This window comes from Streptomyces sp. NPDC052052 (assembly GCF_040680455.1).
In the GTDB taxonomy this organism is placed as follows: Bacteria; Actinomycetota; Actinomycetes; order Streptomycetales; family Streptomycetaceae; genus Streptomyces.
Genome location: NZ_JBFAWU010000005.1, coordinates 115,344 through 172,204, shown reverse-complemented (window position 1 = coordinate 172,204; position 56,861 = coordinate 115,344). Strand labels below are relative to the sequence as shown.

General features: G+C 70.1%; 51 protein-coding genes and 3 pseudogenes (2 of these 54 cut by a window edge). 21 read left to right on the top strand and 33 right to left on the bottom strand.

Annotated elements, in window-relative coordinates; genetic code table 11:
• Together AB0L71_RS08075 and AB0L71_RS08070 are read right to left on the bottom strand one after the other, a co-directional pair.
• On the bottom strand, positions 1-211 hold the 5' portion of the coding sequence (locus tag AB0L71_RS08075; protein WP_365239432.1) for a DJ-1/PfpI family protein. 398 nt of this gene lie to the left of the window's left edge; the window shows 211 of its 609 coding nt (coding positions 1-211); the start codon lies at positions 209-211; the stop codon falls past the left edge of the window.
• A 128-nt stretch (positions 212-339) separates the two neighbouring features.
• Positions 340-1,728 (bottom strand): CoA transferase, encoded by a 1,389-nt coding sequence (locus tag AB0L71_RS08070; RefSeq protein WP_365239430.1) that lies wholly within the window; start codon positions 1,726-1,728, stop codon positions 340-342.
• Positions 1,729-1,962: 234 nt separating this feature from the next.
• Here AB0L71_RS08070 and AB0L71_RS08065 point away from each other — a divergent pair, with 234 nt between their 5' ends.
• The 8 genes from AB0L71_RS08065 to AB0L71_RS08030 all read left to right on the top strand — a co-directional run bounded on the left by AB0L71_RS08065 (position 1,963) and on the right by AB0L71_RS08030 (position 11,856).
• On the top strand, positions 1,963-2,826 hold the full coding sequence (locus AB0L71_RS08065) for a helix-turn-helix transcriptional regulator (protein WP_365239427.1): 864 nt from the start codon (positions 1,963-1,965) through the stop codon (positions 2,824-2,826).
• Positions 2,826-3,029 (top strand): DUF397 domain-containing protein, encoded by a 204-nt coding sequence (locus AB0L71_RS08060; protein ID WP_365239424.1) that lies wholly within the window; start codon positions 2,826-2,828, stop codon positions 3,027-3,029. Before AB0L71_RS08065 ends, AB0L71_RS08060 begins: the two co-directional genes overlap by 1 nt.
• 288 nt (positions 3,030-3,317) lie before the next feature.
• Positions 3,318-4,307: an alpha/beta hydrolase-fold protein gene (locus AB0L71_RS08055; protein ID WP_365239421.1), complete on the top strand. Its 990-nt coding sequence runs from the start codon at positions 3,318-3,320 to the stop codon at positions 4,305-4,307.
• A gap of 17 nt (positions 4,308-4,324) precedes the next feature.
• Positions 4,325-5,836, top strand: a complete 1,512-nt coding sequence (locus AB0L71_RS08050) for a peptidoglycan DD-metalloendopeptidase family protein (RefSeq protein ID WP_365239794.1) — start codon at positions 4,325-4,327, stop codon at positions 5,834-5,836.
• Positions 5,837-5,847: 11 nt separating this feature from the next.
• Entirely contained in the window at positions 5,848-7,329 is a 1,482-nt protein-coding gene (locus AB0L71_RS08045) for a hypothetical protein (protein ID WP_365239418.1), read from the top strand.
• 43 nt (positions 7,330-7,372) lie between these two features.
• Entirely contained in the window at positions 7,373-9,424 is a 2,052-nt protein-coding gene (locus AB0L71_RS08040; RefSeq protein ID WP_365239416.1) for a family 43 glycosylhydrolase, read from the top strand.
• A gap of 148 nt (positions 9,425-9,572) precedes the next feature.
• Positions 9,573-10,352: a serine/threonine protein kinase gene (locus AB0L71_RS08035; protein WP_365239414.1), complete on the top strand. Its 780-nt coding sequence runs from the start codon at positions 9,573-9,575 to the stop codon at positions 10,350-10,352.
• A 13-nt stretch (positions 10,353-10,365) separates the two neighbouring features.
• Complete coding sequence (locus AB0L71_RS08030) at positions 10,366-11,856, top strand: serine/threonine-protein kinase (RefSeq protein ID WP_365239412.1); 1,491 nt, start codon at positions 10,366-10,368, stop codon at positions 11,854-11,856.
• Positions 11,857-11,917: 61 nt separating this feature from the next.
• On the opposite strand, the gene AB0L71_RS08025 is transcribed toward AB0L71_RS08030, so the two are convergent.
• A complete protein-coding gene (locus tag AB0L71_RS08025) occupies positions 11,918-12,532 on the bottom strand; it encodes a TetR family transcriptional regulator (protein ID WP_365239791.1) in 615 nt (204 codons plus the stop codon).
• A gap of 297 nt (positions 12,533-12,829) precedes the next feature.
• On the opposite strand from AB0L71_RS08025, the gene AB0L71_RS08020 reads away from it, so the two are divergent.
• Together AB0L71_RS08020 and AB0L71_RS08015 are read left to right on the top strand one after the other, a co-directional pair.
• Entirely contained in the window at positions 12,830-14,434 is a 1,605-nt protein-coding gene (locus tag AB0L71_RS08020; protein ID WP_365239409.1) for a GMC family oxidoreductase, read from the top strand.
• Between the two features lie 125 nt (positions 14,435-14,559).
• Positions 14,560-15,744: pseudogene (locus AB0L71_RS08015) on the top strand (SMI1/KNR4 family protein); the annotation flags it as partial.
• 176 nt (positions 15,745-15,920) lie between these two features.
• Here the strand turns inward: AB0L71_RS08015 and AB0L71_RS08010 are convergent.
• From AB0L71_RS08010 to AB0L71_RS08000, 3 genes are all read right to left on the bottom strand, one after another.
• Entirely contained in the window at positions 15,921-16,982 is a 1,062-nt protein-coding gene (locus tag AB0L71_RS08010) for a CU044_5270 family protein (RefSeq protein ID WP_365239406.1), read from the bottom strand.
• On the bottom strand, positions 16,979-17,584 hold the full coding sequence (locus tag AB0L71_RS08005; RefSeq protein ID WP_365239789.1) for an RNA polymerase sigma factor: 606 nt from the start codon (positions 17,582-17,584) through the stop codon (positions 16,979-16,981). The genes AB0L71_RS08010 and AB0L71_RS08005 overlap by 4 nt, the downstream gene beginning before the upstream one ends.
• A 344-nt stretch (positions 17,585-17,928) precedes the next feature.
• On the bottom strand, positions 17,929-19,248 hold the full coding sequence (locus tag AB0L71_RS08000; protein ID WP_365239404.1) for a hypothetical protein: 1,320 nt from the start codon (positions 19,246-19,248) through the stop codon (positions 17,929-17,931).
• Between the two features lie 356 nt (positions 19,249-19,604).
• Here AB0L71_RS08000 and AB0L71_RS07995 point away from each other — a divergent pair, with 356 nt between their 5' ends.
• Together AB0L71_RS07995 and AB0L71_RS07990 are read left to right on the top strand one after the other, a co-directional pair.
• Positions 19,605-21,014, top strand: a complete 1,410-nt coding sequence (locus tag AB0L71_RS07995; RefSeq protein WP_365239401.1) for a hypothetical protein — start codon at positions 19,605-19,607, stop codon at positions 21,012-21,014.
• 445 nt (positions 21,015-21,459) lie between these two features.
• Positions 21,460-22,227 carry an SDR family oxidoreductase gene (locus AB0L71_RS07990; protein ID WP_365239399.1) on the top strand — a complete coding sequence of 256 codons (768 nt, stop codon included), beginning with the start codon at positions 21,460-21,462 and terminating at the stop codon, positions 22,225-22,227.
• 80 nt (positions 22,228-22,307) lie between these two features.
• Here AB0L71_RS07990 and AB0L71_RS07985 read toward each other — a convergent pair.
• The 3 genes and pseudogenes from AB0L71_RS07985 to AB0L71_RS07975 form a co-directional block, all read right to left on the bottom strand.
• Positions 22,308-22,456 (bottom strand): annotated as a pseudogene (locus AB0L71_RS07985) (AraC family transcriptional regulator); the annotation flags it as partial.
• A 10-nt stretch (positions 22,457-22,466) separates the two neighbouring features.
• A complete protein-coding gene (locus AB0L71_RS07980; RefSeq protein WP_365239396.1) occupies positions 22,467-23,315 on the bottom strand; it encodes a hypothetical protein in 849 nt (282 codons plus the stop codon).
• Between the two features lie 448 nt (positions 23,316-23,763).
• On the bottom strand, positions 23,764-23,976 hold the full coding sequence (locus AB0L71_RS07975; RefSeq protein ID WP_365239394.1) for a hypothetical protein: 213 nt from the start codon (positions 23,974-23,976) through the stop codon (positions 23,764-23,766).
• 150 nt (positions 23,977-24,126) lie between these two features.
• Between AB0L71_RS07975 and AB0L71_RS07970 the strand changes: the two genes are divergently transcribed.
• A complete protein-coding gene (locus AB0L71_RS07970; protein ID WP_365239391.1) occupies positions 24,127-24,774 on the top strand; it encodes a RidA family protein in 648 nt (215 codons plus the stop codon).
• Between the two features lie 218 nt (positions 24,775-24,992).
• On the opposite strand, the gene AB0L71_RS07965 is transcribed toward AB0L71_RS07970, so the two are convergent.
• Together AB0L71_RS07965 and AB0L71_RS07960 are read right to left on the bottom strand one after the other, a co-directional pair.
• On the bottom strand, positions 24,993-25,250 hold the full coding sequence (locus AB0L71_RS07965; protein WP_365239389.1) for a DUF6221 family protein: 258 nt from the start codon (positions 25,248-25,250) through the stop codon (positions 24,993-24,995).
• Positions 25,251-25,283: 33 nt separating this feature from the next.
• Positions 25,284-25,464, bottom strand: a pseudogene (locus AB0L71_RS07960) (IS5/IS1182 family transposase); the annotation flags it as partial.
• An 89-nt stretch (positions 25,465-25,553) separates the two neighbouring features.
• Between AB0L71_RS07960 and AB0L71_RS07955 the strand changes: the two are divergent.
• Entirely contained in the window at positions 25,554-26,081 is a 528-nt protein-coding gene (locus AB0L71_RS07955) for an RDD family protein (protein ID WP_365239387.1), read from the top strand.
• Between the two features lie 115 nt (positions 26,082-26,196).
• Here AB0L71_RS07955 and AB0L71_RS07950 read toward each other — a convergent pair whose 3' ends face one another.
• A complete protein-coding gene (locus tag AB0L71_RS07950; RefSeq protein ID WP_365239385.1) occupies positions 26,197-27,525 on the bottom strand; it encodes a TRAM domain-containing protein in 1,329 nt (442 codons plus the stop codon).
• A gap of 99 nt (positions 27,526-27,624) precedes the next feature.
• A complete protein-coding gene (locus AB0L71_RS07945) occupies positions 27,625-29,673 on the bottom strand; it encodes an APC family permease (RefSeq protein WP_365239382.1) in 2,049 nt (682 codons plus the stop codon).
• Between the two features lie 491 nt (positions 29,674-30,164).
• Here AB0L71_RS07945 and AB0L71_RS07940 point away from each other — a divergent pair, with 491 nt between their 5' ends.
• Positions 30,165-30,833, top strand: a complete 669-nt coding sequence (locus AB0L71_RS07940) for a TrkA family potassium uptake protein (RefSeq protein WP_365239380.1) — start codon at positions 30,165-30,167, stop codon at positions 30,831-30,833.
• A complete protein-coding gene (locus tag AB0L71_RS07935) occupies positions 30,833-31,507 on the top strand; it encodes a TrkA family potassium uptake protein (RefSeq protein ID WP_365239377.1) in 675 nt (224 codons plus the stop codon). Before AB0L71_RS07940 ends, AB0L71_RS07935 begins: the two co-directional genes overlap by 1 nt.
• Positions 31,508-31,595: 88 nt before the next feature.
• Here AB0L71_RS07935 and AB0L71_RS07930 read toward each other — a convergent pair whose 3' ends face one another.
• The 12 genes from AB0L71_RS07930 to AB0L71_RS07875 all read right to left on the bottom strand — a co-directional run bounded on the left by AB0L71_RS07930 (position 31,596) and on the right by AB0L71_RS07875 (position 44,281).
• A complete protein-coding gene (locus AB0L71_RS07930; protein ID WP_365239376.1) occupies positions 31,596-32,390 on the bottom strand; it encodes a DUF3159 domain-containing protein in 795 nt (264 codons plus the stop codon).
• A 3-nt stretch (positions 32,391-32,393) separates the two neighbouring features.
• The gene (locus tag AB0L71_RS07925) at positions 32,394-32,810 is read right to left on the bottom strand and encodes an OB-fold nucleic acid binding domain-containing protein (RefSeq protein WP_365239373.1); all 417 of its coding nucleotides are present in this window, start codon (positions 32,808-32,810) and stop codon (positions 32,394-32,396) included.
• A gap of 160 nt (positions 32,811-32,970) precedes the next feature.
• Positions 32,971-33,663: a response regulator gene (locus tag AB0L71_RS07920; protein WP_365239370.1), complete on the bottom strand. Its 693-nt coding sequence runs from the start codon at positions 33,661-33,663 to the stop codon at positions 32,971-32,973.
• A 71-nt stretch (positions 33,664-33,734) separates the two neighbouring features.
• Entirely contained in the window at positions 33,735-36,278 is a 2,544-nt protein-coding gene (locus AB0L71_RS07915) for an ATP-binding protein (RefSeq protein WP_365239368.1), read from the bottom strand.
• Between the two features lie 216 nt (positions 36,279-36,494).
• Positions 36,495-37,244: an ABC transporter ATP-binding protein gene (locus AB0L71_RS07910; RefSeq protein ID WP_365239366.1), complete on the bottom strand. Its 750-nt coding sequence runs from the start codon at positions 37,242-37,244 to the stop codon at positions 36,495-36,497.
• 228 nt (positions 37,245-37,472) lie between these two features.
• Positions 37,473-38,141 carry a potassium-transporting ATPase subunit C gene (locus AB0L71_RS07905; protein ID WP_365239364.1) on the bottom strand — a complete coding sequence of 223 codons (669 nt, stop codon included), beginning with the start codon at positions 38,139-38,141 and terminating at the stop codon, positions 37,473-37,475.
• A 6-nt stretch (positions 38,142-38,147) separates the two neighbouring features.
• A complete protein-coding gene (gene kdpB / locus AB0L71_RS07900; protein WP_365239362.1) occupies positions 38,148-40,244 on the bottom strand; it encodes a potassium-transporting ATPase subunit KdpB in 2,097 nt (698 codons plus the stop codon).
• 26 nt (positions 40,245-40,270) lie between these two features.
• A complete protein-coding gene (gene kdpA / locus AB0L71_RS07895) occupies positions 40,271-41,935 on the bottom strand; it encodes a potassium-transporting ATPase subunit KdpA (protein ID WP_365239359.1) in 1,665 nt (554 codons plus the stop codon).
• Positions 41,936-41,942: 7 nt separating this feature from the next.
• On the bottom strand, positions 41,943-42,032 hold the full coding sequence (gene kdpF / locus AB0L71_RS07890) for a K(+)-transporting ATPase subunit F (protein ID WP_018516254.1): 90 nt from the start codon (positions 42,030-42,032) through the stop codon (positions 41,943-41,945).
• 356 nt (positions 42,033-42,388) lie between these two features.
• On the bottom strand, positions 42,389-43,162 hold the full coding sequence (locus AB0L71_RS07885) for a DUF3710 domain-containing protein (RefSeq protein ID WP_365239356.1): 774 nt from the start codon (positions 43,160-43,162) through the stop codon (positions 42,389-42,391).
• A 1-nt stretch (position 43,163) separates the two neighbouring features.
• On the bottom strand, positions 43,164-43,697 hold the full coding sequence (gene dut / locus AB0L71_RS07880; RefSeq protein ID WP_365239354.1) for a dUTP diphosphatase: 534 nt from the start codon (positions 43,695-43,697) through the stop codon (positions 43,164-43,166).
• Positions 43,697-44,281, bottom strand: a complete 585-nt coding sequence (locus AB0L71_RS07875) for a PaaI family thioesterase (RefSeq protein ID WP_365239351.1) — start codon at positions 44,279-44,281, stop codon at positions 43,697-43,699. Before AB0L71_RS07875 ends, dut begins: the two co-directional genes overlap by 1 nt.
• Before the next feature lie 58 nt (positions 44,282-44,339).
• Between AB0L71_RS07875 and AB0L71_RS07870 the strand changes: the two genes are divergently transcribed.
• Entirely contained in the window at positions 44,340-44,795 is a 456-nt protein-coding gene (locus tag AB0L71_RS07870; protein WP_365239348.1) for a DUF3093 domain-containing protein, read from the top strand.
• A gap of 171 nt (positions 44,796-44,966) precedes the next feature.
• On the opposite strand, the gene AB0L71_RS07865 is transcribed toward AB0L71_RS07870, so the two are convergent.
• The 4 genes from AB0L71_RS07865 to AB0L71_RS07850 form a co-directional block, all read right to left on the bottom strand.
• Complete coding sequence (locus AB0L71_RS07865; protein WP_365239345.1) at positions 44,967-45,941, bottom strand: hypothetical protein; 975 nt, start codon at positions 45,939-45,941, stop codon at positions 44,967-44,969.
• A gap of 12 nt (positions 45,942-45,953) precedes the next feature.
• Entirely contained in the window at positions 45,954-46,250 is a 297-nt protein-coding gene (locus AB0L71_RS07860; protein ID WP_003965732.1) for a DUF4193 domain-containing protein, read from the bottom strand.
• 405 nt (positions 46,251-46,655) lie between these two features.
• Positions 46,656-47,885, bottom strand: coding sequence for an ATP-binding protein (locus tag AB0L71_RS07855; protein WP_365239342.1), 1,230 nt, complete (start codon positions 47,883-47,885; stop codon positions 46,656-46,658).
• A gap of 6 nt (positions 47,886-47,891) precedes the next feature.
• A complete protein-coding gene (locus tag AB0L71_RS07850) occupies positions 47,892-48,545 on the bottom strand; it encodes a response regulator transcription factor (protein WP_365239339.1) in 654 nt (217 codons plus the stop codon).
• A 376-nt stretch (positions 48,546-48,921) separates the two neighbouring features.
• Here AB0L71_RS07850 and AB0L71_RS07845 point away from each other — a divergent pair, with 376 nt between their 5' ends.
• Positions 48,922-49,095 (top strand): hypothetical protein, encoded by a 174-nt coding sequence (locus AB0L71_RS07845; protein WP_365239337.1) that lies wholly within the window; start codon positions 48,922-48,924, stop codon positions 49,093-49,095.
• An 82-nt stretch (positions 49,096-49,177) separates the two neighbouring features.
• Here the strand turns inward: AB0L71_RS07845 and AB0L71_RS07840 are convergent, their stop codons facing one another.
• Together AB0L71_RS07840 and AB0L71_RS07835 are read right to left on the bottom strand one after the other, a co-directional pair.
• Complete coding sequence (locus tag AB0L71_RS07840; protein WP_365239334.1) at positions 49,178-49,996, bottom strand: inositol monophosphatase family protein; 819 nt, start codon at positions 49,994-49,996, stop codon at positions 49,178-49,180.
• Between the two features lie 36 nt (positions 49,997-50,032).
• Complete coding sequence (locus AB0L71_RS07835) at positions 50,033-51,160, bottom strand: ferrochelatase (protein ID WP_365239331.1); 1,128 nt, start codon at positions 51,158-51,160, stop codon at positions 50,033-50,035.
• A gap of 152 nt (positions 51,161-51,312) precedes the next feature.
• On the opposite strand from AB0L71_RS07835, the gene AB0L71_RS07830 reads away from it, so the two are divergent.
• Complete coding sequence (locus AB0L71_RS07830; RefSeq protein ID WP_365239328.1) at positions 51,313-52,560, top strand: MFS transporter; 1,248 nt, start codon at positions 51,313-51,315, stop codon at positions 52,558-52,560.
• Positions 52,517-53,839: a D-arabinono-1,4-lactone oxidase gene (locus tag AB0L71_RS07825; protein ID WP_365239326.1), complete on the top strand. Its 1,323-nt coding sequence runs from the start codon at positions 52,517-52,519 to the stop codon at positions 53,837-53,839. The genes AB0L71_RS07830 and AB0L71_RS07825 overlap by 44 nt, the downstream gene beginning before the upstream one ends.
• Positions 53,840-53,852: 13 nt before the next feature.
• On the opposite strand, the gene AB0L71_RS07820 is transcribed toward AB0L71_RS07825, so the two are convergent.
• Positions 53,853-54,818 carry a hypothetical protein gene (locus AB0L71_RS07820; RefSeq protein WP_365239325.1) on the bottom strand — a complete coding sequence of 322 codons (966 nt, stop codon included), beginning with the start codon at positions 54,816-54,818 and terminating at the stop codon, positions 53,853-53,855.
• A gap of 497 nt (positions 54,819-55,315) precedes the next feature.
• Between AB0L71_RS07820 and sepH the strand changes: the two genes are divergently transcribed.
• Complete coding sequence (gene sepH, locus AB0L71_RS07815) at positions 55,316-56,377, top strand: septation protein SepH (RefSeq protein WP_365239323.1); 1,062 nt, start codon at positions 55,316-55,318, stop codon at positions 56,375-56,377.
• Between the two features lie 73 nt (positions 56,378-56,450).
• Here sepH and AB0L71_RS07810 read toward each other — a convergent pair whose 3' ends face one another.
• A protein-coding gene (locus AB0L71_RS07810; protein ID WP_365239321.1) for a sulfurtransferase crosses the window boundary here: on the bottom strand, positions 56,451-56,861 show its final stretch. The gene runs 417 nt beyond the window's last position; only the last 411 of its 828 coding nucleotides appear in the window; its start codon lies beyond the right edge, outside the window; the stop codon is at positions 56,451-56,453.

Sequence of the window (56,861 nt, the reverse complement as noted above, 5' to 3'; positions counted from 1 at the left end):
CTCCGCTACCGATCAGCACGACGTCGGCGTCGGTCACAAACTCCATGGGGCGCTGCCCGGTCACCTCGACGCCGTTCATCGACGTGACCACCGGCGTCGGCGTCGTTATGAAGGCTTCCAGGCCGTCCTTGCGGCAGCGATTGATCAACGCGGAAGCAATGAAGCTGTCGAGCTCGTTGAACCCGTCGAAGGTGACCACGGCTACCTGCATCCCAACTCCTTCATGCGGCATCAGGTATCCAGTCTCCCTGGCGTGCCGCGCCCGGTCGAGAGCCGATCAGAGGCTGGGATCCAGTGGGCCGCATCGGTCTGCCGGGCGCATCGCCCCGAACGTTCTCGTCAGGCGCCGCCCCAGACCGGGGCGTCCGTGCCCCATAGACCCGGCGGGCGTGCCCAGTTCATCGGGCCTCCCTCGTATGACACCGGCGGCAGCGCGTGCCGCAGTCGACCCATGGGGCTGTCGGTCTCGGTCAGCCAACGCCCGGCGTCGAAGCCGTCGTCCTTGCCCCGAGCGGGGGTCAGGTCGTGGATGAGCCAGTGCGCGGTCTGCGTCAGGGCGAGCCGGACCAGCCGGGTGCCGCCCGTGCGGTGCTGCTCGGTGAGCGCGCGCAGCACCCCGGCCGCCAGCAGATAGCCGGTGCCGTGGTCGAGTGCCTGGGCGGGCAGCGCGCCGGGCGAGTCCGGCGAGCCCTCCAGCTCGGCAATGCCGGTGGCCACCTGGACCAGGCTGTCGAAGCCGCGCCGCTCGTGCCACGGCCCGTAACGGCCCCACGCGGACAGCTGAGCGATCACGAGACCCGGACGGCGCCCAGCGAGCGCCTCGGGCGTCAACCCGAACCGGTCAAGCGCACCCGGCCGATAACCGGTAACCACCACATCTGCCTCGTCGAGCAACTCCTCGAAGACGCGAAGCCCGGTGGCGTCACCCAGGTCCAGGGTGGTCGAGCGCTTCCCCATCCCCGTGTCGTTGTGGGCCTCCTGACTTTCCGGCAGCTGTGGCGCGTCGATCCGCAGCACGTCCGCGCCGAGCAGCGCCAGCGTCCGGGTGGCGACCGGCCCGGCGAGCACCCGGGTCAGGTCCAGGACCCGCAGCCCCGCGCACGGCAGCGCGGCGTCAGCGAAGACCCGGGCCGGTGCGTCGCCGACGCGCGCCATGGTCAGCAGCGGCTGCCCCGCAACCAGGATCCCCTGCTCGCTCTTGGCCCACTCCTCGGGGCTGCGTGCCGCGACGGCCAGTCCGCCTGCCGCGTACACGGTCTCCTCCACCTCCAGTGCGGTACGCCCCGCGATCGCCCCGGCCACCGCGTCCACCGCGTCCTCGCCGGCATCCCGCGGCACCCCGAGAGCGGCGAGCAACCGTGCTTGGTGGTGCGGGTAGTTGGCGTGCGTGCGGACCCATCCGTCGGCCGCCCGCCAGAACCGGGACAGCGGCGCGAAAGTCGGCCACGCCTTCCCATCGACCCGCACCAGCCGGTCGCTGAGGAACGCCGTTGCGACCGCCTCGTCGTCGACCCTCACCCGGGGCACGGGCCGCCCCGTCCGTACGGAAGCGAGCTCGGCTGCCGCGAGCGAGCACACCGCGACGGTGGCCCGCGCCAGCTCCAGGACGGGCAGATGCGCCGGCAGTCCTCCGGACGGACCGCCGTAGGCCACCCGGTCGAGCAGAGCAGGATCGGCACCCAGTGCCGCCCAGGCCTGCGCCGTAGCTGTGGAAATTGGAGATTTCATACCAGCAATGTGGCACTAAGTGCCACCTGGAGGGAAGAGGCCAGGAGCCTCGCACCCGGACCTCGACGTAGCTCGGTCCACCGCTGGAACCCTGCCACCGCCGCGTCACCAGTAACGGCGTCAGTACGCAGCATCGCTGTCCGGGTGCGGTCCGGATCTGTCCGGGCAGCGAGGCGTTACGCGGTGAGCCGCCGAGGAGTTGAGCACGGACACGGCGGACGTGGAGGTGCGCACATGGGCGTGACGGGGCAGGAAGTTCAGGGCGGCGACGCGATGGAACCGTACGACGGGGACGACGAGGAGTCGGCGGCCGTCCTGCGGACGATCGGCCGGGTCGTCAAGACGTGCCGAGAGCGAAAAGGGCTCACCCAGGCCGAGTTGGGAACAGGCATCGGCTACAGCGAGGAACAGGTGTCCTCGGTCGAGCGCGGGCGGCGGGCGCCGAGTGAAGCGTTTCTGGCCAGGACCGACACGGTGGTGGAGGCCGGCGGGCTGATCGCCGGACTGAAGAAGGACGCGGAGGAGGCCCGGTACCCGAAGAAGGTGCGGGATCTGGCGCAGCTGGAGTCGAAGGCGGTTGAGCTGTGCGCCTACGCCAACTCCGTCGTCCACGGCCTGCTTCAGACGCCGGAGTACGCCAGGGTGTTGTACGGGATGCGGCGTCCGCCCTTCAGTGAGGAGGAGGTCGAGCGGCTTGTCGCCGCACGGCTGGCACGCCAGGAGGTCTTCGACCGGCAGCCTCCCCCCGTCTTCAGTTTTGTCCAGGAAGAGGTCACACTGCGCCGCCCGCTCGGGGGCAGAATGGTGATGCGGAAGCAGCTCGAACACCTGTTGGTGGTCGGCCATCGGCGGAACGTGGAGATCCAGGTGATGCCCACGGATCGCGAGGACCACTCCGGTCTTGCGGGGCCGTTCCAGCTCCTACGGCTCGAGAAGGGGGACACCGTGGGGCACAACGAGGCCCACCTCATCAGTCGGCTGTTCTCGCATCCCAAGGAGATCCAGCTCTTTGAGATCCACTATGGCATCATCCGGGCCCAAGCCCTCACACCCAGTGAGTCGTTGGCCTTCATCGAGAAAGTGCTGGGAGAGACATGATGACCACCCCCTCGACAGGGAACAGCTCTGCACTGAAGTGGTTCAAGAGCAGCTACAGCACGAATGAAGGCCCGGAGTGCGTGGAGGTCGCCTTCGCCCCCGAGACCATTCACGTACGCGACTCGAAGCACGTGCAGGGCCCCCAGCTCGCCTTCGGGCCCCGCCAGTGGGCCTCCTTCGTCTCGTACGCCGCCGATCACTGAGCCACGACCTGCGCACGCCCCGCGTCCGGTTCCGTGCCGGGCGCGGGGCGTCGGCATGTCCAGGTCGGCCATAACCCTCCCGGCATGCGCGGAGCCCCGCGGAACCGCTGCGCTCCCCGACGCGTGACGCGAGGGGTCCCGCTCGCTTTGTACCGCGCCCGGGCCGCGCCTGTCAGTCCGTAAGGTTCCGGGTTCTCCTCCGGGGAGTCGCGTCGCTACCTTCCGAACCGCCTGTCACACGGCGTTCGGACACTCCGCCGCCGCGTTTCCCCCACCCAGGAGGCTACGTTGACCTCGCACCAGCCCACCCGCAGAAGCATCCTCAAGTCCGCCGGTGGCGTCACCGCCGCCCTGGCCCTGGGCGCCGGAGGTGTACTCGCGGGGGCATCCACCGCCGCGGCGGCCGGAGACGGTTTCGGCCTGCACATCGTGGACCACAACGAGAGTGACTCCCGGATGTGGTACTACCGCTTCCAGACCGACGCGATCGGCTGGAACCCCGGCGTCAATGTGCTGCTGCCGGACGACTACCACTACAGCGGTCGCACCTACCCCGTCCTCTACCTCTTCCACGGCGGCGGTACGGACCAGGACTTCATCACCTTCGACCGCGAGGGCATACGCGCCTGGACCGCCGGAAAGCCGATCATCGTGGTCATGCCCGACGGCGGTCACGCCGGCTGGTACTCCAACCCGGTCAGCTCCAACGTCGGCCCCCGCAACTGGGAGTACTTCCACATCAACCAGGTGCTGCCGTGGGTCGAGGCCAACTTCCGCACCTACGCCGAGTACGACGGCCGGGCCGTGGCCGGTTTCTCCATGGGCGGGTTCGGCGCGCTCAAGTACGCCGCCAAGTACTACGGCCACTTCGCCTCGGTCAGCGCCCACTCCGGCCCGGCCAGCCTCCGCCGTGACTACGGCCTGGTCGCCCACTGGGCCAACGCCTCCTCCGCAGCCCTCGACCTGGGCGGCGGCACGATCTACGGTGTGCCGCTGTGGGACGAGGCCAGGGTCTCCGCCGACAACCCGGTCCAGCGCATCGAGAGCTACCGCAACAAGCGGGTTTTCCTCGTCGCCGGCACCAGCCCCGACCCGATCAACTGGTTCGACACCATCAACGAGACCCAGGTGCTCGCCGGACAGCGCGAGTTCCGCGGGCTGTTGGACCAGGCCGGGATCCCGCACGAGTCGTACGAGGTGCCCGGCGGCCACTTCATCCGGCACGACCTGATGCAGCGCGACATCGACGGCATCATCGGCCGTCTCCGCAAGGCGTGACGGGGCATCACGTGTCACTGTCACTCTCACTCCGCCGACGCGCGCTGCGCGTCCTGCTCGCCGCGACCGCGGCCCTGGCACCCGGACTGGTACTCGTTTCGCCGACCACCGCCCAGGCGGCTGATTTCACCGCGGCGTGCCCGGCCTCCGGCTATGTGTCCCAGCACTACAGCAGCGCGCACAACGGCGTCGACATCGCCAACGACTACGGCACTCCGATCTATGCCGTGGGCGACGGCGAGGTGACCCATTCCGGCAGCGCCGACGGCTACGGCCAGTGGATCCGCATCCAGCACTCCGACGGGAGGATCTCCGAGTACGGGCACATGTACGAGCGGGACGTCTTCGTCGGCGACCACGTCGTGGCCGGTCAGCAGATCGCCCTGATGGGCTCCGAAGGCGAGTCGACCGGCCCCCACCTCCATCTGCGCATCTGGGGAGACCCGTCCACCTCGTACGCCATCGACCCGGAGCCGTACCTCGCCGACCACGGCGTGGTGTTGCCCTGCACCCCAGGCACGGGGCCCCGCCCCACTCCGCTGGTGTATCCGGCGGAGTCGGGCCGGGTGGTGTCGGCCCGGTCCGCGGACGGCCGCCTGGAAGTCTTCGCGGCCGGGGCCAACGGCGTCCACCACGCCTGGCAGACCAGCGTCAACGGCGGCTGGTCCGACTGGGAGTCCCTCGGCGGTCCCGGCGGAGCGGAGCTCGCGATCGGACCCAACGCCGACGGGCGCCTCGAACTCTTCGCCATCAACGGCAATGTCTTCCAACACCTCTACCAACTCGCCCCATCCGGCCAATGGTCCGGCTGGGAGAACTTCGGCGGCGGCGGCAAGGACATCGCCGTCGGCGCCAACAGCGACGGACGCCTCGAAGTCTTCGCCTCCGGCCCCGTCGGAATCTTCCACAAGTACCAGACCGCTCCCAGCAGCGGCTGGTCCGACTGGGAGTCAGCCGGCGGCGGACCGGCCAACAGCCGGATCGAGATGGAGAAGTCCCCGGACGGACGCCTCGAAGTCTTCGCCCTCAACAGCGACACCTTCCAGCACCTGTTCCAGACCGCCGTCAACGGCGGCTGGTCGGCCTGGGAGAACTTCGGCGGCGGCGGACACGACCTGACCCTGGACCACAACCAGGACGGACGCCTCGAGGTCTTCGCCTCCGGCCCCGTCGGCGTCTTCCACAAGTACCAGACGAGCCTGACCACTTGGTCCGACTGGGAACCCACCGGCGGCCCCGCCGACTCCCAGCTCACGAGCCAGCGGACCGCGGACGGCCGGGTCGAGGTGTTCGCGATCAACGGCAGCGTGGCGCAGCACCTCTGGCAGACCGGCCTCAACGCGCCCTACAGCCAGTGGGAGACCTTCGGCACCGGCGGCACGGAAGTCACCGCCACGGCGAACGCCGACGGCCGCATCGAGGTCTTCGGCACCAGCAGCGCCGGTGTCTACCACAAGTGGCAGACCGGCTTTGCGACCTGGTCCGACTGGGCCTGGCTCAACTCCACCTCCGGCCCCGCCGTCAACTGAGGAGACAGCAGGTGACAAAGGAACAGCTGCACACGGTGCGGCGGGCCCGAAGAGCGCCCCACCGCGTCATCCTGTCGGCGCTGGTCTCGTTGCTGCTCACGGCAGGAGTCTTCGTCGGCGCCTCACCGGCCTACGCGGCTTCGAGCGACCTGTGCGCCGAGGTCGGCTACAACGCGGGCTTCCGCGGCGACGGCCTGGTGACCGCCGTCGCCGTCGCACTCGCGGAGTCCGGCTGCGATCCGTCGATAACCAACACCACGAACAACACGCCCCCGTCGCGGGACCGCGGCCTGTGGCAGATCAACGACTACTGGCATCCCGAGGTCAACGACGCCTGCGCCTACGACGCCCAGTGCAACGCCAATGCCGCCTTCACGATCTCCTCCGGCGGTACGAACTGGCAGCCCTGGTCCACCTACAACGCGGGCCTGCACTGGGGGCACATGGATGAGGCGCAAGCCGCGGTGGACCGGCTCGGCCACCACGAGCCCGGTCCCGGACCGCTGGTGTATCCGGCGGAGTCGGGCCGGGTGGTGTCGGCCCGGTCCGCGGACGGCCGCCTGGAAGTCTTCGCGGCCGGGACCAACGGCGTCCACCACGCCTGGCAGACCAGCGTCAACGGAAGCTGGTCCGACTGGGAGTCCCTCGGCGGGCCGGGCGGAGCGGAACTGGCGATCGGCCCGAACGCGGACGGGCGCCTCGAGCTCTTCGCCATCAACGGCAACGTCTTCCAGCACCTCTACCAGCTCGCCCCCTCCGGCCAGTGGTCGGGCTGGGAGAGCTTCGGCGGCGGCGGCAAGGACATCGCCGTCGGCGCCAACGGCGACGGACGCCTCGAAGTCTTCGCCTCGGGCCCGGTCGGAATCTTCCACAAGTACCAGACTGCGCCCAGCAGCGGCTGGTCCGACTGGGAGTCGGCCGGCGGCGGACCGGCCAACAGCCGGATCGAGATGGAGAAGTCCTCGGACGGACGCCTCGAAGTCTTCGCGCTCAACGGGGACGTCTTCCAGCACCTGTTCCAGACCGCGGTCAATGGCGGCTGGTCGGCCTGGGAGAACTTCGGCGGTGGAGGCCATGACCTGACCCTGGACCACAACCAGGACGGACGCCTGGAGGTGTTCGCCTCCGGCCCGGTCGGTGTCTTCCACAAGTACCAGACGAGCCTGACCACGTGGTCCGACTGGGAACCCACCGGCGGCCCCGCCGACTCCCAGGTCACCAGCGAGCGGTCGCCCGATGGCCGGGTCGAGGTGTTCGCGATCAACGGCAGTGTGGCGCAGCACCTCTGGCAGACCGGGGTGAACGCCCCGTACGGCCAGTGGGAGACCTTTGGTACCGGTGGTACGGAGGTCACCGCCACGGCGAACGCCGACGGCCGCATCGAGGTCTTCGGCACCAGCAGCGCCGGTGTCTATCACAAGTGGCAGACGGGCTTCTCGACCTGGTCCGACTGGGCCTGGCTGAACTCCACGTCGGGTCCCGCCGTCAACTGACCCAGGCCAACTGACCCGCCAGGGTCCCTTCCGGAGAAGAGTCATGCATCCGATCAGCAGGCGGCGCCTGCTGCGTGCGGCCGGAGCGGGAGCGCTCGCGCTCCCGCTCCTGGGCCGTGGCGCCGCCTTCGCCGCCACCCTCGCGTCCCCTCAGTGGGTCGGCGCCGGGCCTTTCACGCCCGTGTACGATCCGTCCCTCCCCGGCCGGCGCCGCTACCTCAACGACCACACCCTCATCCGGGCGAACGGCCGCTGGCACCTGTTCTCCATCGTCGGCGACAGCGCCACCCCCGGCGAGGCCCCGGACAGCGCCGCCGAGACCGCCTTCGCACACGCCTCGGCCCCCGACCCGTACGGCCCCTGGACCACCCATGCCGACGCACTGACCGCCGATCCGGCGTACCACGGCGAGGAACACCTCTGGGCGCCACACGTCATCGAGGCGAACGGCACCTACTGGATGTTCTACGCCGCAGGCGGCAGCGACGGGGCCGCGATCAACCTGGCCACCTCCACCGACCTGTTCACCTGGACCCGTCTCCCGTCCGGCCCCCTGTTCCGGGGCTCAGCGGCGCGCGACCCCATGGTGGCGCGGATCGGCACCGAGTGGGTCATGTACTACACCGAGGAGTCCACCACCGACCGGCGCCACCTCGTCTGCCACCGCCGCTCCACCGACCTGCTGAACTGGAGCGAGCCCGGCATCGCGTTCACCGACGAGAGCACCACCGCCACCGGTGTCTCCGTCACCGAGTCGCCGTACGTCGTCGAACGGGACGGTTGGTACCACCTGTTCATCGGACCGCGCGGCGGCTACGAGGGCACCGATGTGCTCGCTTCCCGCGACCCGTTCAGCTTCACCCTCGACGGGTACGCGGGCCATGTGCCCGGTCACGCGGTCGAGCCGGTCACCGACGGGGAGAACTGGTACGCGAGCGCCGCCGGCTGGTTCCGCCGCGGGCTCTCGCTGGCGCCGCTGTACTGGCAGGACACCCCGCCCGTGTGGCAGAGCCCGGACAACCCGGTCGCCGCCCTGGACGTCCAGGGCCGTCTGACCGTGTTCGCGCTCGACGCCGTGGACCACTCGATGCTGCGGCGGGTCCAGCTCGACCCGGACACCGACACCTGGTCGGACTGGGAGGAGTTCGGCGGTCCGGCGGGTGCCGTCCCCACGCTCGGCCGCAACACCAACGGCCGCCTGGAGGTGTTCTCGCTCGCCCCCGGCGGCACCAATCTGCACCACAGGGTCCAGCGGCCGGACGGCACTTGGTACGACTGGGAGGAGTTCGGCGGTCCGGCCGGTGCCGCGCCCGCCGTCGCCCGTAACGCCGACGGCCGCCTGGAGGTCTTTGCGCTGAGCCCCGGCGGCACCCTGGTCGCGCGACGCCGCCAGTGGTCGCCCGGGGCGCTGACCTGGGACCCGTGGGACGCGGGCTTCGGCGGCCCGGCCGGTGCCCCGCCGGTCGTCGGGGTCAACGCGGACGGGCGCCTGGAGGTGTTCGTGCTCGCGCCCGGCGGCGCCGCGCTCCTGCACCGCTGGCAGGAGACGCCGGGCGGCGACTGGGCCCCGTGGAACCCGTTCGGCACTCCGGCCGGCACGGCCCCGCGCGTGACCCGCGACGGCAGCGGGCGGCTCACCGTCTCCGCGATCGCCCCCTCCGGCGTGGCCGCCTTCCAGCGGCGCCAGTCGGTTCCGAGCGGCGGGTGGGACGACTGGCAGCCACTGTTCGGCTGGTCGACGGCGGCCCCGCTGCTCGTCCCCAGCGCCGACGGCCGGCTGGAGGGCTTCACGCTCGCCCCCGGCGGTGAGCGGCTCGACCACCGCTGGCAGCTCGCGCCGGGCGGCACCTGGGACGCCGCGGAGGACTTCACCGAGCCCGGCGTCGTGCTCGCCGCCGGACCGTCGGCCGCCGCCGACGCCACCGGCCGTCTCCATCTGTTCGCGGTCACCGCCGACGGGCAGGTGCGCACCCGGGTCCAGGAACAGCCCAGCAGCGCGTGGCGACCCTGGGCGGCGTTCGGTGACCGCGCTGTGGCGGCCGTTCTCTCCGGCGCCCCGGCCCAGCCCTTCTCCGCGCGGGCGACGCCGCCCTGATCGGCGTCCGCCCACACCCGGTGCCCGACTGCCGTCCGGCTTCATCACCGCACCGTAAAGACCCCTGCCACTCCATGAATCACTCCGCGCACACGGGGTAACGTTCGTCCGTCGGGCAACGGTGGTCGGCGCGCCGGATGGGGGAACAGTGAGCGGAATTGTCGTGCACCTGCCGGAGGGGGGCGGCAGTGACGCGGTGACCCTGCGGATCGGCCCCGGGGAGCGCATCCGGTTCGGCCGCGGCTCGGCGCGCACACCGGTCGAACTCCGCCTCGGCGACGAGGCGGTGTCCCGCTTGGCCGGGGAGATCCGCGCCACGGAGGACCACTGGCAGCTCAGCAATCTCAGCACCACCCACAGCTATCTGGTGGAGAACCCGGAGGGCGCGGGCGAGTACCTGCGCGTCCCGCCGCGCCGGGTCGGGGCGCCGATCCCGTTCGAGCTCTCCCGGGTGGTGCTGCCGTCCCGCCGTGACACCCCGGTCCGCTTCCAGGTGTTCGCGCCCGACCACATCTATCTGGACCCGCAGGCGATCGGCGACGGCTCGTGGGAGAGCCATACCGTCACGGCCTACTCCCTAGACGAGACCGCCACCTACTTCCTGGTGCTCGTCGCGCTCTGCGAGCCCTGGCTGCGCGATCGTTCACCGGTCGCCGTGCCGACCACACCCGAGGTCGTCGAGCGGCTCCGGGGCCATGCCGGCTGCGCCAGGCTCACGGCCCGTGCGGTCAGTGCGCACATCGACTACCTCGCCGACGAGAAGCTACGGATCGGCGTTCCGGCTGCCGCGGACGGTACAGCCCGCGCCGACCGCCGCAACGGCAAGCGCGAGGCCGTCGTCGGGATCGCGCTGAAGTTCGGGCTCGCACGGGAGGAGCACCTCGACCTCCTGCCGCCGCGCACCGAGCCGGCCAAGCGCGATCGGTAGGGCGGCGGTGACGGTGCACGACCACACTGCGCCGGGCGACAGCGGTGGACCCGAACTCCTGCCGGAGGGCCACCGGATCGGCCCCTGGATCGTCGGCGAACCGATCGGCGCGGGCGGCTGGGCCACCGTCTACGCCGGACGCGCGGCAAACCGGGCTCCGGGCCGCGCGACAGACGGCCCGGCGGACCCTGCGGACGAGGCAGACCACGCGGCAGACGCCCCGCCCAACCCGGCGGACGGGGACGAGGTCGCGCTCAAGGTCATGCCGACCGCCGGACTCGCACCCCGGCAGGCCCGCAGCGTGGCCGAGGCAGCCCACCGCGAGATCGATCTCGGCCGCAGGGCCGGCCATCCCCGGCTCGTCCGGCTCCTCGACTCCCTGGTCCTCAGCACTCCCGACCGGCCGTCCCTCGACCATGCGATCGTCCTCGTCATGGAGCGAGCCCGGTGCAGCCTGCGCGAGCTGCTTGCCGCCGGCATCACCGAGGACGAGGGCACCCGGCTCGTCACCGGCATCGTGGAGGGCCTCGCCCATCTGCACCGAAGCGGCTGGGTGCACACCGACCTCAAGCCCGAGAACATCCTCGTCGGGCGGGACGGCGAAGTACGGCTCTCGGACTTCGGCCTCGCCATCGAGCTGACCGGCACCCACGGTTGGACCGCCCCGATGGGCACCCTCGACTACCTCCCGCCCGAGCGATGGCAGGAGCCCCTCGCGGAACGCGGCGTCCAGGTGCGGCCCAGCGCCGACCTCTGGGCGCTCGGCATCATCGTCCACGAAGTGTTCGCACACGGCGCCCTGCCGTTCCCCGGCGCCACGCCGTCGGCGCGCAGGGCCGCCGTGCAGGAGTACGCCGCGGGCGGGGCACCCTTGCGGATGGACAGCGCCGTCCCCGCCTTCTGGCGCACTCTCGCCGCCGACTGCCTGTCCCCCACCCACGCGGCCCGCGCCCCGCACACCGCCGAGCACATCCTCGAACGCATCCGGGCCCACGAGGCCGGTCTCCGGACCCACCGCCCCGGCCCCCGCAACCGTGCCCGCTCCCGTCCCCGCCTGCGTGCGCGCACCGCCGTGATCCTCGCCGCCCTCGGGTGCGCGTCCACCGCCGCGCTCTGGGCGTACGCGGCAGGGAACGGAACCGGCAACGGCTCCGCAGCCCTCCAGGGGACCCCCGAAAACCCCGCCCAGGTAAGGGTGTTCAACGCCGAGCAGGACTGCCAGGATCGTCACGACCGCGACCTTCATTGCAGCCTGGGCCTCGCGATCGACCCGCGGCATCCCTACACCACCGAGAACGTCGTGCCCACCCGGGTGTGGCACGGCGACGTCCTGGAGGCGGAGTGCCGGCTGGCCTCCGGGCTGCCGATCCTCGACGAGCAGGACCGCCGGTCCACCATCTGGTTCCGGATCCGCGTCCCCGGCGCGAAGGTTCCGGCCACGGCCTGGCTGCCTGCCGTCCGCACGAAGGACCGCCCGACTCTCCCGGACTGCGACCCGCTGTAGTGGGCGTGCGGCACGGTACGCCCGGCACCGGGCAGGGACGAAGGCCGCGCTCCCCCAGGGATCAGTAGGGCAGGCCCTCCGCAGCGGCGCGCAGGGCAGTAAGAAGGCAGGTGGCGATTTCGGTGCCCGCCGCGCCGGGGTCCTCCGCGTACCGGTGGGCGAAGTCCTCCGAGGCCGCGCGCAGTGCGCCGTTGATGGTCGCCGCGTGCACCTTGATCCGGAGGTCGTCGGGGCTGCCTCCGGAACGCCGGGCGAGGAGTTGGCCGAGGACGGGCAGGGCGTCGTCGTGGGCCTGGAGCCAGACGGAGCGCAGCGCCGGGTCGGTGGTGGTCATACGGATCAGGTCGAGCGTGACGGGAGCGACGGACGGCAGCTCGCAGGCCCGCAGGGACTCCAGGACGAAGTCCAGCAAGCTCATGTCCTGCGGCCAGTGGCGCAGTTGGGCCACGACGCATTCGAGCCCTGCGGAGAGCAGCGGCAGGACGCAGCTCTCCTTGCTGGGGAAGTGGCGCCACAGGGTGCGGGAGGAAATGCCCACGGCTTGGGCGATCTGCTCGCCGGTGGTGCCGGTGACGCCCTGCCGGGCGAACAGCCGGACGGCCTCGGTAGCGATCTCGAAGCGGAGAGCCGCCTTGCGCCGTTCGGCGAGCAAGGGCCTGCCGTCTTCCTGAACCATCGCCCCGCGCATCGCGGTTGGCGCCTCGCCCACCGTCGTCCCCCGCTCTCCGTGCCTGTCACCGCAGCATAGCGAGCCATTCGAAAATGACACATACAGACGTCTTGTCACTGAGTGACGCACAGACTTACTCTGCCGTAAGTGACCAACTAGTAACAGCGGTGTTCTGCACCGCACTTGGTGCGTAACGGCCGCAAAGTTCAGGCGACATCGACCACCGATCACCTTTCCCGCCTGGGCAGTTCGGACGGCCACCCCCATCGGACGGCGCTCCATCCCCCTCTTCAGGAGCCGCTCATGCCCCATCCCAGCAGACGCGCCCTGCTCACCGGTGCCGCGGGAATCACAGCCGCAGGTCTCCTACGGGCGCCCGCCGCCGCAGCAACGGTCGCACCGGCCCAGGTAGGACTGACCCGGGAGGAACACCGGGTGGTCATCATCGGCTCAGGCTTCGGCGGCGGCGTGGCCGCGCTGCGACTGGCGCAGGCCGGCGTGCCGGTGACCGTACTGGAACGCGGCCGGCGATGGCCCACCGGGCCGAACGCGGAGACCTTCCCCCACGCGACCAGCCTCGACCAGCGGATGCTCTGGTACGGCACCCTTCCCGAAGCCGTCCGGCCACTCGCCCAACTCATCGGCAAACCAATGGACTTCGCGCCCTACGTGGGCCTCCTGGAGCCGATACTCGGGCAGAACATCCTGGGTGTCTGCGCGGCCGGGGTCGGCGGCGGATCACTCGTCTACCAAGGCATGACGCTGCAGCCGTCGGAGGCGGTGTTCAATACCTGGCTACCCCAGGAGCTCGACTACCGGCGCATGAACGAGATCCACTACCCCCGCGTCGCCGACATGCTCAGGGTGGCGACGGCACCCGACGAACTGATCAACACCTCCCCCTACTACGCGGCGCGGGTCTTCGCCGAGCGGGTGCGCAGGGCCGGGTTCGGCCTGGAGAAGATCCCGATGCCCATCGACTGGGACTACGCCCTGGCCGAGCTGCGCGGGGAGATGAAGCCGTCCTACACCAACGGGGACTGTGCTCTCGGCGTCAACAACGGTGGCAAGAACTCCGTCGACGTGACCTACCTCCGGCAGGCCGAGGCGACGGGGAACGTCTCCGTGGAAACCCACCACAACGTCACGTCCGTCGCGCTGGCGGCCGACGGCCGCTGGGAGGTGCGGGTCGACCGCACCGACGATGCGGGCACCCTCATGGAGCAGAAGATCCTCTCCACCCGCGCCCTGATCATGGCGGCCGGAAGCATCAACACCAGCAAGCTCCTGGTCCGCGCGGGGGCCACCGGCGCCATCCCCGATCTGCCCGACGGTCTCGGCGAGGGCTGGGGGACCAACGGCGACCGCATCTACACCTGGACGAACCTCCAGGAGGACTTCGGGGCCGAGCAAGGGGGCCCGGTCGTCTACGGCAGCAAGGCGTGGGATGACCCCTCCACCGCGAACACGATCATCCAGGCGTCGCTCCCGCCGCTCGGCATCAACGCGCGCACGACCATGCTGGTCGGCTTCGGTGTGAGCGCCGACCGGGGCCGGTTCCGCTACGACGCCTCCACCGACACCGTGTCGCTGTACTGGCCCTCGGGCGGTGACGCCGCCAGTCACCGGAACATCCAGCGCCGCGTCACCGAGGTGTCCAAGGGACTCGGCGTCCTCACGGACACGAACGCCCTGGTCAACAGCACCTGGCACCCGCTGGGCGGAGCACCGATGGGCACCGTCTGCGACCTGGAGGGCCGCGTTCTGGGCCAGCGCGGTCTCTATGTCCTCGACGGTGCGCTGATCCCCGGCACGACCGGTGCCTGCAACCCGTCGATGACCATCGCCGCCGTGGCGGAACGTGCGATGGACGCCATCGTCGAGCACGACATCGACACCGTCATCTGACCGATGTACGAGGAACACCCCCGACCCTCTGAACAGCTTGGCAGGGCGTCATTCGGTGGGTGAGCCACGACGACCGGACCCACGTGTCGCCGCCCATGTCAGTGGTGGGCGGCAGCATGGGACACATGACGAACACCACGGCATTCGACTGGCGTTCCTTCCTGCTCAGGTGGAGCGAGGAGTGGGCGGATTCCCTGCCGGACGGAAAGACGCTGAGCAAGGACGACGAGGCCGCCCGGGAGGCACGTTGGCTGGGGTTCCCGTCCGCGTCCGAGGAGCGGATCGCAGCCATGGAGGAGCGTCTCGGCCGACGGATGCCCCCGTCGTACCGGGAGTTCCTCATGGTCAGTGACGGGTGGCGGCACGCGGGTGGGTTCGTGTGGCTGCTGGCGGGGACCAAGGACGCGCGTTGGCACAACAACGAGTTGGGACTCGCGGACGTGTGCGAGGAATACCTGGACGAGGACGCCGACCCGGAGGAGCGGTGGGAGGGGGACCTCTGGCGGCGCGGGCTCCAGCTCGACGTCAAGTCCGACGTCACCTACGTCCTCCTTGATCCCGAGGAGGTGGACGAGGACGGTGAGTGGGCCGTGTACACATGGGCGAGCTGGCACGGCGCGCCACCCGAGCGGCACGCGAGCTTTCTCGCGTTCATGCGGGGCATGCACCGCGAGTTCCACAGCCTGCAGGCGCAACCCGTCGACGGGAAGCCGGTGTTCGAGAACGACACGACACGCAAGCTGGACGGCCTGGTGGAGGAGGCCCGACTGGAGGCGCTGCGCGGCGGCTGGGAACGGGCCGAGAAGAAGCTGGACGAGGCGAAGGAGTACGGCCGGCCGCGGGCCACCGGGCTGGCTGATCAGATACGTCGTCTGCTCGGACAGACCTCCAGGGTGTACTTCACACACATGGTGACGGACCCGCGGTACGCGCCCGAGTTGCTGCCTGCTTTGGTAGCCGGGCACGCGGCGGACCCCTGTCGGGACGACTCCACGCTGATGTTCCATCTGCGCGGCGCCGATGACGACCTGGTGTCACTGGCTTACACGACGCTGGATCAGGTGCGCCAGGGCACCTACCGGTACACGGCGGCCGGACCGTTCGGGGAAGCGGTCGAGCGGGCGCGGGAGCTGGCGCAACGAGGAGAGACCGACAGTGCATGGCGGGCGCTCGTGATTGCTCTGCCCCTGTGGGAACCGCTGGGACCGGACCATCTGGCGCCGCTGGGATGGGTGGCCGACCCCGTGCTCGGGCCGCTGCTGACCCCGGAGCGGGGCCGCGAGCTGCTCTCCACTCCGAGGGGCAGGCAGGCGATGTCCATGCCCGGCTGATCGTGGACGGCATCCGCTTCTTGGCCAACGGAACCGCCGATCCGGAGCAGCACCTGACCGTCGACGATCGCACAGCAGAGGGCAGGGTCGACAACTCGTTGTCCGAGCATCAGGTGATCACGCATGTTCGATGCCCTCAAGAACCTCAAGGACCGTCAGCTCCGCGGTTCGCCCCGCGTCCGCCCCGCGTCCGCGGGCTCTTGACCGGCCTTGTCGACGACGGCGAGTTCCAGCTCGGCCTCGCTTGACAGCAGCGTTCCGGTCTTTCCGTACGAGGTGTCCTTGGTCAGACGACTACGGGAGCCGAGGAACGAGAAGTCCTTTTCGTCGAAGACCCACTCGGTCCGGATGCCATGGCGCGTGTCGTCACGGGCGATGCCGAGGCCCCGCCGGCCGATCGCGTCACGGGCCTGCGGAGCCGGGGTGACGCCGGGGATCTTCGCCGCGGCCCGGTAGAGAGCGGCGGCCGTACGGGGCGGCATCACCCCGCCGAGCAGGGACCCGATCTGCTCGAACACCGCCTGGTCACGTTCCCGGCCCTCGGCCTGCGGCGTCTCGGCGTACAGCTGGGCCAGCAGTCGGTCGGGGTCGGTGGGCAGTGAGCTGAGCCATGCGTAGGTGGGTCGGTCGATGCCGGCCGGGGTGCCATCGGTGTCACCGAATTCGGCGTTGAGGGGGAAGGTCTTGCCGTCCTCCCGGATCAGGCCGAGCTTCTGCAGGGGCGCCGGGTCCTGCGCGGCCCACATCTCACGGTCCAGCAAGGGGCTGAGAACGGCCTTCCCGCTGGTCAGGTCGGCCCCACGGGTCTTTTTCCGGGTGTAGACGAACTGGTCGTCCCGAACAGTGGGCGTGTCGCGCTCCTCCGCCGCGTCGGAGATTCGGCCCAGGAGCGCCGCGGCGGGCTGCATGTCCGTGGCCGCACCGTGCGAGGCGGTGCCGGAGGGCTCCCGGCCGCTGCCGTCGAGGGCGACTCCCGCGGCCAGTGCGCAGGCCAGGGTCAGCGCGGTCGCGGGCGCCAGGAGCGCCGGCCGCAGCAGCCGACGGGGCCGACTGGTCCGGGTTGCTGTGTCTCGGTCGATGTGGTGCATCAGCAGTTCCTTGTGCCGAAGGTGCTGCACGCGCGGAAGGTCCCAGTCGGCCGGGGCCGGGAGGAGTCGAGCGATCTCCTCGCGGTCGCCGTTCCACTCGGGGGAAGCGCCGGTGGTCCTGTCGTTCATATGAGCTCCTCCCGTACGGGCAGGGCCGCGATCGCGGCCGCACTTGTCATCTCTCCGCGGGAGGCGGGAGGTTCCCGGTCTTCTTCCGCGAGGTGCGCGAGCTTCTTGCGGGCGCGTGAAAGGCGGGAGCGTACGGTGCCGACGGCGATACCCAGGGCTTCGGCAGTCTGCTGGTAGTCCAGGCCGGACCACACGCACAGGGCCAGTACCTCCCGCTCCTGGCGTCGCAGCCGGCCCAGAGCGACCTGTACGGCACGCAGGCGCCGTGCGTCGTCGATGCGTCCGAGCGTCCGGGGCGCGAAGTCCTCCTCCACAGGCGGCTGCGGCTGACGCGCCATGAACAGTTGGCGTCTGCGCAGTGCCCGGCGGGCGTTGTCCGCCTTGTGGGTGGCGATGCCCAGCAGCCAAGGCAGCAGAGAGCCGCCATCCTCGTGTACGCGTCCACGAGTCCGCCACGCGGTCAGGAACGTTTCGGACATGATCTCCTCGGCTGTCGACCAGTCACCGGTCAACCGCAGCCCGTGGTTGTACACGGCTCGGGCGAACTCCTCGTACAGCTGGGCGAACGCCTCTCGGTCCCCCTGGCGCACGCGGCGGCGCACATCGTTTTCTGAGTTCCTCACGACTACATCTCTCCACGGCACACCAGGAGTTCCTGTGGCTCGCGTCACGTGCGGGCATGGCCTCGAAGCACGGCCATGCCCGCAGCCCAGGTCACCGGCGCCGACAGCTCCGGCCCCAGTCTCTCCCCCACGCCGGCGACATCGGCGAGAAGGGGTGAGGCCGGTACATCAGGATGAAGCCCAGCACCCACTGCGGCGTCCGGCACAGCGACCGGGTCGGAGTCATCCGGTCCGAACAGCGAATCGATGTGACAGGAGAGCAGCCGGGAAGCGCCACGCGTCGTCCGGCGCCACCCGCCCGGGGAGAGCCGGTCGACGGCTCCTCAGAGGGACTGCCGGAAGAGCCAGTCGCGGATCCCCGGGATGTCGTACGCGTACCGCCAGGTGCCCATGTGTTCCGACCCCGGGTTCCCGTCGGCGCCGGCGACGGTCCCGGTGAGGAACGTCGTGTACTGGACGGGTGCCTTCTGCGCGAGGACGGCGCGCACCTCGGCGGCGAACTCGGCCTGGGTCGACCGTGCGTCCCAGCCGGGGGCGGTGGCAACCCGGACACCTTGAGCCTCGATCACCTCCATGATGGCGTTCTCGCCGGGAAACGCCTTGGTGTCCCCCTGCGAGACGTGGACCCACATCTTCTTCCCGGCCAGCGGCGCGGCCTGCTCGGCGGGCCACTGTCCGGCGACGACATAGAGGGCGGCGAAGACGTCGGTGTAGCGGATGCCGAAACCGAGCGACATCATCGCGCCCATGGACTGGCCCGTCGTGTACCGGCGTCGGCGGTCGACGGCATACGTCTCGGTCAGGTGCTCCACCAGGTGGATGGTGGTGTCGAAGAGGTCGGTGGGCAGGTAGTCGTCCTCCACGACGACCGAGGGGTACTGAGGCGCGACCACCAGACACTCGTGCTTCGCCTGCTCCTCCTCGCCGGCCCAGACGATCGCGCCCACACCCTGCACAAGGGGCCCGAGCACCGGCGCTCCGACCACGGACGCGTCGTGCATGAACAGCACGAGGGGGTAGTGCTTGCGCGGGTCGTAGTCGCGCGGGACGAAGAGGTTGTACTCCAGGGACCTGCCGGTCTCCGGGTCGTGGAAGGTGAGTTGGCGGAAGTCGTCGACGACCGCGTTGTGAACCTTCTGCGTGGTCCGCGGTGTGCTGTCGGCCGGGAAGCGGTGTCCGTCCACCGCCCGCACCGGGCCGGTGCCGGTGAGAGTGGCGGAAGGGGTGAGGATGACCGGCGTCCCGCCGGCGGAGCGCGTGCCCCAGAGCGCCGCCCCGTCGTCCTCGGGGGACAGTTCGACCACGACGAAGCGCCCACTGCCGTCGCGGGCCCGGCCCTCGTCCCTCAGCTCCGGAGTCGTGGCGGCGTACACCGCGGTCACGGTCCGTCCGTCGACGGTGAAGGTCGACGGGGAAAGGCCTGCGCCGAGGATCTCCCTGTCGTATTCGACGGCCACGCCGACGAACTTCTGGCCGTCGCCGTAGACCCGGGTCAGGGCGCTGACGCTCCGGATGTGCCCTTCGTCGGAGGTGCCGGCCGCGGGTCCCGTTCCAGTCGCCGCGGACGCCTGCTGTCCCACTCCGCCGACGAGCGTGAGGCCGGCTCCCACGGTTGCCGCGAGGAAAGCTCTCCTGTCAGCCACAACGGACTCCTCTGGTGATTTTCTCCGCAGCCGGTCGGTCTGCGGACACCTTTGGGAATTTCACCCTTGCGCATGAAGCAGTCAAGCCCCCGGAACGCACGAAATAAGAATTCGTCCTTTCTGTGCATGCGACATGTGTGGCCTGTGGAAGGGCACCACCTGTTTTCGCCGATCACAGGGATATTTCCCCCGGTCATCGCCCCCGCACCGGGCGCGCACGCTTATCTTGCGTTCCGCACGTCATCTGACGGCGCGTCGGCCGTGGTACTACCTGGAACGAGCCGCCACCTCCGAATCGGGCACCATCGGAAATGCGGCACACTCTTCCGTGATTCGTTTATCCGAAGGACGAGAGAATGCCTGAACAGGGAAAGAGAGAGAGCCAGTCGTCCGCCGACGGCGTGAGCCGCCGTTCGCTCATATCCGCCGGTGCGGCGGCGACCGCGCTGGGTGCGGTCCTCGGCGCGGCCCCGTCGGCGGCGGCCGCCTCCCCCGCCGGTGCGGGCACGGAGAAGGCGCCCGCCGGGACCGTGCTGAAGGCGGGAGCCGGCAAGGCGGTGTTCACGCCCGGCCCCTCCGTCCTGCCTCTTGACAACTTCACCAGCGTTCACGACGACCTCTGTCTGCGCGTCCTGCTGATCGAGTCGGGCAGCCGGAGCATCGCGCTGGTGGTCCTGGACCTGACGTCGATCAGCGCGGAGGCGATCGCCCTGATCCGGCAGGCCGTCACGGACGCCACCGGGATCGCGTCCGCCGACATCATGGTCACCGTCACCCACTGCTTCTCCGCCCCGCACGTCGCCGCCACCACCTCTTCGGCGGGCGCCGCGGCCTACGTGCAGGGCATGGTGGACGCCGCGAAGAGCGCGGTCGCCGACGCGCGGAGGAACCTGCGGCCCGCGCAGGTGGGCTACGGCACGGGCCGTGCCGACATCAATGTCAACCGCAACGTCCTCACCGCCGACGGCTACTGGCTGGGCGTCAACGAGCGGGGCCCGTCGGACAAGTCGGTGTACGTGGCCCGGTTCGACGACCTGGACGGCAACCCGATCGCCGTGCTCGCCAACTACAACGTCCAGTCCTGCGTCATGCAGGACTCCGTCATGTCCGACGGCAGCCTCCCCATCACCGCCGACCTCGCCGGCGCCGCGATCGCCCACGTGGAGGGCGAGTACGACGGCGTCGTCGGCTTCTGGCTCGTCGGCGCGTGCGGCGACCAGTTCCCCGGCTACCGGTCGAAGCGGTACACCATCGACAAGGACAGAGGCTGGACCTATGGCGTCGACCTCCAGGACGCCGGGTTCGCCCTGCTCACCGCCCAGGGCGAGCGCCTCGGCAACGAGATCGTCCGGGTGGCGCAGGCGGTGAAGCGCTACGAGAGCGGCAAGAACGTCACCCTGCGGCTGCTCACCGACGAGTTCACCACGACGCGGGTCACCACCGACCACCCCGTCGGCCCGGTGAAGTCGGCCACCTACACGGTCACCGGTACCACCGAGGTCCCGATGTGGGTGTTCCAGGTCGGCAGCGGCGTCTTCGTCGGCATGGAGCCCGAACTGTCCACCTCCACCGCGGATGCCGTCCGCAAGGCGTCACCGTTCGCCAGCACCTTCGTCATGTCGATGTTCGAGGGCGGCGCGAAAAACATGCCCGACCGCTGGAACTACGACCATTTCACCTATGAGGCCCGCGACGGCTCATTCATCAAAGGAACCGCCGAAAAGGCCGTCGCCCGCATAGAACGCCTCCTCAAGGCACTCAAGTAGGACTCAGCCGCATATCGAAAGGATCATTCCGCATGACGGATCCGCCCCTTGCGTCGCGGATCCCCTGCATTCCACGGATTCGATGACGAAGTCACCACACCTCCCTCCCACTCCCCAGGGTGATTTCCGTTCCGGCCGTCAGCGAACTGCGCGGCTCCAGGCCGTTGACGGGACCTGCCGACGGCACCGATCCTGCGGACACTTCCCGACGCACCCGCACGCACCGGCGCGGGTGCGTAGACCTTCCTCGGCCGGCGCATCCTGCCGGATGCCAAGGGACTCCTCGCCCCCACCGGCCTGCCGGTCGCCGGCCGCACCCGCCACCTCGGCTACCGCCGGACGGCCTGCGGGCGTCATCCCACGTTCCCGCCCAATGGGACGCGGCCCCGACCGGGCCGCCAACCCAGGATTGGATGAGGCACCGTCCCGAACGAGAGGGAAGAGCATGCAGCTCGAAGGACGCGTCGCGATCGTCACCGGCGCAGGTGACGGAATTGGTGCCGCGGTGGCCCGCCGGTTCGCCGCCGAGGGGGCCAGGGTGCTGGTCGCGGAGCTGAACGAGGAGACCGGCCGTGCCACCGCCGACGAGATCGGTGGCCGCTTCGTACGTACCGATGTCAGTGACAAGGCGCAGGTGCTGGCGATGGTCGACACCGCGGTCCGCGAGTGGGGAGGCGTCGACATCCTGGTCAACAACGCCTGGGCGGCCGGCGACGTGGGACGGGTGGAGAACAAGACCGACGCCATGCTGGCCCGAGGGCTGGGCATCGGCTTCTACGGGCCCTTCTGGGCGATGCAGGCTGCCTTCCCGCACATGAAGGAGCGGGGATGGGGCCGGGTCGTCAACATGTGCAGCCTCAATGGCGTGAACGCCCACATGGGGACCTTGGAGTACAACGCCGCCAAGGAGGCCCTGCGCACCCTCACCCGGACCGCCGCTCGGGAGTGGGCCCCGACCGGAGTGGTCGTCAACGCCGTCTGTCCGGGCGCGAAGAGCGCCGCCTTCCACAGGATGATGAACGAGCATCCGGAGCTGGAGGCCCAGGCGGGCGCCATGAACCCCATGGGACGGATCGGCGATCCCGATCAGGACATCGCTCCGGTGGCGGTGTTCCTCGCCGGCGAAGGCGCGCGCTACGTCACCGGCAACACCCTCTTCGTCGACGGCGGGGCCCACATCAACGGAGTCGCGTGGGCACCGGAACTGCCGTGACCGCACCCGCGGGGCAGCCGTTCCGTGCAACCCCCCGGTGATCGTGGACATCCGATGGTGACGCTGCGGGGGCGAGGGCTTGTGAAAGCGCCGGCGTCGATCTCGTCGTGTTCGGCGCATACCGGGATCCGGAAGCCGGACCGCCCGTCGGGCAGACGGTCCGGGTGAAGACCTGGATCGGGGTGGTCAGGCCGGACGGGATCACCTGGTCCGCGGGGAATACCGCCACGGCTCCGAGGTCACCGGTTCCCGTAGTCCTCCACCAGGTTGCCGATGAGCGCGAGGAGGGCGTCGGCGCGGCGCCGGTCCTCGCGCTGGGCGTGCAGGGCCTGGTGAACCTCCCGGAGCCGGGCCAGGGCGGCCGGCTCACGGTCCTGCACCTCTTCGAGCAGCGGATGAGTGATCAGGTCCAGGCAGGAACTGAGCAGCGCGCGGGTACCCGGGGACGGTGGAGCGGGGTCGGGAGCGGCATAGGCGGTTGTCAGATAGCGCGCGGGATCGGTGAGGCTCCAGCCGACGACGGTTCCGTCCTGGACCAGGAGCGCCACGTCCGGGGCGATCCCGATACGGGCCTCAAGCGTTGCGTCGAGGACCTCGAGGTCGCGCAGACAGGTCAGCACGGCGTCCCCGGGCGCACGGCACAGCGCCGAGGCCGCTTCGAGGCGGCAGCCGCGCTCCTCGTCCGCGCGCAGCCCGCCCGGGCAGACAGCCGGCAGCGAGGGAAGGCGGGCGCAGTCCTCGGCTGATGCCGACTCGTAGGGCAGCTGGAACTCGGCGCCGATCAACTCCTGGCTCGCCCGGTCGAACCCGAGTGTGTCCGGGGTGTCCCACAGCCACTCCTGGCTGCCGAAGGTGTCCAGGAGGAAGCGTTCACGCTCCTCCCGGTTCACGTAGGGCGCTATACACACACCGGGATTCGAGAAGTCGAAGCGCGGGGTGAAGGACAGCGGATCGTCCGTCACCGTCGCGCGCCAGTCGTTGTCGAGGGTCAGTCTCAGGGTCAGCGCTGCCTCATTTGATCTGCACCGCGAGGGCATGAATCCGTCCTTGCCCGGAATCATTCCCTCCACGATGTCTTCGTCGGTCATGGGTGCACCGGGATCGGTGGGCCTGCCGCCCAGTGCCGTCGCTCCGGATTCGCTCCTGATGCCCAACGGCCCGTGCGCCGTGATCACCTGGCCGGCTTCGGAGCCGGGCCCATGGGGCACGACGTCCTCGCCCTGCCGGAAGATGAGCTTTTCGGTGAACCCACGGATCCACCGCATCCCCGAACGCACCGACCACAGTCCTCCGCCGGCCACCGGCACCAGAAGGACCGAACGCCGCGTCTCACCGACCAGGGCGCGGGGGTCGTCGCCTCCCCGTCTCCCGCTCCCCCACGCTCTCGGCGAGCGCCGCGTTCGGCCGCTGCACAGTTCCTCCCTGGCCGTAGCTGCTGATGACATCGTGGAGAGGGACGCGCCCGAACGAGGGGGTGGTTCTCCGGGGCCTCGTGCGATGCCAGGAGCGTGCGCGGCCACAGACTGCGGGCGGCATCTACTTCGTCGCCGTGCAGTCCACCCTGGAGACGGTCGCCACGGTGGTCCCGGCCACGCCTCTCGCCGCGACTGCCGAACTCGTCCTCGCCCTGTTGTCGTCCAGCGCCTTGTAGTTGACGGGCAGTTCGGTGCCCCGTTCCGCTTCGATCTCCGCCCAGGGCTGCGCGTCGCTCCGCGCGTCACTCCCTCGGGCACGGAGGCGAAGGTCCATTCGCGCGGTAGTACTCACTCTCACACGACACACAGAGCGGGGCCACGCCCCCACACGGACTTCCCCGCGTATGCGGACGCCGCGCACGGAGGCGGGCATCTCACCGGTGTCCGCTGGTTCGAGCACACCGACGGGCCGTTCCTGGCTACCGTGGGCCGCGACCCGGACCGTTCCGCACTGGACATCGCCCTCTACGCCGACGGCAGGTTCCTCCCGCAGGGCGTGGTGGACGACCTGGCGCGCCTGCACGAGGCCGTCCTGGCGCGGATCACCGAAACCCTGGCGCCGCCCATGACACCACCGATCGGATCGAGACCTGTGCGGACGGCCTCGGCACGCACCAGAACCCGTCCGCCTGAAAGGGAACAGAGAACCTCCGTGAACACCTTCCGAAACCCCCAGGGGATCGCGGCGCCGCTCGCCACGTACTCTCATCAGGCCGAGATCACCGGCCCGGTCCGGTGGCTCGTGATATCCGGCCAGATCGGCATGGCCCCCACCGGCGAGCTCCCCGAGGACCCGGTCGAGCAGCTCGGTATCGCGCTGCACAACATCACGGCCAACCTCGAAGCGGCCGGGATGCGCCACGAGGACCTGGTCAAGCTGACGTTCTACTTCGCCGGCGAGGTCGATCTCGAGCGTCGGCGCCGGCGGCTGGGCGAGTGGCTGGGAGACCTGCGCCCCTGCATGACCGTCATGACGGTGGCCGCACTGGCCTCGCCCGCGCTGCGCGTCGAGGTCGAGGCACTCGCGTGCACCGAGGACGCCCCGGCGCCACAGAAGAGTGAGCAGCCGTGATCTCCTCAGCCACATGAGCGACCGGACGCCGGAAAGAACTCGTAAAATCAGCACTGGCCGCGATGAACAGTCAGCCGCGCATGACGGTGGGACACGAAGACCTCCGTGCGGTGTAGTCCTAGACACCTCCTCCACACCGGAGGTCTTCGGCCTTGGATCAAGACCCGGTGTCAACAACGCTCCCGATCAATACCGCTGGAGCCTGTCTCCTTGAAGGGCTACGGGCGCCATTGCTGACGGTAGGCGGGGTGCTCCGCGTATGACTGGGCAAGGATCCGAAGCGCGTACGCCAGGCCGGCCGAGCGGGAGTCCCAGGGATCCATGGCCCTGTATTCGTGTACCAGTTGCTCGGTCAGATCGAGCATGGGGAGATGGCTGTCGAGAAGAGCCTCGCCGCCCAAGGTTTCGGCCACGTAGGCATAAGCGTGGTTGTCGTCCATGATGCGTGCGACGAGGAACTTCAGAAGATCGTCCATGTGGTCATCTTCGCGGGCAAGCCGCTTAGACGGTCAGGCGGCTGTCCAGATGAGGATGGCAGCGAGGTGGAGTGCGGCCTGGTAGGTGAGCTTGTCCGTTCGCATGGCCAGGCCGCGCCACTGCTTGAGTCGGTTTGATGCACCGCTCGACCGAGTTGCGCTGCTTGTACGCCTCTGCGTCGAAGGCCGGTGGGCGGCCTCCGTCTCGGCCTCGCCGCGGCCGGGGGCTGCGGGCCAGGTACTACCGGGTCCGCACCCCCTCCACGTAATGGAAGCACTGTCCGACCAGCAAAAGGTACACACATGTCGAATATTGAAAATATGTCCCTGGGTGGGGTCTTCAACTCCTCCGGCCGGTCCGGAGACAGAACCGTCCACCCCTCCTCGGACGTACCGGCCAGCCTGATGCGCCGTTGTGCGTCCACGGTGGTGGACCTGGCGATCGCGGCAGTCGTCGTGGCCGGGCCACTGGTCGCGCTCGATCGCATCCTTACCGCACTCTCCGTGGCCGACGGTCAGGCCACCCCGATCTGGCGGGCGGCTGCCGCGGTATGGGTCCTGGGCTTCGTACTGCTGTACTCCCCGCTCGGCGTGGCGCGATGGGGGGCAACACCGGGCAAGAAGCTGCTGGGGACACAGGTGGTCCGAGACTCCGACGGCGGCCGACTCGGGTACGGGCGCGCTGTGGTCAGGCATGTGTGCAACCTCGCGATGTGCCTGGCGACCGTTCTCGCCATCGCCAACCTCTCGGCCATCAACCTGAGCGACCGGAAGCAGGGACTGCATGACAAGCTGGTCGGCAGCCTGGTGGTGACGAAGCGCCACGGGTGACCTCATCGCCCTTTCGAGCAGAGGTCGCCTTACCGCCCCTGCCCGGTCCGCACCCGGTGCGCCACCACCCTCGGGTAGGGGGCCGTGCCAGCCCTTACTGACCTGACCCTGCAGGTCAGCGACCCTTCTCGGCGGGCTCCAGAATCGCCACGCACTCCACATGATGCGTCATCGGAAACAGGTCGAACGCCCGCAGCGTCCGCACCCGGTACCCGCCCTCGCGGAAGTACGCCAGGTCGCGGGCGAGTGCCGCCGGGTCGCAGGCGACGTAGGCGATACGGCGGGCGCCCAGGCCCGCCAGGTGCAGGATCGTCTGCTTGCCGGCGCCCGCGCGCGGCGGGTCGAGGACGATCAGGTCGGTCTCGGTGATGCCGGTACGCGGGAGGACCTGGTCGACCTTGCCGTGCTCGATGCGGACCCGCTCCAGGTCCTTCAGGTTGTGCCGGGCGTCCTCCACGGCCCGCTTGCCGGACTCGATGCCGAGGACCGCGCCCTTGTCGCCGATGCGCTGGCCGAGGGCGCCGGCGAACAGGCCGACACCGCAGTAGAGGTCGAGTGCGGTGTCGCCCTTGCGGGGCAGCAGGCCCTGCATCACGGCGCGGACGAGGGTGTTGGCTGCCTGCGGGTGGACCTGCCAGAAGCCGCCGGAGCCGACCCGGTAGGTGCGGTCGTCGGCGCGTTCGCGGACGAAGGCGCGGCCGTGCACCCGGTGGACGCCGCCGTCGCGCTCGTCGACGCGCATCACCGAGACGGGCCGGTCGAGTTCGACGAGGGGCAGCCGGCCGCCGGGCCTCGGCGTGAGGATGACCTGGCGGTCGTGGGAGCCGGTGGCGGCGATGGCTTCCACCGAGGCCATGCCGGGCCACTCCCGCCGCTCGACGCCGAGTTCGGTGACGCCGGGCGCGGCGATCAGGCAGCGCTCGATGGGCTCCACGTCGTGCGAGCGGTGCTTGCGCAGGCCGACGCGGCCGTCCTCGTCGATGGCGTACTGCACCCGGGTGCGCCAGGCCGGAACCTCGCCCGCCGGGAGCTTGTCGCCCTCGGCCGGCATGACGGTGCCGTCCCAGCCGGCCTCCTCGGGGGTGAGGCCCGCCAGGCGCTGGAGCTGTTCGGCGATCACGTCGGCCTTGAGCCTGCGCTGGGCGCCGGGCTTGGCGTGCTGCCAGTCGCAGCCGCCGCACTTGCCCGGACCGGCGTACGGACACGGCGCCTCGACGCGGTCCTTGGATGCCTCGACGATCCGTACCGCGTCGGCGCGCAGGAAGCGGGAGTCGCTCGCGCCCTCGGTGACCCTTGCGACGACCTTCTCGCCGGGAAGCGTGTGCCGTACGAAGAGGACCTGCCCCTGAGAGGTGCGGGCGATGCAGTGGCCGCCGTGCGCGACGGGCCCGACCTCGACCTCGTACTCCTCCCCGACCAGCGACGACGTGGGTTCGTTCTGCATGACGGGGTGGCTCCAGTGATCAAGAGGAAAACGGCCGGACAACAACCCACAAGTCTACGTGGGTGTGGTCCGGCCGTTCACCACGAGCGGGCCGGGCGGTCAGCCCTTGTCGGCGGATTCCCTGGGCCTGCGCTCGACGGGTCCGCGGCGCACCGAGCCGGGCGCGTTCCACTCGGCGCGCTTCCTGGCGCGCAGCTTCGCCGCCTCGGAGGACTCCAGCTGGTACGGCACGGACGTCACCATCACGCCCGGGGTGAACAGCAGCCGGCCCTTGAGGCGCAGGGCGCTCTGGTTGTGCAGGAGGTGCTCGTACCAGTGGCCGACCACGTACTCCGGGATGTACACGCTGATGACGTCGCGGGGGCTCTCCAGGCGCAGGCTCTTCACGTAGTCGATGACCGGGCGGGTCACCTCGCGGTACGGGGAGTCGAGGATCTTCAGCGGGATGTCGATGCCGCGCCGCTCCCAGTCCTCCCTGAGGGCCTTGGTCTCGGCCGGGTCGACGCTGATGGAGAGCGCCTCCAGCCGGTCGGAGCGGATCAGCTTGGCGTAGGCGAGGGCGCGCAGCGTGGGCCGGTGGAGCTTGGAGACCAGGACGATGGAGTGGACCCGGGAGGGTCGCATCGTCTCGTCGACGGGGGTCTCGTCCGCGGCGATCTCCTCGGAGACCCGGTCGTAGTGCCGGCGGATCGCGGTCATCGTTCCGAAGAAGATCACCATGCCGAGCAGCGCGACCCAGGCGCCGTGGGTGAACTTGGTCGCGAGCACCACGACGAGCACCAGGCCGGTGAAGAAGGCGCCGAAGGTGTTGATCGCGCGGGAGCGGATCATGTGGCGGCGCTTGCCCGGGTCCTTCTCCACCGCCAGGTGGCGGTTCCAGTGCCGGACCATGCCCGTCTGGCTGAGGGTGAAGGAGACGAACACGCCGACGATGTAGAGCTGGATGAGGCGGGTCGAGTCCGCTCCGTAGACCCAGACCAGCAGGATTGCCGCGCCGGCCAGCAGCACGATGCCGTTGGAGAAGGCGAGCCGGTCGCCGCGGGTGTGGAGCTGGCGGGGCAGGTAGCGGTCCTGGGCGAGGATCGAGCCGAGCAGCGGGAAGCCGTTGTACGCCGTGTTGGCGGCCAGGAACAGAACGAGTGCGGTGGCCGCGGCGAGGACGACGAAGAAGAATGTGCCGTCGCCGAAGACGGCGGCTGCGACCTGGGAGATCACCGGGTCCTGGACGAAGCCGGAGCCGACCGGGACACCCTTGCTGATCAGGTCCTCGGCCGGGTTCTCCGCCATCTTCACATCGGTGGCCATGGCCAGGCCGATGATGCCGCAGAACATGGTGACGGCCAGGAGTCCCATCATCGCGAGGGTGGTCGCGGCGTTCTTGCTCTTGGGCTTGCGGAAGGCAGGCACACCGTTGCTGATGGCCTCGACGCCGGTGAGGGCGGCACAGCCGGAGGAGAAGGCCCGCAGCAGCAGGAAGACCAGGGCGAAGCCGGCCAGTCCCTGGTGCTCGGGCTTGATCTGGTAGCCCGAGGTCGGCGCGTGCATGGTGTCGCCGAGGACGAGTCCCCGGAAAGCACCCCAGACGATCATGATGAAGACGCCGGCCACGAAGAGGTATGTGGGGATGGCGAAGAGCTTGCCGGACTCCTTGACGCCACGCAGGTTCATCAGGGTCAGCAGCACGATGGCCACGATCGCGCACACCGTCTTGTGCTCGACGACGAACGGGATCGCGGACCCAAGGTTCTCCACCCCGGAGGCGATCGAGACCGCGACGGTCAGCACGTAGTCGACCAGCAGCGCGCTGGCCACGGTCAGTCCCGCCTTGGGGCCGAGGTTGGTGGTGGCGACCTCGTAGTCACCACCACCGCTCGGGTAGGCGTGCACGTTCTGGCGGTACGAGGCCACGACGGTGAACATCAGGACCACGACCGCGAGGGCGATCCAGGGGCTGAAGTGGTAGGCCGACACGCCCGCGACGGAGAGCACCAGGAGAACTTCTCCGGGCGCGTACGCCACCGAGGACAGCGGGTCGGATGCGAAGACGGGAAGTGCGATGCGCTTGGGGAGCAGCGTCTCTCCCAGTTTGTCGCTGCGCAGCGCCCGTCCGATCAGAATCCGTTTGGGCAGGTCGGTCAGTTTGGACACGCTGAGGATCGTAAGCGTTCCGTTAGGGCGCCGCAGACCGGCGGAAGGCGTGGCCCTGCAATCTCCTGCGCTCGGCCGAAAACGGCGCGAATTCCTTAACGAAATCCTTGCGCTTTCCTTGACGGAATCCTTGCACCCAGGTGTCCGCGGACAGGGCGCGGCAGGCTCTGCCGGGGCGGCCGTGCCGACGCCCCTTGGCGCCCGTGTTCCGGCATCCGGACCGGCGCCCTCCCCCTCCGCACCCCTGCGGGCCGGTCCGCTGCGGTACGGGCGGGGAGGTACGGATGGGGCGGCCGACGGCTACTGCGTTCGTCTCGCATGGGCCGCGAAAGCGCATGCGGATGGGGCCTCGCACTCCCGGCCGCATAAGCTCATCCTGGGCAACGGGACTCACCGTTGCCCCGTTGTTTGCCCGGCAAGCTGAGGAAGAAGTGTGAGCACGGTGTTTTCGCAGGTCGGCCGGACGATCAGGACTGCGAGGTAGGCGCAAGGTGCACATCGTCATCATGGGCTGCGGGCGAGTAGGAGCCGCTCTCGCGCAGACCCTGGAACAGCAGGGGCACACGGTCGCCGTCATCGATCAGGACCCCACGTCGTTCCGGCGTCTGGGGTCCGGATTCGGCGGGCGTCGCGTCACGGGTGTCGGTTTCGACCAGGACACCCTGCGCGAGGCGGGGATCGAGGAGGCCGGTGCGTTCGCCGCGGTGAGCAGCGGCGACAACTCGAACATCATCGCCGCCCGGGTCGCCCGGGAGATGTTCGGCATCGAGAACGTTGCGGCGCGGATCTACGACCCCCGGCGTGCCGAGGTCTACCAGCGTCTCGGCATCCCCACGGTCGCCACGGTGCGCTGGACCGCGGACCAGATGCTGCGGCGGCTGCTTCCCAGCGGGGCCGAACCGCTGTGGCGGGATCCGAGCGGTGGTGTGCAGCTCGCGGAGGTGCACACCACGCCGTCCTGGATCGGCCACAAGATCAGCACGCTGCAGGAGGAGACGGGGGTCCGCGTGGCGTTCCTCACCCGATTGGGTGAAGCCATACTGCCCACCTCGCAGACGGTGCTGCAGGAGGGCGACCTGGTCCACGTGATCATGCGTACGGACGAGATCGCAAAGGTCGAGGCGGCCTTCGCCGAGGGTCCTGAGGAGGGCGGTCACTGATGCGTGTCGCGATTGCCGGGGCAGGCGCGGTGGGCCGTTCCATCGCGGGCGAGCTGCTGGAGAACGGGCATGAGGTGCTGCTCGTCGACAAGGCGCCGACGGCCATCTCGGTGGAGCGGGTGCCGATGGCCGAATGGCTGCTGGCCGACGCCTGCGAGATCACCTCGCTCGACGAGGCGGCGCTTCAACGCTGCAGCGTCGTGATCGCCGCGACCGGGGACGACAAGGTGAATCTGGTCGTCTCGCTGCTGGCCAAGACCGAGTACGGCGTGCCGAGGGTCGTCGCCCGGGTCAACAACCCGAAGAACGAGTGGCTGTTCAACGAGGCCTGGGGCGTCGATGTGGCGGTCTCCACGCCCCGTCTGATGTCGGCCCTGGTGGAGGAGGCGGTGAGCGTCGGCGATCTGGTCCGGCTGCTGCGCTTCAGCCATGGCGACGCCAACCTGGTCGAGCTGACGCTGCCGCCGGAGTCGGCCCTGGCCGGCACCCAGGTCGGCGCGGTGGCCTGGCCCGAGGACACCTCACTGGTCACCATCATCCGTGGGCAGCGCGTGCTGACGCCGGGCGCCGAGGAGACGCTGGAGGCCGGTGACGAGCTGCTGTTCGTGGCCGCGCAGGCCCGCGAGGAGCAGCTGGAGGACCTGCTGTCGGTGCGCCGGGGCGACGGCGACTGAGCGGGCCGGCGTCCGCAGGGGCATGAGAAAGGGGTCCGGGACCGTGTGGCACACGGTCCCGGACCCCTTTCTCATGGCTGCGGGCTGTTCAGAACTCCTGGTGGTGCGTCGCGCCGGAGGGCGTCTGCGCCGCGCGGGCCTTCTCCGCCCGCTCCTTCTCGGCCTGTTCCTTCTCCGCCTGCTCCTGCGCCTCCATCTCGGCGAACACGTCGATGGGCGGCGGCGCCTTGGCGAGGAAGATCCACGTCAGATAGACCGCGAGCAGGAACGGGGGGATCTTCAGGGCGACCAGGACCCAGCCGAGCTGGGCGGTGTCGGCCCACCAGTACAGCGGGAAGAGGATCGCGCACTTGGCGAGCAGGATCAGTCCCCAGGCGTAGCTGGCCTTGGCGTAGGCCTTCTTGCGGCCGGGGTTCCTGGTGCGCCAGGAGAGGTTCTCCTTGAACACCGGGCCCAGGATCAGTCCGAGCAGCGGCACCCCGAAGAGGGTGGTGATCAGGTAGGCGAGTGCCAGGCCGAGCGTGTAGAGCATGCCCGGCAGGTAGAAGTCCTTGGCGTTGCCGGTCATCATCGCGAAGACCACACCGAAGGCAACGCCGAAGACGCCGCTGAAGGCGTGCTTGACGGTGTCCTTGCGGATCAGCCGTACGGCGACGAGGACCAGGGACACCGCCAGGGCCGCGATGGCCGAGAGGTGCAGATCCTTGTTGATCGTGAAGATCGTGACGAAGAGCAGCCCGGGAAGGACTGTCTCCACCATGCCCCGGACACCGCCGAACGCCTCGGAGAGCGCTGCTTCGGTGACCGCCTTCGTGACGGCCTCGTGGTGGTCGGAACGGGTGGTGCGGTCCTTGTCGGACGTCGGCTTGTCGGGAGACGTCACCGGCTACTCCTTGCCGAGCGGTCGGAGTTCGTATTTGGGGTTGAACAGCACCCGGCGTCCGTGGCTCATGGCGATGCGGCCCGAGGCGATGAGCTTGCGGCCCGGTTCTATGCCCACGATGGAGCGTCGGCCCAGCCAGACCACGTCCAGCGGCGCGCTGCCGTCGAAGAGCTCCGCCTCCAGGGCGGGCACTCCGGCGCGCGGCCGCAGGGTGACGGTCCGCAACGTACCAGTCACCTTGACGATCTGCCGGTCGGTGCACTCCGAGATCCGCGTGCATCCCGAAGCCTGCGAGTCCTCCTGCAGCTCCTCGGACTCCAGGTCCTCCTGGGAGCTGGACAGCCGGTCGAGCATGCGCCGGAAGCGGCCGGACGGTTTTACCGCCCTGCTCGGCTTCTCAGGTCGAGGAACATCACTCATACCCGAAGGGTACCGGTCTCCTGTGCTCCGAGCGGGTGTCCCGAGTCTCACTCGGACGGATTACCTGCGTGTATCACCGGGCACCGCCGCGCGGGGCTCGGGACGGAGTCCGGACGACGCCCGGACCAAGGGCTGTCCCGATGCCTGCGATGCCTTGCGTTCAGCCGCGCTCGAAGCGGTAGCCCATCCCCGGCTCGGTGACGAAGTGCCGGGGATGCGAGGGGTCTGCCTCCAGTTTGCGCCTCAACTGCGCCATGTAGACCCGCAGATAGTTGGTCTCGGTGCCGTAGGAGGGCCCCCAGACCTCCTGGAGCAGCTGCTTCTGGCTGACCAGTCGGCCGCTGTTGCGGACCAGGACCTCCAGCAGATGCCACTCGGTCGGGGTGAGACGTACGTCATGCCCGTCGCGGTGCACCTTCTTCGCGGCCAGGTCGACGGTGAACCCCTCGGTCTCGACGAGCACGACGCCGTCGGAGCCGTGCCCGCCGACGGGTTCGGCGCGGCGGACGGAGGCCCGCAGCCGGGCCAGCAGCTCGTCCATGCCGAACGGCTTGGTGACGTAGTCGTCGGCCCCGGCGTCCAGCGCCTCGACCTTCTCGTCGGAGGTGTGGCGGGCCGAGAGCACCAGGATCGGCACCCGCGTCCAGCCGCGCAGCCCTCGGATCACCTCGACGCCGTCCATGTCCGGCAGCCCGAGATCGAGGACGACGACATCGGGGTGGCGGGCGGCGGCCAGCTGGAGAGCCGTGGCGCCGTCGGGTGCGGCGTCCACCTCGTACTTGCGCGCCTTCAGGTTGATCACGAGGGCGCGTACGATCTGCGGCTCGTCGTCGACCACAAGCACCCGGGTCATGGGGCCCTGCCTTTCTGCTGTCGGGGCGGTCTCCCGGGACGTCCCGGAGATCACGGAGTGTGCCTGCGCGGTCATGAGACGGCCCGCGCGGGCAGGTCGGGGCTGACGGGGGCGTGCCCCGTTGCCACCCTGAGCGTCAGCACCATGGTGAGGCCGCCACCGGGGGTGTCCTCGGCATCCAGGGTGCCGCCCATGGACTCCACGAAGCCGCGGGCGACGGCGAGGCCCAGACCGACGCCTGCGCCACGCGGTGCGTCGCCGTAACGCTGGAAGGGCTCGAAGATGCGCTCCTTGGCGTCGTCGGGGACGCCGGGGCCCCGGTCGGCCACCCGCAGCTCGACCCGGGCGCCGAGCGCGCTCGCGGACACGCTGACGGGCTCCCCGTCGGGGCTGTACTTGACGGCGTTCTCGACGATGTTGGCGACGGCCCTCTCCAGCAGCCCGGGATCGACGTCGACCATCGGCAGGGACTCGGGGATGTCCAGGTCCGCGCTGCCCTCGGGGACACCTCCGAGCGCCATCGGGACCACTTCGTCGAGGTCTATCTCACGGATCAGCGGGGTGACGGTACCGGTCTGCAGCCTGGACATGTCCAGCAGGTTGCCCACGAGGTGGTCGAGGCGGTCGGAGCCGTTCTCGATCGCCGCCAGGAGTTCGGCCTCGTCCTCGTCGGACCAGGCGACGTCGTCGGAGCGCAGGGAGGTGACGGCGGCCTTGATGGCGGCGAGCGGGGTCCGCAGGTCGTGACTGACCGCGGCGAGGAGCGCCGTCCTGATCCGGTTGCCCTCGGCGAACCGCCGGGCCTCCTCCGCCTCGTCGACGAGGCGCTGGCGTTCCAGCACGACAGCGGCCTGGGCGGCGAAGGCGCCGAGTACCCGGCGGTCCTCGGCGGGCAGCACCCGTCCGGAGAGCGCGAGCGCCATGTGGTCGCCGACGGGCATGTCCACATCCGCGTCCTCCGGCCGGGTCACCGGGGCCGGACCGACGCTCCCCGCACAGGTCCACGGATCGACGTCGCTCCGCCGCTCCAGCAGGGCGACGGACTCCATGGCGAAGGTCTCGCGGACCCGGTCCAGAAGGGCGTCCAGAGTCGTCTCGCCCCGCAGCACGCTCCCGGCCAGGAAGGAGAGGATCTCCGACTCGGCCCGCAGCCGGGCCGCCTGATGGGTGCGGCGGGCCGCCAGGTCGACGACCGAGGCGACGGCGACCGCCACCGCGAAGAAGATCACGATGGCGACGAAGTTCTCCGGGTCCTGCACGGTCAGGGTGTGGGTCGGCGGGGTGAACCAGTAGTTCAGCAGCAGTGAGCCGGCCGCGGCGGAGGCGAGGGCGGGCAGCAGCCCGCCGATCAGGGCCGCGGTGACGGTCATGAAGAGGAAGAGCAGGACGTCGTTGGCGAGCCCGGGGCCGTCGGGCAGGCTGGTCAGGAGCAGCATGAGCAGGGCCGGGCCGCCCACGCCGACCAGCCAGCCCCAGACGATCCGGCCCCGGCTCAGCCGGGCGCCGCGGGCGATGGGCAGTCCGCGGCCCTTGGCGACCTCTTCGTGGGTGACGATGTGGACGTCGAGGTCGGGGCCCGAGTCGCGGGCGACGGTGGCCCCCACGCCCGGTCCGTAGATGTACTGCCAGGCCTTGCGGCGGCTGGATCCGAGCACGATCTGCGTGGCGTTGACCCCTCGGGCGAATTCGAGCAGGGCCGAAGGTATGTCGTCGCCGATGACGTGGTGGAACGTACCGCCGAGGTCCTCCACGAGGGTGCGTTGGACGGCGAGTTCCTTGGGCGAGGCGGAGGTCAGTCCGTCGCTGCGCGCGACGTAGACGGCGAGGATCTCGCTGCCGGAGCCCTTGGCCGCCATCCGGGACGCACGGCGGATGAGGGTACGGCCCTCGGGGCCGCCGGTGAGCCCGACCACGATCCGTTCCCGGGCCTGCCAGGTGGTGCGGATGTTGTGTTCGCCGCGGTACTCCTGGAGGTATTCGTCGACCCGGTCGGCGACCCAGAGGAGGGCCAGCTCGCGCAGGGCGGTCAGGTTTCCGGGGCGGAAGTAGTTGGAGAGGGACGCGTCGATCCGGTCCGGCTTGTAGATGTTGCCGTGAGCCATCCGACGGCGCAGCGCCTGGGGCGACATGTCGACGAGTTCGAGCTGGTCGGCCCGGCGGACGACCTCGTCGGGAACCGTCTCGCGCTGGCGTACGCCGGTTATGGCCTCGACGACGTCACCGAGCGACTCCAGGTGCTGGATGTTGACGGTGGAGATCACATCGATGCCGGCCTGGAGAAGCTCCTCGACGTCCTGCCAGCGCTTGGCATTGCGGGAGCCCGGCACATTGGTGTGCGCCAGTTCGTCCACCAGGGCGACGGCCGGGGCCCGCTCCAGGACCGCGTCCACGTCCATCTCGGTGAAGACGGCGGAGCGGTACTCGATCTCGCGGCGCCGGATCTGCTCAAGGCCGTGCAGCATGACCTCGGTGCGTGGGCGGTCGTGGTGCTCCACGAAGGCGACGACGCAGTCCGTGCCCCGCTCCACACGGCGATGGGCCTCGGCGAGCATCGCGTACGTCTTGCCGACGCCGGGCGCCGCACCCAGGTAGATCCGAAGCTTGCCGCGAGCCATGTCCTCATTGTCTTCTCTGAAGCGGCTGCGGCCGATGCGGCAGCCGCTTCGAAGCTACCCCGAAGATTCCCGGCAAAGCGGACGGGGGGCTGGGCGGCGGGCTGAATTGACAGGATTCTGACGCCGGACCGAGCGGGGTCGGGCGAGCAGGCCGGATCGGCGAGCGGGGCCCGCCGACGATGGCGGGCAAGCCCGGCATGGTCCCCCTTGGGGGCCCTACGCGTGCTCGACGATGTGCCCGTCACTCAGCTCCAGCACCCGGTCCGCCAGCCCCAGCAGCTGGGTGTCGTGCGTCGCCACCAGCGCGGTGACGCCTTCGCTCCGTACCACCGCCCGCAGCAGCTCCATGACCGCGAGTCCGGTCTCCGCGTCGAGCTGTCCCGTCGGCTCGTCCGCGATCAGCAGCGCCGGCCGGTTGGCCAGTGCGCGTGCGATCGCGACGCGCTGCTGCTGGCCGCCGGAGAGTTCTCCGGGGCGCTGAGCGGCATGGTCGGCGAGGCCGACCATGGAGAGCAGCAGTGCCACCCGGTCCTCGCGCTCGCGCGGGTCCGCCTTGCGCAGCCGCATGGGGACGCCGACGTTCTCCGCGGCGGACAGGATGGGGATCAGGCCGAACGACTGGAAGATGAAGCCGATGCGGTCCCGGCGCAGCTCCAGAAGTCCGTCCTCGCCGAGATCGGCGAGGTCCGTGCCGTCGACGGTGATCCGGCCGCTGTCGGGGCTGTCGAGGCCGCCGACGAGGTTGAGGAGGGTCGTCTTGCCGGAGCCCGAGCGTCCCTTGAGCGCGACGAGCTCACCGCGCGGCACGTCGAAGGAGACCCCGCGCAGCGCGTGCACGGCCGCGGCGCCGGTGCCGTACGAGCGGTGCAGGTCCTCGACCCGGACCATGGGTCCGCGGGCCGGGTCCTCCGCGACCGCCGCACCGCTCTGCCCACCGGTGCGCGTCCGGCTGGTGTTGTCGGTCATGTCTCTCCCCCGTGCGTGATCGGTCCCGTCGGCCGCCAGTATGTGCATGGGGCACGGGACCGGGCAATGGCCAGGGCGGTGCCCGGGGGGTCCGCCGTCCCCGGTGCCCGCCCGTCCCGTCGGCCCTGTTCCGCCCCCGGTTCGGAGTCCGTGGCCTTCCGCCGACGGCATGGGGCCGGCCGTCTCCCGGCCGGCCCCATGCCCTCAGGCACTCAGCTGCTCACGTGCTCACGCCTTGTCGACCAGCTCCTTGAGGGCGATGTTGAGCTTGAGGACGTTGACCCTCGGTTCCCCCACGAACCCGAGGATCCGGCCGTCGGTGTGCTGGTCGACGAGCTGCTCGACCTGGGCGACGCCGAGGTGATTCCGCTCGGCGACGCGCCGCACCTGGAGCTGTGCGTACTGCGGCGAGATGGCGGGGTCGAGGCCGGAGCCCGAGGAGGTGACAGCGTCGGCCGGCACATCGGCGGGGTCGACGGGGTGGCCGGGGACGGAGTTGTCCCTGACGACGGCGGCCTTGGCGGCGGTGACCCAGTCGATGAGTTCCTCGTTGTCGCCGGCACGGTTGGTGGCGCCGGAGAGGATCAGTTCGTACTGGGGGTTGACGCTGTTGGTGCCCAGGCCGTTGGAGGGGCGCGGCTGGAACCACCTGAGGTCCGGGTCCGCGGTCTCCTGGCCCTTCTTCAGCGGCAGCTCGTAGCGCTGGCCGATGAGTGCGGAACCGACGACCTTGCCGTCCGCGGTGACCTCGGAGCCGTTGGCCCGGCCGGGGAAGATGCCCTGGGCGACACCGGTGACGGCGAGCGGGTAGAGCACGCCGCACACGGCGGTGAGGACGAGCAGGGCGCGCAGCCCGGCCCAGAGCGTCCGGGTGGTGTTTCCTACGGAGTTGTTCATGGCAGGTCAGCCGATTCCGGGGATGAGGGAGAGGAGCAGGTCGATGATCTTGATGCCGATGAACGGGGCGACCAGGCCGCCCAGTCCGTACAGCCCGAGGTTGCGCCGGAGCATCGAGTCGGCGCTGCTGGGGCGGTAGCGCACGCCCTTCAGGGCGAGCGGCACCAGCGCGACGATGATCAGCGCGTTGAAGACGACCGCCGACAGGATCGCGGACTCGGGCGAGGACAGCTGCATGATGTTCAGCTTGTCCAGCCCCGGATACGCCACCGCGAACATGGCCGGGATGATCGCGAAGTACTTCGCGACGTCGTTGGCGATCGAGAACGTCGTCAGCGCGCCTCGGGTGATGAGGAGCTGCTTGCCGATCTCGACGATCTCGATCAGCTTGGTGGGGTTGGAGTCCAGGTCCACCATGTTCCCGGCCTCCTTGGCGGCCGAGGTGCCGGTGTTCATCGCCACGCCGACATCCGCCTGAGCCAGCGCGGGAGCGTCGTTCGTGCCGTCACCCGTCATCGCCACGAGCTTGCCGCCGGCCTGCTCCCGCTTGATGAGGGCCATCTTGTCCTCGGGCGTGGCCTCGGCCAGGAAGTCGTCGACCCCTGCTTCCTCGGCGATCGCCTTCGCGGTCAGCGGGTTGTCGCCGGTGATCATGACGGTCCTGATGCCCATGCGGCGCAGGGCGTCGAAGCGCTCCCTCATGCCCTCCTTGACGACGTCCTTGAGGTGGATGACACCCAGGATGCGGGCCCCGCGCTCGTCCTCCAGAGCCACCAGCAGCGGTGTGCCGCCGGCCTGGGCGATCCGGTCGGTGAGTGTCTGTGCGTCCTGCGGGACGCGGCCGCCGCGCTCCTCGACCCAGGCGACGACCGAGCCGGTCGCGCCCTTGCGGACCCTGCGTCCGTCGACGTCCACACCAGACATCCGGGTCTGGGCCGTGAACGCCACCCACTCGGCCTGCCGCAGTTCGCCCTGGTGACGCTCGCGCAGTCCGTACTTCTCCTTGGCGAGCACGACGATCGAACGGCCCTCGGGCGTCTCGTCGGCCAGTGAGGAGAGCTGGGCCGCGTCCGCCAGTTCGGCCGCGGTGGTGCCCGGGACCGGGAGGAACTCGGCGGCCTGGCGGTTGCCGAGTGTGATCGTGCCCGTCTTGTCGAGGAGCAGCGTCGACACGTCGCCGGCGGCCTCGACGGCCCGGCCCGACATCGCGAGGACGTTCCGCTGGACCAGCCGGTCCATACCCGCGATACCGATCGCGGAGAGCAGCGCACCGATGGTTGTCGGGATCAGACAGACCAGCAGGGCGGTCAGCACGATCATCGACTGCTCGGCGCCCGCGTAGACGGCGAACGGCTGCAGGGTGACGACGGCGAGCAGGAAGACGATCGTGAGGGAGGCGAGGAGGATGTTCAGCGCGATCTCGTTGGGCGTCTTCTGCCGCGCCGCGCCCTCGACCAGGGCGATCATCCGGTCGATGAAGGTCTCACCGGGCTTGGTCGTGATCCTGACGACGATGCGGTCGGAGAGGACCTTCGTACCCCCGGTGACGGCGCTGCGGTCGCCGCCGGACTCCCGGATCACCGGGGCCGACTCGCCGGTGATCGCGGACTCGTCCACGCTGGCGACGCCCTCGACGACGTCTCCGTCGCCGGGAATGATGTCACCGGCCTCGCAGACCACCAGATCACCGACGTGCAGCTCGGTCCCCGGCACCCGCTCCTCGTTCCTGCCGATCAGCCGCCGGGCGACCGTGTCGGTCCTGGCCCTGCGCAGCGTGTCGGCCTGCGCCTTGCCCCGTCCCTCGGCGACCGCCTCCGCGAGGTTGGCGAAGACCGTGGTCAGCCAGAGCCACGCGGCGATCGCCCAGCCGAACCAGTCCCCCGGGTCCAGGCACGCCAGCACGGTGGTGACCACCGAGCCGACCAGCACCACGAACATCACGGGCGACTTGACCATCACCCGGGGATCGAGCTTGCGGACCGCGTCCGGGAAGGACCTGAGCAGCTGTTGGGCGTCGAACAGGCCCCCGCCGACGCGTCCTTCGTCCTGGTGGCCGGTGGGAGCGTCCTGATGCGGTGCCCGGGTGGGAGTGACAGTGGACATCGAGTCCTCCTGTTTCGTGCGAGCGGTCATGACGCCAGCCCCTCGGCCAGCGGCCCCAACGCGAGGGCCGGGAAGTAGGTCAGCCCGGCGACGATCAGGACCGTGCCGACCAGCAGCCCGCTGAAGAGCGGCTTGTGCGTGCCCAGCGTTCCGGCGGTCACCGGTACGAGCTTCTGCTCCCCGAGCGAGCCGGCCAGGGCCAGGACGAACACCATCGGCAGGAACCGGCCGAGCAGCATCGCCAGGCCGACCGTCGTGTTGAACCACTGGGTGTCCGCGTTCAGCCCGCCGAAGGCGGAGCCGTTGTTGTTGGCGCCGGAGGTGTACGCGTACAGCACCTCGGAGAATCCGTGCGCACCGGAGTTCAGCATGGAGTTCGGCGGTGTGGGCAGGACCATCGCCGCGGCGGTGAAGCAGAGCACCAGCGCCGGGGTGATCAGGATGTAGCAGGCCGCGAGCTTGATCTCGCGGGTGCCGATCTTCTTGCCCAGGTACTCGGGCGTGCGGCCGACCATCAGACCCGCGATGAACACCGCGATGATCGCCATGATCAGCATGCCGTACAGGCCCGAACCGACGCCGCCGGGCGCGATCTCGCCGAGCTGCATGCCCAGCATCGTGATCCCGCCACCGAAGCCCGTGTACGAGGAATGGAACGAGTTCACCGCCCCGGTGGAGGTCAGTGTCGTGGCCACGGCGAAGATCGACGAGCCGCCGATCCCGAAGCGGGTCTCCTTGCCCTCCATCGCCCCGCCGGCGATCTCGAACGCGGGGCCGTGGTGGGCGAACTCGGTCCACATCATCAGGGCGGTGAAGCCCAGCCAGATGACCCCCATCGTCGCCAGGATCGCGTACCCCTGCTTCGGCGAGCCGACCATCCTGCCGAAGGTGCGCGTCAGCGCGAACGGGATGACCAGGATCAGGAAGATCTCCAGCAGGTTGGACAGCCCGTTGGGGTTCTCGAACGGATGGGCCGAGTTGGCGTTGAAGTAACCGCCACCGTTCGTGCCCAGCTCCTTGATGACCTCCTGGGAGGCCACCGCGCCGCCGTTCCACTGCTGCGAGCCGCCCATGAACTGGCCGACCTCGTGGATGCCCGAGAAGTTCTGGATGGCCCCGCAGGCGACCAGCACCAGCGCGGCGACCACGGAGATCGGCAGCAGGATCCGTACGGTGCCGCGCACCAGGTCGGACCAGAAGTTGCCGAGCTCACCGGTGCGGGAGCCCGCGAAGCCGCGGACCAGCGCCACCGCGACGGCGATGCCGACGGCGGCCGAGACGAAGTTCTGCACCGCCAGGCCGCCGGTCTGGACGACATGGCCCATGGCCTGCTCGCCGTAGTACGACTGCCAGTTGGTGTTCGCGACGAACGACGCGGCCGTGTTGAACGCCTGGTCCGGGTCGATCGAGGCGAAGCCGAGCGAGCCGGGCAGGCTGCCCTGGAGCCGCTGCAGCAGATAGAGGAAGAGGACGCTCACCGCGGAGAAGGCGAGCACGCCACGCAGGTACGCGGGCCAGCGCATCTGGGTGTTCGGTTCGACGCCGATGGCCTTGTACATCCACTTCTCGACGCGGAGATGCCTGCGCGAGGAGTAGACGTCGGCCATGTAGTCGCCGAGCGGACGGTATGCCAGCCCCAGCGCCACGACGAGCGCGAGGACCTGGAGCACACCAGCAAGGACGGGGCTCATGGCGGGCTCAGAACCTCTCCGGGTGCAGAAGGGCGAGGACGAGATAGCCCAGCAGGGCGACGGCCACGATCAGACCGACGATGTTCTCGGCAGTCACAGCTTCGCCACCCCCTTGGCGACGAGCGCCACCAGCGCGAACACCGCGATTGTGGTGACGACGAAGGCCACATCGGCCATCGTGTGCTCCTAGATGAGGTACGGAATCTCGGACCTCTTGAGCAAACCCCCCGCCGCAGGCGTCCTGGCCTGCGTTGATGGCTTCCTTACGAGCAGGAGCGAGCCTTTGACGGCGCACATACGAGTCGCATACGGGTCGCATACGCGCCCTGTACGCGCCCTCCTGGCGTGCGCCCCGAAGCGCACGGTGGCACGGAAAAGGCCGGTGGGCCGTCCCCCGGGAAGGGGGACGGCCCACCGGCCTTCGGCTGTTACCGGGCGGCTGCCCGGCTCCGCTCAGCGCACCTCGGTGATCTCGGGTCCGCGCTGGAGCCGACTCATGCCACCGGAGAACTTCGAGCCCTCCTGGTTCTCCTGCGCGGCGCCCTCGGGCACCATCTGGGCGTCGTCGGGAAGCTTGAGGACGATCGGATCGCGCGGCGCCATCGGGCCCTCGCCACGGACGACCACGGTGTCCCGGAAGACGCTCTCCAGCAGGCCGGCGGCCTCCGGCTGCACGGCACCCTGGCCGGAGATCACTCCGCGCAGGAACCAGCGCGGCCCGTCGACACCGACGAAGCGCACGAGCTGTACGCCGTGCGTACCGTCCGGAAGCTGTACGGGGACCTGGGCGCGCAGCTCCCAGCCCAGCGGGCCCTCGACCTCGTCGATCATCCCGCCCTGCTGGGTGATGCCGGCAGCGATCTCCTCACGGACCTCGCCCCAGATGCCCTCCTTCTTGGGGGCTGCGAAGGCCTGCAACTGGATGGCGCTGTCGCGCAGCACCACGGTCGCGGCGACGATCGCGTCGCCGGCCACCTCGACGCGCAGCTCCATGCCCTCGACTCCGGGCACGAAGATGCCACCCAGGTCGACCCGGCCCTCGCCGGGCTGGGAGACCTCGGATGCGTCCCACGGCCCGTCCGGCCGCGGCGCCGGCGGGAGATTCACCCGACGTGAGCCGTTGTCGGCCCCGTCGGCGTCATCGAGCTCGTCGACGACCTGCTCGGCCTCGCGCGCTTCGTCCGCCACGTCCTCGGCGGAACCACTCTTCTTGCGACGTCCGAACACGTCACTGTCCTTCCCGGTCGGGTACGACCGAAGCGTAGCTGTTCCCACCCTGGGTATTCCCGCCCCTGACGTCACCAACTTGGCCGGAGGCGTGGCCTCCGGTGGATCCGAAGCCTCCTTCTCCGCGGGCCGATCCGGGAAGTTCCGCCACCTCGTGGAAGCGCACCTTCTCGACCTGCTGGACGACCAGTTGGGCAATCCGGTCGAACCGCTCGAACCGCACGGGCTCGCGCGGGTCGAGATTGATGACGATCACCTTGATCTCTCCACGGTACCCGGCATCGACCGTCCCTGGGGCATTCACCAGAGCGACTCCGCAGCGCATGGCGAGGCCGGACCGCGGGTGCACGAACGCGGCGTACCCGTCGGGCAGTGCGATCGCGACTCCGGTGGGCAGCACGGCACGTTCACCAGGGCCGAGTTCGGCGGCCTCGGTCGTCACCAGATCGACGCCGGCGTCGCCCGGGTGCCCATAGGCCGGAATCGGCACTTCCGGGTCCACCCGGCGGATCAGTACGTCCACGGGATGCCGCATCAGGGGTTCACCTCGAAGGCACGGACACGCTTGGTCTGGTCGGGATCGGCCATCGCCGCCTCGATCTCGGCCGGACGGCCGTTCTCGATGAAGTGGTCGACCTCGACCTTGATGAAGAGAGCCTCGGCGCGAACCGCCACGGGGCCGTCCGGCCCTCCGATCCGGCCGGTCGCCCGGGAGTAGATCTTCCGGCCGTGCACCGCGGTGACCTCGGCGTCCAGGTGCAGCACGGTGTCCACCGGCACCGGACACACGAAGTCGGTCTCCAGTCGCCCCGTCACCGCGATCACCCGCAGCATCCAGTTGAGGGAGCCGAGCGTCTCGTCCAGCGCGGTGGCCAGGATGCCGCCGTGAGCGAGGCCCGGGGCGCCCTGATGAGCGGCCTTCACCGTGAACTCGGCGGTGACCGCGACCCCCTCGGCGGCCCGTGCCTGGAGGTGCAGGCCGTGCGCCTGCCCCTCACCGCATCCGAAACAGTGTTCGTAGTGCGAGCCGAGAAGTTCGCCGGGGGCCGGGGAATCGGGGTGCCGAACCGGTTTCACCGCGTCGGCCGGAGGCTTCAGAGCCACAGATGTTCCACTCACAGGCGCAGACCTTACCCGCGCTGCCACCTGCGACGGGTACCGTGCCAAGCTTGGGTCCATGCAGCCTTCCACCCCGCCCTTCGACGAACGACTCACCGCGCCCCGCTCGTGGTGGTTCATCGCCTTCCTGATCGGCATCGCCTGCGCCCTGATGCTGCTGCCCCTCGGCACTCTGCCGATGCTCGCCGGACTGGCGGGCGGCGCGGCCCTGTCGGCGGCCGCGGTGAGCTCCTACGGCTCGGCCAGGATCCGGGTGGTCACGGACTCCCTGGTGGCCGGTGACGCACGCATCCCGCTGACGGCGCTCGGGAAGGCCGAGGCGCTGGACGCGGAGGAGGCGCGCGCCTGGCGCTCGCACAAGGCGGACACCCGCGCCTTCATGCTGCTGCGCAGTTACATCCCGACGGCGGTCCGGGTCGAGGTCACCGACCCGCAGGACCCGACCCCGTACGTCTATCTGTCGACCCGCGAGCCGCAGGCCCTGGTCGAAGCGCTCAACACGGTACGGGCCTGAGCGCGATACGGGCCCGGGGCTCTCCCGGCCCTCTGGTCCGGAGGACTCCCCGCGGACCCTCCGGACGGCCCGCTCCTCAGGGACCGGGCCGACATCGGCGGACGGGCCTGCCCGTCATCCGGGAAGCGGCGCGGCCGACGAGGGACCCGTACGGCAGGGCGCGGGGATGTCTCAGACCTCCGGCTCGCCCGGCAGACCCTTGCGAAGCCCCTTGCGGAGCCCCTTGGGCGGCTCCAGCGGAGGCAGCTCCGAAAGCTGGTCCCAGGGCACCTGGCGCTTGCGCAGGTCCTTCCGCACCCGGTCGGCGAGTTTCCTGGTGTCGCGCCGGTTCATCGTTGCGCCGACGGCGGCGCCGACCATGAACGGGATGAGATTCGGCAGATTGCGCACCATGCGCTTGGTGATCTGCTGGCGCATCTCACGTTTCATCTGGCCGCCCAGCGCCGCGTTGACCGTCATCGGGTGGGCGACATCGATCCCGCGCTCCTCGGTCCAGGACGCGAGATAGGCGGTGGAACGCCGGGTGAGTCCGCCCGGTGGCCGCAGGCCGTAGACCTCGTGGAGCTCGGCGACGAGCTTCATCTCGATCGCGGCCACCCCGGTGATCTCCGCCGCCAGTTCGGCGAGCATGGCGGGCGGCACGGGCATCATGGCCGCCGCACCGATACCGGCACCGACGGTGGCTGTGGCCTTGCTCGCGCCGGCGATGAGCCGGTCGGCGAGCTCTTCGGGCCCGAGGCCCGGGAACTGCTTGCGCAGGGTCGCGAGATCGCGCACGGGGATGCGGGGAGCGGTTTCGATGATCCGGTCGGCAATATGGCCGATCGCGGCCTTGGTGCTCTCCCCGCCCCGGCGTATTCCCCGTCTCACGGGGCCCAGACGGCCTGCCCCGGTCACGGGCTCCGTCCAGTCGGCCGGTCCGACCCCATCAGCCGGGTCGGCCTCTTCCGTGCCTTCGAGCGCCGTGACCGCCTCGAGCGAGGCCGACCGGCCCCGCTCGTCGTCCCGCTCGCCCGCAGAGGGTGGCAGGGCGGACCACTCGGCAGGCGCTGCTACGCCTTCCGCCGGGTCTGTGCCGCCCTGATTCGCCTCCGACGACGTCGTGCGCCGCAAGCGTCGCTTCCAGGAGGATGTGTCGCCTGCCACAGCCCACTCGTCCTAGTCGCAGTCGCGGCAGATCGGCTGGCCGTTCTTCTCGCGCGCCAGCTGGCTCCTGTGGTGCACGAGAAAGCAGCTCATGCACGTGAACTCGTCGGCCTGCTTCGGCAGGACCCGCACGGCCAGCTCTTCGTTGGACAGGTCTGCGCCGGGCAGCTCCAGTCCCTCGGCCGCATCGAACTCGTCGACGTCCACAGCGGACGCCGTCTTGTCGCTCCGGCGAGCCTTGAGTTCCTCCAGGCTGTCCTGGTCGACGTCGTCGTCGGTCTTGCGTGGGGTGTCGTAGTCCGTTGCCATGTTGTTCTCCCCCTCTGGGTGTCTGCAGTGTCTCAGCGCACGTAACGCGTGAGAGGCCGGACTTGTGCCCGACCCGAGGCGGAGATTTTGCCTCACATCAAGGTCTGTTACTCAATCGACACCCAAAAGGACCGCTCAGGAGTGGCCGCCTTGGGTGGCGAAGGGGACCGTACACGGTCCCGGTGTCGCGTTTCACGTGCGCCACCCCGTGTACTTCCCGTGATATCGAACCGCGAAAACCCTTGACTTTTCGGGTTTTCCGGCAGTGTCACCGATCACGGAGCGTGGACATCAGACGAATCGTTCCTGTGATCGATCACACAGGGCCACCTGGGGCGCAGGTCCCGAAAATTCCGCCCAAAGCGAACAAAGCCAGTCGTCCGAGAATCGCCCCTGTACGGGCCCTCAGGCGGGCAGGAAGACGCGCATCACCAGACCTCCTCCCTCGCGCGGCTCGGCGACGATACGGCCGCCATGGGCGCGCGCCACGGACCGTGCGATCGACAGACCGAGCCCCACTCCCTTGTCACTGCCGGTTCGCTCCGTACGCAGCCGTCTGAAGGGCTCGAAGAGGTTGTCGATCTCGTACGCGGGCACCACCGGCCCCGTGTTCGAGACGACGAGGACGGCCTGGCCGGGCTGCAGCTCGGTGGTGACCTCCACCCAGCCCTGTTCCGGGATGTTGTAGCGCACGGCGTTCTGCACGAGGTTCAGGGCGATGCGCTCCAGCAGGACTCCGTTGCCCTGGACGACTGCCGGGGCCCGCCGGCCGCGGATCTCCACTCCCCTCTCCTCCGCCTCGCCGCGCGTCTGGTCGATCGCGCGCGAGGCGACCTCGGCCAGGTCGACCGGTTTGCGCTCGACGATCTGGTTGTCGCTGCGGGCGAGCAGCAACAGGCCCTCGACCAGTTGCTCACTGCGCTCGTTGGTGGCCAGCAGCGTCTTGCCGAGCTGTTTCAGCTCCGGCGGGGCCTGGGGGTCGGAGAGATGGACCTCCAGCAGCGTGCGGTTGATCGCGAGCGGGGTGCGCAGCTCGTGCGACGCGTTCCCGACGAACCGCTGCTGGGCGGTGAAGGCCCGCTCCAGCCGGTCGAGCATCTCGTCGAAGGTGGTGGCGAGCTCCTTCAGCTCATCGTCGGGGCCGTCCAGCTCGATCCGGCGGGACAGATCGGTTCCGGCCACCTGGCGTGCGGTGCGGGTGATCCGGCCCAGCGGGGAGAGCACCCGGCCCGCCATGGCGTAGCCGAAGGCGAACGCGATGACGCTGAGACCCACCAGCGCCAGCAGCGAGCGGTTGAGGAGGGTGTCGAGCGCCTCCTGGCGCTGGTGGTTGACGCAGGTGTTCATCGCGGCGTTGAAGGCGTCCGGTGTCGCCTTCTCGGGCAGGTTGCAGACCGTACTGGTCACCTGCCCGTTGACGATCTTGAACGGCAGCTCGCTGCCCACGTGAAGAGCCTGGGCGGCCAGCATGTAGATGATCGCGAGCAGCAGGATGCCGGCGATCAGGAACATGCCGCCGTACAGGAGCGTGAGCCGTATCCGGATGGTCGGGCGCAGCCAGTAGGGCGACTCCTGCCGTTTGGGCTCCCAGGTGGGCTTCGGGGGTGCTGTCGGCGGCGCCGGGACGGTGGGCATCGCTCCTCAGATCCGGTAGCCGGAGCCGGGCACGGTGACGATCACCGGCGGCTCGCCGAGTTTGCGGCGCAGGGTCATGACGGTCACCCGGACGACATTGGTGAACGGGTCGGTGTTCTCGTCCCAGGCCTTCTCGAGCAGCTGCTCGGCCGAGACGACGGCGCCTTCGCTGCGCATCAGGACCTCCAGCACGGCGAACTCCTTCGGCGCGAGCTGGATCTCGGTGCCGCCGCGGAAGACCTCGCGACGGTTGGGATCGAGCTTGATTCCGGCCCGCTCCAGGACGGGTGGCAGGGCCACCGTCGTACGCCGGCCGAGCGCCCGTACCCGCGCGGTGAGCTCGCTGAAGGCGAACGGCTTGGGCAGATAGTCGTCGGCGCCCAGCTCCAGCCCCTCCACCCGGTCGCTGACGTCCCCCGACGCGGTGAGCATGAGCACCCGGGTGGGCATGCCCAGTTCGACGATCCGCCGACAGACGTCGTCGCCGTGCACCAGAGGGAGGTCCCGGTCCAGCACCACGACGTCGTAGTCATTGACCTCGATGCGCTCCACGGCCGCGGCACCGTCGTAGACGACGTCGACGGCCATGGCCTCACGGCGCAATCCGGTCGCCACCGCATCGGCGAGGAGCTGCTCGTCCTCCACGACGAGTACGCGCACGGCGCTGTCCTTCCTTCGAACTTCAGTACGTCAAACCTCGGAGTGTCCCCATCGGCTCACGATCCGTGATTCGGGTCACTCCTCGGCAGTGGTCTGTGCGGCTCCATCCTGCCCGGAACGCGCATAAACCGGCGATAAGGCGACGGCCGCCGGCCGGTGGCTGCGGGGAAGGTGCCGGAATTCCGGGCCAGTTGAGGTTTCTCTGAGCCTTGGGCTGGGGAGGACGGAGTCACACCCGCGATCACGCCTTGAATGTGGCGTTCCACCGGCCACTCCGTCCCCGGAGAGCGCGTGATCACCCGCCCTACCGTCTCCGCGCGGAGGGAAACCCGGGCACACCCCCGTGCCACCGACCCACGATGAGGGGGCGCACACCATGGACGCATTCACCGCAGGTCTGCTGCAACGCATCAGGACCACCGAGTCCGACCTCACGAAAGCTCGGGAGACAGGCGACGACTTCCTCGCGGATGTCGAGCAGAGCGAGCTGGACGATCTGCACCGTCTCGCCGCCGAGCACGGCGTCGAGATCGGCGCCGGCAGCGTCTGAGCCATGCGGGAAGGGCCCCTGACACCGTCGTCGGTGTCAGGGGCCCTTCCCATGGGTCCGGTGGGCCCGGCCGGCCGGTCGGTCAGTCGTGCCAGGCGCCGTACTCCTCCAGAAGGCCCTGCAACGGCTCGAAGACGCCCGGTGTCGCGGCGACCGCCAGATCGCCGTCGGGGGGAAGCCCGGGGCGGCCGCCCGTGTACGCCCCCGCCTCGCGGGCGATGAGATCACCGGCCGCCAGGTCCCACGGGTGGAGCCCCCGCTCGTAGTAGCCGTCCAGCCGGCCGGCCGCCACATCGCACAGGTCCACGGCGGCGGAGCCGCTGCGCCGGATGTCCCGCAGCTGCGGGATCAGCTTCTGGGCCACGTCCGCCTGGTGCGCGCGGACGGTGGCGACGTAGTTGAAGCCGGTCGAGACGAGCGCCTGGTCGAGCGGGGGCGCGGGCCGGCAGCGCAGTGAGGTGCCGTCGCCGTACGCACCGCCCCTGGCGTACGCGCCGCCGCCGAGCACGGCCTGGTACGTCTCACGGCGCATCGGGGCCTCCACGACGCCCACGACCCGCTCGCCGTCCCGCTCGGCCGCGATGGAGACCGCCCAGGTCGGCAGGCCGTAGAGGTAGTTCACGGTGCCGTCGAGCGGGTCGACGACCCAGCGGATACCGCTGCTGCCGGCCGTGCTGCCCCCCTCCTCGCCGAGGAGGCCGTCCTCCGGGCGGCGCTCGGCGAGGAAGCCGGTGATCAGCTTCTCGGCGGCGATGTCCATCTCGGTGACGACGTCGATCGGGCTGGACTTGGTCGCGGCCACCCCCAGATCGGCCGGGCGGCCGTCCCGCAGCAGCGCACCGGCACGGCGCGCCGCCTCCAGGGCGAGGTCGAGCAGTTCGGACAGGTTCGGGTCGGTCACGGTGCTCCAGCTCTCCAGACGTGCGGCAGGGTCTCGTCAGGCGTACGGGCTGTCGGCGCCCGCGGCGGCGGGCCTGGGGGTCCGGGCCGGGCAGCAGCCGACCGGGCAGAGGTCGTGGCTCGGGCCGAGGGCGCCCAGCGCACACCGCTGCGCAGCGCGGCCCTGCTCGGTGGCGGCGCGCTCCAGCACGAGTTCGCGCACGGCCGCGGCGAACCGCGGGTCCGCCCCCACGGTCGCTGACCTGCGCACCGGGAGCCCCAGCTCGGCAGCCTTCGCGGTGGCCTCGGTGTCGAGGTCGTACAGCACTTCCATGTGGTCCGAGACGAAACCGATGGGGGCCATCACCACGGCGGGGACGCCTTCGGCGTGGAGCGTCTCCAGGTGGTCGCAGATGTCGGGTTCCAGCCACGGGATGTGCGGGGCGCCGCTGCGCGACTGGTAGACGAGCCGCCACGGGTACGTGACGCCGGTCTCCTCGCGCACCGCTTCGACGATCAGGCGGGCGACGTCGAGGTGCTCGGCGACATAGGCGCCGCCGTCGCCGTGCTGGTCCACGGGGCCGGAGGTGTCGGCGGCGGAGAGGGGGATGGAGTGCGTGGTGAAGGCGAGGTGCGCCCCGGCCCGCTGCTCCTGGGGAAGGTCCGCGAGGGAGGCCAGGACGCCGTCCACCATGGGCCGGACGAACCCGGGGTGGTTGAAGTAGTGCCGGAGCTTGTCGACCCGCGGCACGGTCAGCCCCTCGGCCTCCAGCGCGGCCAGGGACTCGGCGAGGTTCTCGCGGTACTGCCGGCAGCCGGAGTAGGAGGCGTAGGCGCTGGTGGCGAGAACGGCGATCCGGCGGTGCCCGGCGGCGGTCATCTCCCGCAGGGTGTCGGTGAGGTACGGCGCCCAGTTGCGGTTGCCCCAGTAGACCGGCAGATCGAGCCCGTGCTCGGTGAAATCCTTGCGCAGGGCGTCCAGCAGGGCCCTGTTCTGGGCGTTGATCGGGCTGACGCCGCCGAACAGGAAGTAGTGCTTGCCGACTTCCTTCAGCCGCTCCTCGGGGATGCCACGGCCACGGGTCACGTTCGCCAGGAACGGGACCACGTCGTCCGGGCCTTCGGGACCGCCGAAGGAGAGCAGCAGCAGGGCGTCGTAAGGAGCGGCAGGGCGCAGATCGGACATGGCTCCGATCCTGCCACTCCCCTCGGACAGTGCTCCCACCGACATCGGGCTCCGGGCCACCACGGTGTCGGACGGTCCTCGCCCGACCGTAAGCTTCTCCGACTACGTTCATGCATGACAGGCGCGTGTGATCACGCCGTGTGGAGCCCTCCTTGCCCAGTCCCTACCGTGCGATTTTCGCCGCCCCCGGCACCAAGGGGTTCTCGGCGGCCGGATTCATCGGCCGGATGCCGCTGTCCATGATGGGCATCGGCGTGGTGACCATGGTGTCCCAGCTCACCGGCCGCTACGGGCTCGCCGGCGCGCTCTCCGCGACGCTCGCGATGTCGGCGGCGGTGATCGGGCCGCAGATCTCCCGGCTCGTCGACCGGTACGGGCAGCGCCGCGTGCTGCGTCCGGCGTGCCTCATCGCCCTGGCGGCGGTGACCGGTCTGCTGCTCTGCGCCCAGCAGCGGCTGCCGGACTGGACGCTCTTCGTCTTCGCGGCCGGTGTCGGCTGCGTCCCCAGCGTGGGTGCGATGACCCGGGCCCGCTGGGCCGAGATCTACCACGGTTCGCCGCACCGGCTGCACACCGCGTACGCGTGGGAGTCCATCGTCGACGAGGTGTGCTTCATCTTCGGACCGATCATCTCGATCGGCCTGTCCACCACCTGGTTCCCGGAGGCCGGACCGCTTCTGGCGGCCGGGTTCCTGCTGGCCGGGGTCTTCTGGCTGACCGCGCAGCGCGCCACGGAACCGGTACCGCATCCGCGCGAGCCGCACACCCGCGGCACCGCGCTGCGCTCCCGGGGTCTCCAGGTGCTCGTGGTCACGTTCGTGGCGACCGGTGCGATCTTCGGGGCGATCGACGTGGTGACGGTGGCCTTCGCCGAGGAGCAGGGCCACAAGTCCGCGGCGAGCCTGGTGCTGGCCGTGTACGCGCTGGGTTCCTGCCTGGCCGGCGCGGTCTTCGGCCTGCTGCGTCCCAAGGGGAGCCCGTCCGCCCGGTGGGTGGTGGGCGTGTGTGCGATGGCCGTGAGTATGATCCCCCTCCAACTGGCTGGGAGCCTGCCGTTCCTGGCCGTGGCGCTCTTTGTCGCGGGCCTCGCCATCGCACCGACGATGGTGACCACCATGGCCCTCGTCGAGCAGCACGTACCGCGCAATCAGCTGACCGAGGGCATGTCCTGGACCGGCACCGGACTCGCCGTCGGTGTGGCACTCGGCTCCTCGGCCGCCGGCTGGGTGATCGACGGGTTCGGGGCCGATGCGGGGTACGCGGTGCCCGGTGTGGCGGGAGCACTCGCGGCCGTGGTGGCGTTCCTGGGGTACCGCCGGCTCACCGGGCCGGTTCCTACCGAAAGGCGCGGGGACGATGACCCACACCGACGCACGGACGACGACGAACGCGTGGCGTAACTGGGCGGGAAACGTCACGGCCCGTCCGGCGCGGGTCGTGTCACCCGCCTCCGTGGCCGAGCTCGCCGAGGTGCTGCGCAGCGCTTCCGAGGACGGCCTGCGGGTGAAGCCGGTCGGGACGGGGCACTCCTTCACGGCGACGGCGGCCACCGACGGTGTGCTGGTCCGTCCGGACCTGCTCACCGGTATCCGGGAGATCGACCGCACGGCGATGACGGTGACCGTCGAGGCGGGGACCCCGCTGAAGCGGCTGAACGCCGCCCTGGCTCGGGAGGGCCTGTCGCTCACCAACATGGGCGACATCATGGAGCAGACGGTCGCCGGCGCCACGTCCACCGGCACCCATGGCACCGGCCGCGACTCCGCGTCCATATCCGCGCAGATCCGCGCACTCGAACTGGTCACCGCCGACGGCACGGTGCTGACCTGTTCGGAGACGGAGAACGCCGATGTCTTCGCCGTGGCACGCATCGGCCTCGGCGCCCTGGGGGTCGTCACGGCGATCACCTTCGCCGTGGAACCGATCTTCCTGCTGACGGCCCGTGAGGAGCCGATGGGTTTCGACCGGGTCATGAACGACTTCGACGAGCTGGTCGCCGAGAACGAGCACTTCGAGTTCTACTGGTTCCCGCACACCGGCAACTGCAACACCAAGCGCAACAACCGCAGCGCGGGCCCGGCCGCCCCGCTCGGAAAGGTCGGCGGCTGGTTCGAGGACGAATTCCTCTCCAACGGAGTCTTCCAGGTGGCCTGTTCCCTCGGCCGCGCGTTCCCCGCCGCCATTCCGGCGATCGCCGGGCTCTCCAGCCGCGCCCTGTCGGCCCGTACCTACACCGACATCCCGTACAAGGTCTACACCAGCCCGCGCCGGGTCCGCTTCGTGGAGATGGAGTACGCGGTGCCGCGCGAGGCCGCCGTGGAGGCGCTGCGCGAGGTCAAGGCCATGGTGGACCGGTCGCCGCTGCGGATCGGCTTCCCCGTGGAGGTCCGCACCGCCCCCGCGGACGACATCGCGCTCTCCACGGCCTCGGGCCGGGAGAGCGCGTACATCGCCGTCCACCTCTACCGGGGCACGCCCTACCAGGCCTACTTCACGGCGGTGGAGCGGATCATGACCGCCCATGCCGGCCGACCGCACTGGGGCAAGGTCAACACGCGCGACGCCGAGTACCTCGCCGGGGTGTACCCGCGGTTCGGCGAGTTCACCGCCGTGCGCGACCGGCTGGACCCGGACCGTCTCTTCGGCAACGACTATCTGCGCCGGGTGCTGGGCGACTGAACGTCGCGGCCGTTCACTGCCCGGCCGTGCCCGTGGTGGCACCGCCGTCCTGCCCCTGGACGTCACCCGTGGCCGTGGGGTCCGGGTCGGCCGTGAAGCCGTCGCCGGGCACGGCCGGAGCGGTCGACGTCGTCGGGGCCGGGCTCGCCCCGCCGCCGGTGCCGTCGGACGCCCCGGTGCTGGGCGTCGGATCGGCCGTGGAGCTGTCGCCCGGGTTCCGGCTCTGCCCGCCCTGCGAGTCGTCACCGGAGGTCGCCGGGGTCTCCTGGCCGGGGGTCCGTCCCTGATCGGGGTCGGTGCTGGTGGCCGGTGCCGGGTCGTCCGACCCGGAGCTCCGCTCGCCGCCCCGGACGACGGAGCCGATGGTCGTCCCCTTGCCGCCGCTCAGGTCGTTGCCGGAGACCAGCTCGTACGTGGTGATGCCGGCCATCGTCACGGCGAACACCACGGCCGCCCCGACCGCCGGACGCTTCCAGCCACGCATGCGGGTGCCGTGGGTGGTGGCCGCGGAGAACTCCTCGTCGGAGCCGGGGCCGCCCGCGGCGGGGCCGTGTGTCCCCCCGAGCTGCGTGAGCACCCGCGTACGGTCCGGGTCGTCCGCCACGGAGGGCAGGACCGCCGTGGCGTCCGTCCCGTCCGGCACGGTCGTGACGTCCGTCTCGTCGTGCGCGGTCGTGGCACCGCGCACACGACGCGTCTCACGCGTCTGTACGGTGACCTCCCGGTCCGGGTGCTTCACCTGGACCGTGACCTCACGGATCTGCTCCCCCGTGCGGCGGAAGACGTGCTGGAAGACCGAACCGCCACAGGTGGCGACGACACTCATCACACCGGCACCGAGGATCGTTCCGTACACACCCAGTTGGGACGCCGCCACGGCTGCCGTGACTGCCGCCACAGCACTGCCGGCCACCTGAGGCACGCTCAGATCTATACGCCGTTCCTTGGGTTCTATGTCACTTTCCGGCTTCTGCACCATTTCCAGCCCTTGATTGACATCTCTCCCACCATGCACCAGGAAGGGACTTATGAGCGAAGCGGATGGTTCCAATTCAGGAGATTCTGTGAAGCAGGACACCCGTGATGACCGTCCGCACCGGGGAGGACAGCCCAACTCCCGCACCTCACGAGAACTTCGGCGGCGCGGCGCTCCACCCACATGGCCCGAATGGAGTACTGTGACGAGCCCTGGGGCCGGACTCCCACGTGGGTGTCCGGGATCTTCGGGAAGGGGGCCGAAGGAGGCACTCGAACCGGCGACGCCACGGCATCGCACGGGGACCGGCTACACGAAGCGATCATCCGTCACTTCGTGTTGCACAATAGGTCACCGTGTCATACCGGCGATCAAGGGCTCACACCCGACGCGCCGGGAAACACGGCAATGTTGTGGCAGGCTGCACCCGGGCAGGCCACACTCGACTAGCGGAAGCAGCGACGCACGTGACGTCGGCAGGCACCACCCGGGAGGTCCCCATGCCCGAACTGCGTGTCGTGGCCGTCTCCAACGACGGCACACGACTGGTGCTCAAGGCTGCGGACAGCACGGAGTACACGCTTCCGATCGACGAGCGGCTGCGAGCCGCCGTGCGCAATGACCGCGCGCGGCTCGGCCAGATCGAGATCGAGGTGGAGAGCCACCTCCGTCCCCGCGACATCCAGGCACGGATACGAGCCGGCGCCTCCGCCGAGGAGGTCGCCCAGTTCGCCGGCATCCCCGTCGATCGCGTCCGCCGCTTCGAGGGCCCGGTGCTCGCGGAGCGCGCCTTCATGGCCGAGCGGGCCCGGAAGACCCCGGTGCGCCGCCCGGGCGAGAACACCGGCCCCCAGCTCGGCGAGGCGGTGCAGGAGCGGCTGCTGATGCGCGGCGCCGACAAGGAGACCGTCCAGTGGGACTCCTGGCGCCGCGACGACGGCACCTGGGAGGTCCTGCTGGTCTACCGGGTGGCGGGCGAGCCGCACTCGGCGAGCTGGACGTACGACCCGCCGCGTCGGCTGGTCCAGGCCGTGGACGACGAGGCGCGTTCGCTGATCGGCGAGACCGACGACGTCGCCGCGCCCGAGCCGAGCTTCCCGTTCGTGCCCCGGATCGCCCGGCTCCCCCGCGACCGGCCGCTGGACCGCACCCTCGACCGCGCCCTGGACCGTCAGATGGAGCGCCCCGCGCCGCCCGAGCCGGAGGAGCGCATCGGTGGCATCTCGGCCGGTGAGCGCGATTCGCTGACCAGCCTGCTGGAGGCGGTACCGAGCTTCCGCGGGGACATGGTGGTTCCGGACCGGTCGACACCGCCGGAGCCTCCGGCCCTCGAGCCCGCTCCGCAGGAAGCGGAGGCCGACGAGCCACCGGCGGCGGCAGCCTCCGCCGGTTCCGCCTACGCGGATGTGCTCATGCCCAGGGCGGTGGCCGGTCATCGCGACCGGCTGACCGGGACGACGGACCGCCAGGCCGAGGCGGACGGCGTCCGGCCGGGCCGCCGGGCAGCGGTGCCCAGCTGGGACGAGATCGTCTTCGGTACGCGCCGGAAGAAGCAGGACTGAGGCGGGAGACTGCAGGATGACGAGGGCCCGTACGCCACAGCGTGCGGGCCCTCGTGCGGCACACCGGCCGTTGTTACTGGGGATCGGGGCCCTTGGCTACCGGGCGGGACTCGTCCGCGGACCACTCGGACCAGGAGCCCGCGTACAGCGCCGCGGGGATCCCGGCGACGGCCAGGGCCAGCACCTCATGGGCACCGGAGACACCGGAACCGCAATAGACACCCACGTCCGTGGCCCGGTCGGCGCCGAGCGCCTCGAACCGGGCCCTGAGCGACTCCGCGGACAGGAACCGGCCGTCCTCCCTCACGTTCTCGGAGGTCGGAGCCGAGACGGCACCCGGAATGTGACCGCCCACCCGGTCGATCGGCTCCACATCGCCCCGGTAGCGCTCGGCGGCCCGCGCGTCCAGCAGCAGGCCCGAGCGGGCCAGTGCCGCGGCCCCGTCCGCGTCCAGCGACGGCACAGCACCCGGCACGGGCCGGAA

What these genes read in the sequence shown, in the direction of transcription:
- AB0L71_RS08020 (WP_365239409.1), top strand. Translation starts at nt 12,830, where the DNA reads ATGCCCCATCCCAGCAGACGCGCCCTGCTCACCGGTGCCGCGGGAATC.
- AB0L71_RS07905 (WP_365239364.1), bottom strand. Translation starts at nt 38,141, where the DNA reads ATGAACAACTCCGTAGGAAACACCACCCGGACGCTCTGGGCCGGGCTG.
- AB0L71_RS08040 (WP_365239416.1), top strand. Translation starts at nt 7,373, where the DNA reads ATGCATCCGATCAGCAGGCGGCGCCTGCTGCGTGCGGCCGGAGCGGGA.
- AB0L71_RS08060 (WP_365239424.1), top strand. Translation starts at nt 2,826, where the DNA reads ATGACCACCCCCTCGACAGGGAACAGCTCTGCACTGAAGTGGTTCAAG.
- AB0L71_RS07925 (WP_365239373.1), bottom strand. Translation starts at nt 32,810, where the DNA reads ATGAGTGATGTTCCTCGACCTGAGAAGCCGAGCAGGGCGGTAAAACCG.
- AB0L71_RS07915 (WP_365239368.1), bottom strand. Translation starts at nt 36,278, where the DNA reads ATGGCTCGCGGCAAGCTTCGGATCTACCTGGGTGCGGCGCCCGGCGTC.
- dut (WP_365239354.1), bottom strand. Translation starts at nt 43,697, where the DNA reads ATGCGGCATCCCGTGGACGTACTGATCCGCCGGGTGGACCCGGAAGTG.
- AB0L71_RS07920 (WP_365239370.1), bottom strand. Translation starts at nt 33,663, where the DNA reads ATGACCCGGGTGCTTGTGGTCGACGACGAGCCGCAGATCGTACGCGCC.
- AB0L71_RS08010 (WP_365239406.1), bottom strand. Translation starts at nt 16,982, where the DNA reads ATGAACGACAGGACCACCGGCGCTTCCCCCGAGTGGAACGGCGACCGC.
- AB0L71_RS07975 (WP_365239394.1), bottom strand. Translation starts at nt 23,976, where the DNA reads ATGGACCTTCGCCTCCGTGCCCGAGGGAGTGACGCGCGGAGCGACGCG.
- AB0L71_RS07870 (WP_365239348.1), top strand. Translation starts at nt 44,340, where the DNA reads ATGCAGCCTTCCACCCCGCCCTTCGACGAACGACTCACCGCGCCCCGC.
- kdpB (WP_365239362.1), bottom strand. Translation starts at nt 40,244, where the DNA reads ATGTCCACTGTCACTCCCACCCGGGCACCGCATCAGGACGCTCCCACC.
- AB0L71_RS07990 (WP_365239399.1), top strand. Translation starts at nt 21,460, where the DNA reads ATGCAGCTCGAAGGACGCGTCGCGATCGTCACCGGCGCAGGTGACGGA.
- AB0L71_RS07825 (WP_365239326.1), top strand. Translation starts at nt 52,517, where the DNA reads ATGACCCACACCGACGCACGGACGACGACGAACGCGTGGCGTAACTGG.
- AB0L71_RS07860 (WP_003965732.1), bottom strand. Translation starts at nt 46,250, where the DNA reads ATGGCAACGGACTACGACACCCCACGCAAGACCGACGACGACGTCGAC.
- AB0L71_RS08070 (WP_365239430.1), bottom strand. Translation starts at nt 1,728, where the DNA reads ATGAAATCTCCAATTTCCACAGCTACGGCGCAGGCCTGGGCGGCACTG.
- sepH (WP_365239323.1), top strand. Translation starts at nt 55,316, where the DNA reads ATGCCCGAACTGCGTGTCGTGGCCGTCTCCAACGACGGCACACGACTG.
- kdpA (WP_365239359.1), bottom strand. Translation starts at nt 41,935, where the DNA reads ATGAGCCCCGTCCTTGCTGGTGTGCTCCAGGTCCTCGCGCTCGTCGTG.
- AB0L71_RS08065 (WP_365239427.1), top strand. Translation starts at nt 1,963, where the DNA reads ATGGGCGTGACGGGGCAGGAAGTTCAGGGCGGCGACGCGATGGAACCG.
- AB0L71_RS07950 (WP_365239385.1), bottom strand. Translation starts at nt 27,525, where the DNA reads ATGCAGAACGAACCCACGTCGTCGCTGGTCGGGGAGGAGTACGAGGTC.
- AB0L71_RS07845 (WP_365239337.1), top strand. Translation starts at nt 48,922, where the DNA reads ATGGACGCATTCACCGCAGGTCTGCTGCAACGCATCAGGACCACCGAG.
- AB0L71_RS07980 (WP_365239396.1), bottom strand. Translation starts at nt 23,315, where the DNA reads ATGACCGACGAAGACATCGTGGAGGGAATGATTCCGGGCAAGGACGGA.
- AB0L71_RS07965 (WP_365239389.1), bottom strand. Translation starts at nt 25,250, where the DNA reads ATGGACGATCTTCTGAAGTTCCTCGTCGCACGCATCATGGACGACAAC.
- AB0L71_RS07855 (WP_365239342.1), bottom strand. Translation starts at nt 47,885, where the DNA reads ATGCCCACCGTCCCGGCGCCGCCGACAGCACCCCCGAAGCCCACCTGG.
- AB0L71_RS07835 (WP_365239331.1), bottom strand. Translation starts at nt 51,160, where the DNA reads ATGTCCGATCTGCGCCCTGCCGCTCCTTACGACGCCCTGCTGCTGCTC.
- AB0L71_RS07910 (WP_365239366.1), bottom strand. Translation starts at nt 37,244, where the DNA reads ATGACCGACAACACCAGCCGGACGCGCACCGGTGGGCAGAGCGGTGCG.
- AB0L71_RS07955 (WP_365239387.1), top strand. Translation starts at nt 25,554, where the DNA reads ATGTCGAATATTGAAAATATGTCCCTGGGTGGGGTCTTCAACTCCTCC.
- AB0L71_RS07935 (WP_365239377.1), top strand. Translation starts at nt 30,833, where the DNA reads ATGCGTGTCGCGATTGCCGGGGCAGGCGCGGTGGGCCGTTCCATCGCG.
- AB0L71_RS08025 (WP_365239791.1), bottom strand. Translation starts at nt 12,532, where the DNA reads ATGGTTCAGGAAGACGGCAGGCCCTTGCTCGCCGAACGGCGCAAGGCG.
- AB0L71_RS07995 (WP_365239401.1), top strand. Translation starts at nt 19,605, where the DNA reads ATGCCTGAACAGGGAAAGAGAGAGAGCCAGTCGTCCGCCGACGGCGTG.
- AB0L71_RS07820 (WP_365239325.1), bottom strand. Translation starts at nt 54,818, where the DNA reads ATGGTGCAGAAGCCGGAAAGTGACATAGAACCCAAGGAACGGCGTATA.